At 64.7% G+C, this 55979-nt stretch carries 57 protein-coding genes and 3 pseudogenes (1 of these 60 running past the window's edge); 26 read left to right on the forward strand and 34 right to left on the reverse strand.

Annotation, left to right across the window (positions count from 1 at the left end; all coding sequences use genetic code 11):
- Positions 1-836, forward strand: the final stretch of a protein-coding gene (locus tag C486_RS18770) for an acetyl-CoA carboxylase biotin carboxylase subunit (RefSeq protein ID WP_008459052.1). Its footprint begins 1000 nt before the window's first position; the window shows 836 of its 1836 coding nt (coding positions 1001-1836); its start codon lies off the left edge, out of view; its stop codon occupies positions 834-836.
- A 118-nt stretch (positions 837-954) separates the two neighbouring features.
- Here C486_RS18770 and C486_RS18775 read toward each other — a convergent pair whose 3' ends face one another.
- Positions 955-2088: a TIGR04053 family radical SAM/SPASM domain-containing protein gene (locus C486_RS18775; protein WP_008459054.1), complete on the reverse strand. Its 1134-nt coding sequence runs from the start codon at positions 2086-2088 to the stop codon at positions 955-957.
- 146 nt (positions 2089-2234) lie between these two features.
- On the opposite strand from C486_RS18775, the gene C486_RS18780 reads away from it, so the two are divergent.
- The 3 genes from C486_RS18780 to C486_RS18790 all read left to right on the forward strand — a co-directional run bounded on the left by C486_RS18780 (position 2235) and on the right by C486_RS18790 (position 4564).
- Positions 2235-2594 carry an Htur_1727 family rSAM-partnered candidate RiPP gene (locus C486_RS18780; RefSeq protein ID WP_008459056.1) on the forward strand — a complete coding sequence of 120 codons (360 nt, stop codon included), beginning with the start codon at positions 2235-2237 and terminating at the stop codon, positions 2592-2594.
- A complete protein-coding gene (locus tag C486_RS18785; RefSeq protein ID WP_008459057.1) occupies positions 2591-3799 on the forward strand; it encodes a TIGR04347 family pseudo-SAM/SPASM protein in 1209 nt (402 codons plus the stop codon). The genes C486_RS18780 and C486_RS18785 overlap by 4 nt, the downstream gene beginning before the upstream one ends.
- A gap of 120 nt (positions 3800-3919) precedes the next feature.
- Positions 3920-4564: a dienelactone hydrolase family protein gene (locus tag C486_RS18790; RefSeq protein ID WP_008459059.1), complete on the forward strand. Its 645-nt coding sequence runs from the start codon at positions 3920-3922 to the stop codon at positions 4562-4564.
- A gap of 3 nt (positions 4565-4567) precedes the next feature.
- Here the strand turns inward: C486_RS18790 and C486_RS18795 are convergent, their stop codons facing one another.
- Both C486_RS18795 and C486_RS18800 read right to left on the reverse strand, forming a co-directional pair.
- Complete coding sequence (locus C486_RS18795) at positions 4568-4870, reverse strand: CGCGG family putative rSAM-modified RiPP protein (protein ID WP_049910715.1); 303 nt, start codon at positions 4868-4870, stop codon at positions 4568-4570.
- Positions 4871-4963: 93 nt separating this feature from the next.
- Positions 4964-5416 (reverse strand): MoaD/ThiS family protein, encoded by a 453-nt coding sequence (locus C486_RS18800; protein ID WP_008459064.1) that lies wholly within the window; start codon positions 5414-5416, stop codon positions 4964-4966.
- Between the two features lie 93 nt (positions 5417-5509).
- On the opposite strand from C486_RS18800, the gene C486_RS18805 reads away from it, so the two are divergent.
- Together C486_RS18805 and C486_RS18810 are read left to right on the forward strand one after the other, a co-directional pair.
- Complete coding sequence (locus tag C486_RS18805; RefSeq protein WP_241432546.1) at positions 5510-6892, forward strand: hypothetical protein; 1383 nt, start codon at positions 5510-5512, stop codon at positions 6890-6892.
- Positions 6888-7061, forward strand: a pseudogene (locus C486_RS18810) (cation:proton antiporter); the annotation flags it as partial. The gene C486_RS18805 and the pseudogene C486_RS18810, both read left to right, overlap by 5 nt.
- A 7-nt stretch (positions 7062-7068) precedes the next feature.
- Here C486_RS18810 and C486_RS18815 read toward each other — a convergent pair.
- Positions 7069-8286, reverse strand: coding sequence for a hypothetical protein (locus tag C486_RS18815; RefSeq protein WP_008459069.1), 1218 nt, complete (start codon positions 8284-8286; stop codon positions 7069-7071).
- Positions 8287-8293: 7 nt separating this feature from the next.
- A complete protein-coding gene (locus C486_RS18820; protein ID WP_049910716.1) occupies positions 8294-8926 on the reverse strand; it encodes a hypothetical protein in 633 nt (210 codons plus the stop codon).
- Between the two features lie 249 nt (positions 8927-9175).
- Here C486_RS18820 and C486_RS18825 point away from each other — a divergent pair, with 249 nt between their 5' ends.
- A complete protein-coding gene (locus tag C486_RS18825; protein ID WP_008459073.1) occupies positions 9176-9466 on the forward strand; it encodes a HalOD1 output domain-containing protein in 291 nt (96 codons plus the stop codon).
- An 11-nt stretch (positions 9467-9477) separates the two neighbouring features.
- Here the strand turns inward: C486_RS18825 and C486_RS18830 are convergent, their stop codons facing one another.
- The 3 genes from C486_RS18830 to C486_RS18840 form a co-directional block, all read right to left on the reverse strand.
- Entirely contained in the window at positions 9478-9873 is a 396-nt protein-coding gene (locus C486_RS18830) for an acyl-CoA thioesterase (protein ID WP_008459075.1), read from the reverse strand.
- Between the two features lie 85 nt (positions 9874-9958).
- Complete coding sequence (locus C486_RS18835; RefSeq protein WP_008459076.1) at positions 9959-10711, reverse strand: ribonuclease H-like domain-containing protein; 753 nt, start codon at positions 10709-10711, stop codon at positions 9959-9961.
- 126 nt (positions 10712-10837) lie between these two features.
- Positions 10838-11497, reverse strand: coding sequence for a DUF7504 family protein (locus tag C486_RS18840; protein WP_008459078.1), 660 nt, complete (start codon positions 11495-11497; stop codon positions 10838-10840).
- Between the two features lie 135 nt (positions 11498-11632).
- Here C486_RS18840 and C486_RS18845 point away from each other — a divergent pair, with 135 nt between their 5' ends.
- A complete protein-coding gene (locus C486_RS18845) occupies positions 11633-12409 on the forward strand; it encodes a DUF7547 family protein (RefSeq protein WP_008459080.1) in 777 nt (258 codons plus the stop codon).
- A gap of 31 nt (positions 12410-12440) precedes the next feature.
- Here C486_RS18845 and C486_RS18850 read toward each other — a convergent pair whose 3' ends face one another.
- The 5 genes from C486_RS18850 to hflX all read right to left on the reverse strand — a co-directional run bounded on the left by C486_RS18850 (position 12441) and on the right by hflX (position 17377).
- Positions 12441-12941 (reverse strand): hypothetical protein, encoded by a 501-nt coding sequence (locus C486_RS18850; protein WP_008459082.1) that lies wholly within the window; start codon positions 12939-12941, stop codon positions 12441-12443.
- The gene (locus C486_RS18855; RefSeq protein WP_008459084.1) at positions 12938-14098 is read right to left on the reverse strand and encodes a thiolase family protein; all 1161 of its coding nucleotides are present in this window, start codon (positions 14096-14098) and stop codon (positions 12938-12940) included. The genes C486_RS18850 and C486_RS18855 overlap by 4 nt, the downstream gene beginning before the upstream one ends.
- Positions 14099-14345: 247 nt before the next feature.
- Positions 14346-14795 carry a hypothetical protein gene (locus C486_RS18860; protein WP_008459086.1) on the reverse strand — a complete coding sequence of 150 codons (450 nt, stop codon included), beginning with the start codon at positions 14793-14795 and terminating at the stop codon, positions 14346-14348.
- Complete coding sequence (locus tag C486_RS18865) at positions 14792-15949, reverse strand: thiolase family protein (protein ID WP_008459088.1); 1158 nt, start codon at positions 15947-15949, stop codon at positions 14792-14794. Before C486_RS18865 ends, C486_RS18860 begins: the two co-directional genes overlap by 4 nt.
- 123 nt (positions 15950-16072) lie before the next feature.
- The gene (gene hflX / locus C486_RS18870; protein WP_049910717.1) at positions 16073-17377 is read right to left on the reverse strand and encodes a GTPase HflX; all 1305 of its coding nucleotides are present in this window, start codon (positions 17375-17377) and stop codon (positions 16073-16075) included.
- Positions 17378-17705: 328 nt separating this feature from the next.
- Here hflX and C486_RS18875 point away from each other — a divergent pair, with 328 nt between their 5' ends.
- Positions 17706-18023, forward strand: coding sequence for an FUN14 domain-containing protein (locus tag C486_RS18875; protein ID WP_008459091.1), 318 nt, complete (start codon positions 17706-17708; stop codon positions 18021-18023).
- 33 nt (positions 18024-18056) lie between these two features.
- Here C486_RS18875 and C486_RS18880 read toward each other — a convergent pair whose 3' ends face one another.
- The 9 genes from C486_RS18880 to C486_RS18910 form a co-directional block, all read right to left on the reverse strand.
- Positions 18057-18782 (reverse strand): ribosome assembly factor SBDS, encoded by a 726-nt coding sequence (locus tag C486_RS18880; protein ID WP_008459093.1) that lies wholly within the window; start codon positions 18780-18782, stop codon positions 18057-18059.
- 201 nt (positions 18783-18983) lie between these two features.
- Positions 18984-19754, reverse strand: coding sequence for an archaeal proteasome endopeptidase complex subunit alpha (gene psmA, locus C486_RS18885; protein WP_008459095.1), 771 nt, complete (start codon positions 19752-19754; stop codon positions 18984-18986).
- Between the two features lie 4 nt (positions 19755-19758).
- The gene (locus C486_RS18890) at positions 19759-20244 is read right to left on the reverse strand and encodes an Rpp14/Pop5 family protein (RefSeq protein WP_008459097.1); all 486 of its coding nucleotides are present in this window, start codon (positions 20242-20244) and stop codon (positions 19759-19761) included.
- The gene (locus C486_RS18895) at positions 20241-20873 is read right to left on the reverse strand and encodes a class I SAM-dependent methyltransferase (RefSeq protein WP_008459099.1); all 633 of its coding nucleotides are present in this window, start codon (positions 20871-20873) and stop codon (positions 20241-20243) included. The genes C486_RS18890 and C486_RS18895 overlap by 4 nt, the downstream gene beginning before the upstream one ends.
- Complete coding sequence (locus C486_RS18900; protein ID WP_008459101.1) at positions 20857-21561, reverse strand: RNase P subunit p30 family protein; 705 nt, start codon at positions 21559-21561, stop codon at positions 20857-20859. The genes C486_RS18895 and C486_RS18900 overlap by 17 nt, the downstream gene beginning before the upstream one ends.
- Before the next feature lie 76 nt (positions 21562-21637).
- The gene (locus tag C486_RS21210) at positions 21638-21961 is read right to left on the reverse strand and encodes a hypothetical protein (RefSeq protein ID WP_152419207.1); all 324 of its coding nucleotides are present in this window, start codon (positions 21959-21961) and stop codon (positions 21638-21640) included.
- 59 nt (positions 21962-22020) lie between these two features.
- Complete coding sequence (locus C486_RS21215) at positions 22021-22734, reverse strand: hypothetical protein (RefSeq protein WP_160164309.1); 714 nt, start codon at positions 22732-22734, stop codon at positions 22021-22023.
- Positions 22735-23615: 881 nt separating this feature from the next.
- Positions 23616-24434, reverse strand: a complete 819-nt coding sequence (gene tbsP / locus C486_RS18905; protein WP_008459103.1) for a transcriptional regulator TbsP — start codon at positions 24432-24434, stop codon at positions 23616-23618.
- A 407-nt stretch (positions 24435-24841) separates the two neighbouring features.
- Positions 24842-27019, reverse strand: a complete 2178-nt coding sequence (locus C486_RS18910; protein ID WP_008459104.1) for a hypothetical protein — start codon at positions 27017-27019, stop codon at positions 24842-24844.
- 269 nt (positions 27020-27288) lie between these two features.
- On the opposite strand from C486_RS18910, the gene glyA reads away from it, so the two are divergent.
- The 3 genes from glyA to C486_RS18925 all read left to right on the forward strand — a co-directional run bounded on the left by glyA (position 27289) and on the right by C486_RS18925 (position 30542).
- Positions 27289-28542: a serine hydroxymethyltransferase gene (gene glyA / locus C486_RS18915; RefSeq protein ID WP_008459106.1), complete on the forward strand. Its 1254-nt coding sequence runs from the start codon at positions 27289-27291 to the stop codon at positions 28540-28542.
- Positions 28543-28740: 198 nt separating this feature from the next.
- Positions 28741-29553 (forward strand): alpha/beta fold hydrolase, encoded by an 813-nt coding sequence (locus C486_RS18920; protein WP_049910709.1) that lies wholly within the window; start codon positions 28741-28743, stop codon positions 29551-29553.
- Between the two features lie 95 nt (positions 29554-29648).
- Positions 29649-30542, forward strand: a complete 894-nt coding sequence (locus C486_RS18925; RefSeq protein ID WP_008459109.1) for a bifunctional methylenetetrahydrofolate dehydrogenase/methenyltetrahydrofolate cyclohydrolase — start codon at positions 29649-29651, stop codon at positions 30540-30542.
- 67 nt (positions 30543-30609) lie between these two features.
- On the opposite strand, the gene C486_RS18930 is transcribed toward C486_RS18925, so the two are convergent.
- The 3 genes and pseudogenes from C486_RS18930 to C486_RS18940 all read right to left on the reverse strand — a co-directional run bounded on the left by C486_RS18930 (position 30610) and on the right by C486_RS18940 (position 34057).
- On the reverse strand, positions 30610-30975 hold the full coding sequence (locus C486_RS18930) for a PqqD family protein (protein WP_008459110.1): 366 nt from the start codon (positions 30973-30975) through the stop codon (positions 30610-30612).
- Positions 30976-31009: 34 nt separating this feature from the next.
- The gene (locus tag C486_RS18935; RefSeq protein ID WP_008459112.1) at positions 31010-32992 is read right to left on the reverse strand and encodes an OPT family oligopeptide transporter; all 1983 of its coding nucleotides are present in this window, start codon (positions 32990-32992) and stop codon (positions 31010-31012) included.
- 272 nt (positions 32993-33264) lie between these two features.
- Positions 33265-34057: pseudogene (locus C486_RS18940) on the reverse strand (DUF7117 family protein).
- Between the two features lie 264 nt (positions 34058-34321).
- On the opposite strand from C486_RS18940, the gene C486_RS18945 reads away from it, so the two are divergent.
- The 4 genes from C486_RS18945 (at position 34322) to C486_RS18955 (ending at position 37627) form a co-directional block, all read left to right on the forward strand.
- Positions 34322-34951: a hypothetical protein gene (locus C486_RS18945; protein WP_008459114.1), complete on the forward strand. Its 630-nt coding sequence runs from the start codon at positions 34322-34324 to the stop codon at positions 34949-34951.
- A 389-nt stretch (positions 34952-35340) separates the two neighbouring features.
- A complete protein-coding gene (locus C486_RS21850) occupies positions 35341-35487 on the forward strand; it encodes a hypothetical protein (protein ID WP_007108370.1) in 147 nt (48 codons plus the stop codon).
- A gap of 448 nt (positions 35488-35935) precedes the next feature.
- Positions 35936-36211 carry a PadR family transcriptional regulator gene (locus C486_RS18950; protein WP_007108369.1) on the forward strand — a complete coding sequence of 92 codons (276 nt, stop codon included), beginning with the start codon at positions 35936-35938 and terminating at the stop codon, positions 36209-36211.
- Between the two features lie 108 nt (positions 36212-36319).
- Entirely contained in the window at positions 36320-37627 is a 1308-nt protein-coding gene (locus C486_RS18955; protein ID WP_008459117.1) for an MgtC/SapB family protein, read from the forward strand.
- A gap of 169 nt (positions 37628-37796) precedes the next feature.
- Here the strand turns inward: C486_RS18955 and C486_RS18960 are convergent, their stop codons facing one another.
- Both C486_RS18960 and purD read right to left on the reverse strand, forming a co-directional pair.
- Positions 37797-39107, reverse strand: a complete 1311-nt coding sequence (locus C486_RS18960; RefSeq protein WP_008459120.1) for a metallophosphoesterase — start codon at positions 39105-39107, stop codon at positions 37797-37799.
- A gap of 139 nt (positions 39108-39246) precedes the next feature.
- Positions 39247-40539: a phosphoribosylamine--glycine ligase gene (gene purD, locus C486_RS18965; RefSeq protein ID WP_008459122.1), complete on the reverse strand. Its 1293-nt coding sequence runs from the start codon at positions 40537-40539 to the stop codon at positions 39247-39249.
- Between the two features lie 196 nt (positions 40540-40735).
- Here purD and C486_RS18970 point away from each other — a divergent pair, with 196 nt between their 5' ends.
- From C486_RS18970 to C486_RS18985, 4 genes are all read left to right on the forward strand, one after another.
- A complete protein-coding gene (locus tag C486_RS18970; protein ID WP_008459124.1) occupies positions 40736-41554 on the forward strand; it encodes a twin-arginine translocation signal domain-containing protein in 819 nt (272 codons plus the stop codon).
- A gap of 68 nt (positions 41555-41622) precedes the next feature.
- Positions 41623-41964 carry a winged helix-turn-helix domain-containing protein gene (locus C486_RS18975; protein ID WP_008459126.1) on the forward strand — a complete coding sequence of 114 codons (342 nt, stop codon included), beginning with the start codon at positions 41623-41625 and terminating at the stop codon, positions 41962-41964.
- A gap of 2 nt (positions 41965-41966) precedes the next feature.
- Entirely contained in the window at positions 41967-42299 is a 333-nt protein-coding gene (locus C486_RS18980) for a DUF7521 family protein (RefSeq protein WP_008459128.1), read from the forward strand.
- 100 nt (positions 42300-42399) lie between these two features.
- Complete coding sequence (locus C486_RS18985; RefSeq protein ID WP_008459130.1) at positions 42400-43404, forward strand: CPBP family intramembrane glutamic endopeptidase; 1005 nt, start codon at positions 42400-42402, stop codon at positions 43402-43404.
- Positions 43405-43696: 292 nt separating this feature from the next.
- Here the strand turns inward: C486_RS18985 and C486_RS20675 are convergent.
- Positions 43697-43915 (reverse strand): annotated as a pseudogene (locus C486_RS20675) (hypothetical protein); the annotation flags it as partial.
- Positions 43900-44046: a hypothetical protein gene (locus C486_RS21450; protein ID WP_008459133.1), complete on the reverse strand. Its 147-nt coding sequence runs from the start codon at positions 44044-44046 to the stop codon at positions 43900-43902. The pseudogene C486_RS20675 and the gene C486_RS21450, both read right to left, overlap by 16 nt.
- A gap of 72 nt (positions 44047-44118) precedes the next feature.
- On the opposite strand from C486_RS21450, the gene thyA reads away from it, so the two are divergent.
- The 4 genes from thyA (at position 44119) to C486_RS19005 (ending at position 49104) form a co-directional block, all read left to right on the forward strand.
- A complete protein-coding gene (thyA, locus tag C486_RS18990) occupies positions 44119-45135 on the forward strand; it encodes a thymidylate synthase (RefSeq protein ID WP_008459135.1) in 1017 nt (338 codons plus the stop codon).
- Positions 45132-45689 carry a dihydrofolate reductase gene (locus tag C486_RS18995; RefSeq protein ID WP_008459136.1) on the forward strand — a complete coding sequence of 186 codons (558 nt, stop codon included), beginning with the start codon at positions 45132-45134 and terminating at the stop codon, positions 45687-45689. Before thyA ends, C486_RS18995 begins: the two co-directional genes overlap by 4 nt.
- A 576-nt stretch (positions 45690-46265) precedes the next feature.
- Entirely contained in the window at positions 46266-46796 is a 531-nt protein-coding gene (locus tag C486_RS19000) for a twin-arginine translocation signal domain-containing protein (protein WP_193787485.1), read from the forward strand.
- A 109-nt stretch (positions 46797-46905) separates the two neighbouring features.
- Complete coding sequence (locus C486_RS19005; protein ID WP_008459140.1) at positions 46906-49104, forward strand: thioredoxin domain-containing protein; 2199 nt, start codon at positions 46906-46908, stop codon at positions 49102-49104.
- Positions 49105-49186: 82 nt separating this feature from the next.
- On the opposite strand, the gene C486_RS19010 is transcribed toward C486_RS19005, so the two are convergent.
- Complete coding sequence (locus C486_RS19010; protein WP_049910719.1) at positions 49187-49561, reverse strand: TlpA family protein disulfide reductase; 375 nt, start codon at positions 49559-49561, stop codon at positions 49187-49189.
- Between the two features lie 98 nt (positions 49562-49659).
- A complete protein-coding gene (locus C486_RS19015) occupies positions 49660-49989 on the reverse strand; it encodes a VOC family protein (protein WP_008459144.1) in 330 nt (109 codons plus the stop codon).
- Between the two features lie 190 nt (positions 49990-50179).
- On the opposite strand from C486_RS19015, the gene C486_RS19020 reads away from it, so the two are divergent.
- Both C486_RS19020 and C486_RS19025 read left to right on the forward strand, forming a co-directional pair.
- Positions 50180-51163, forward strand: a complete 984-nt coding sequence (locus tag C486_RS19020; RefSeq protein WP_008459145.1) for a PLP-dependent cysteine synthase family protein — start codon at positions 50180-50182, stop codon at positions 51161-51163.
- A gap of 127 nt (positions 51164-51290) precedes the next feature.
- Positions 51291-51977: a hypothetical protein gene (locus C486_RS19025; RefSeq protein ID WP_193787486.1), complete on the forward strand. Its 687-nt coding sequence runs from the start codon at positions 51291-51293 to the stop codon at positions 51975-51977.
- 60 nt (positions 51978-52037) lie between these two features.
- On the opposite strand, the gene C486_RS19030 is transcribed toward C486_RS19025, so the two are convergent.
- From C486_RS19030 to C486_RS19040, 3 genes are all read right to left on the reverse strand, one after another.
- A complete protein-coding gene (locus C486_RS19030; RefSeq protein ID WP_008459148.1) occupies positions 52038-52643 on the reverse strand; it encodes a DUF5804 family protein in 606 nt (201 codons plus the stop codon).
- A 186-nt stretch (positions 52644-52829) separates the two neighbouring features.
- Positions 52830-54008: a tRNA sulfurtransferase gene (locus tag C486_RS19035; RefSeq protein ID WP_008459150.1), complete on the reverse strand. Its 1179-nt coding sequence runs from the start codon at positions 54006-54008 to the stop codon at positions 52830-52832.
- 71 nt (positions 54009-54079) lie between these two features.
- Positions 54080-55363, reverse strand: coding sequence for an MFS transporter (locus tag C486_RS19040; RefSeq protein ID WP_193787487.1), 1284 nt, complete (start codon positions 55361-55363; stop codon positions 54080-54082).
- Between the last annotated feature and the right edge of the window lie 616 nt (positions 55364-55979).

Consider the following 55979-nt stretch of genomic DNA (forward strand, 5'->3'; position numbering starts at 1 on the left):
TCGAGCAGGACGACGTCGAGATCGACGGCCACGCGATGGAGTTCCGGATCAACGCCGAGAACGCGGCCGACGACTTCGCGCCGGCGACCGGCGGCACGCTCGAGACCTACGACCCGCCAGGCGGGATCGGCGTCCGCCTCGACGACGCCCTGCGGCAGGGCGACGACCTCGTCACCGACTACGACTCGATGATCGCGAAGCTGGTCGTCTGGGGCGAGGACCGCGACGAATGTATCGAGCGGTCGCTTCGTGCGCTCCGCGAGTACGAGATCAGTGGCATCCCGACGATCATCCCGTTCCACCGGCTGATGCTCACCGACGAGGAGTTCGTCCGGAGTACGCACACCACGAAGTACCTCGACGAAGACCTCGACGAGAGTCGCATCGAGGAAGCCCAGGAGCAGTGGGGCGGCGACACCGGCGACGGCGGCAGCGAAGACGAGGAGACCGTCGAGCGCGAGTTCACCGTCGAGGTCAACGGCAAGCGCTTCGAGGTCGAACTCGAGGAACGCGGTGCACCCGCCATCCCGACCGGCGAGATCGAGGCCGGCAGCGGCCAGGCGAGCCGGCCCGAGCCTGCGGGCGGCTCGAGCAACGACGGCGGGACCGAACTCGAGGGCGACGGCGAGACCGTCGACGCCGAGATGCAAGGAACGATCCTCGATATCGAGGTCGCGGAGGGCGACGAGGTCGGGGCCGGCGACGTGCTGGTCGTCCTCGAAGCGATGAAGATGGAAAACGACATCGTCGCCTCTCGGGGCGGTACCGTCACGCAGATCGCCATCGAGGAAGGTGAGAGCGTCGATATGGGCGACACGTTAGTCGTCCTCGAGTAACGGTCGCCGCGACACGATATCGATAGAGCCACGGACGAACGTCTTCGGGCCGACGGTGGTCCCGGCTGAGTCGTTTTCTCGTATGTTCCGTCTGAGAGCGAAGCCCTCGGCTCCGAGGTCAATCCCCGCTCGAGACGCCGCGTGTCTTGCCGTCGGTATCGTCCCAGGGGAGCGGCCCGTCGTACCCCTCCGGAACGAACGGACAGAGCGGATCGCTCGCCAGTGGATCGCCGGTGTGGGCGAACGCCCGCGAGCGACTGCCGCCACAGACGTGGCGGTAGGGACAGGCCCCGCACTTGCCCGAGAGGTTGTCGCGGTCGCGCAGCGACCGGAACAGTTCCGACTCGCGGTAGAGTTCCGTGACCGGCCGCTCGCGGACGTTGCCGGCTGATTCCGGCAGAAAGCCGGAGGGAAACACCTCGCCCGTGTGACTGACGAACGCGAAGCCGTCGCCCGCGACGATGCCGGTCCGTCGTTTGATGCCGTCCCCCGGATCGGCCGCACCGTCATCGGTCTCGTCCCCGTCCGCCCGTCGCTGCATCGCCACCCGGCGGTACTGCGGGGCCTCGGTGGTCTTGACGCCGAAAGGTTCGGTCTCGCTGACCTCGTGGAGCCACTCCATGACCGCGTCGGCCCGCTCCGGCGGGACCGGCTCGAGGATACGGCCCCTCCCGACGGGAACGAGGAAGAAGACGCTCCACATGACGGCCCCGATCTCGGTCAGCAGGTCCCGGATCGCGGGGAGTTCGTCGACGGTCTGTCGGCAGACGGTGGTGTTGACCTGGACCGGGAGCCCGGCCGCTCGAGCGTCCTCGGCGGCGCGGATGGTCTCCTCGAAGCTGCCATCCTCGCCGCGGAAGGCGTCGTGGCTCTCGGGCGAGGCCCCGTCGAGGCTCACCGCCATCCGCTTGAGCCCGGCGTCGGCCATCGACTCGATCCGGTCGGCGGTCAGCGAGCCGGTCCCGCTGGGCGTGATCGTCATCCGCAGGCCGAGATCGTCGCCGTGAGCGATCAGGTCCGCGACATCATCGCGGACGAGCGGGTCGCCGCCCGAGAGCACGACCAGTTGGCCGTCGCCGAACTCGGCGGCCTGCTCGAGCAGCGTCATCCCCTCCGCGGTCGAGAGTTCGTCGGGATGGCGACGCTGCTGGGCGTCGGCGCGACAGTGATCACAGGCGAGCCCACAGGCCTGGGTCAGCTCCCAGATGAGGACGAACGGTCGCTCGGACGTATCGAACGTGCCGGGGCGCATAGCCGAGGCTGGGTCTCCGACGACCGAAAACGCCCCTCTGGTTCCCGTCACCCGGGAAGACGGGAAGATGTTCGACCGCTCGAGGGAAATTCCCGCGCGCTGGGAGATCGCATAACGGCCTTCGGTATCGTGTCGAAGGTATCGATATGGTCGAGAAAGCGCGCCGGTCGGCGGTCGAGAGCGACGAGCGAGGGAACCCGACTCGGCAGTGGGAGGTCTTCATCCGCAACGAGGAGGGAGCTCCGATGCGCCACGTCGGGAGCGTCGCGGCCGCGAGCGGAACGGAAGCACACGAGCACGCGTCCCGACTGTTCGGCTGGTATGCCGCCGACATCTGGCTCTGTCCGGCTGACGATGTCGAACGGTACTCGACGCGCGGTCTCGCGGAGACGGCCGAAGAGCGGCCGGACGAGGGTGCTGGCGACGGCGACGATAGCGACGGAAAAGGCGAGGAACCCCGCGTCTACGAGGAAACCGCCGGTGCCTCGGAGGTGAACAGCCCGTGATCTCGATCAGCAAACTGCTCTGTGACCTCGATGCCGAGGGCGATGGCCTGCGCTACGACGCGGCCGACGGCTCGGACAAACCGCAGATCACCGAGGAGAAACAGCAGCGGCCGGTCGTCGTCTGGAACACGACCCGCCGGTGTAACCTCTACTGTTCACACTGTTATGCCGGTGCCGAGACCGAGGCCGCGACCGGCGAGTTCACGACGGCCGAAGCGAAGTCGTTTCTCGATCAACTCGCCGACTTCGGCGCACCCGTCATCCTCTTCTCAGGCGGCGAGCCCCTCGTCCGCGACGATCTGGTCGAACTCGTCTCCTACGCGGCTGACCGTGGACTCCGACCCGTCCTGTCCTCGAACGGCACCCTGATCACCCGCGAGACGGCCGCGGCGTTGCGGGACGCCGGGCTCCAGTACGCCGGCATCTCCGTCGACGGCCTCCCCGAACGCAACGACCGCTTCCGCGGCGAGGAGGGCGCGTTCGACGCCGCCGTCCGCGGCATCGAGAACTGCCTCGAGGTCGGCCTCAAGACCGGCCTGCGGTACACGATCACCGAGGCCAACGCGCCCGATCTCGAGGGGGTCGTCGATCTCCTCGTCGAGAAGGGCCTCGACCGGTTCTGTTTCTACCACCTCGACTACGGCGGTCGCGGAGCCGAGATCGTCGACGCCGATCTCTCCCCGCAGGCAAAGCGCGAGGCGATCGAACAGGTCGCCGACCTCACGCTCGCGTATCACGACCGCGGCGAGGAGATCGAGACCCTGCTGGTGGGCAACTACGCCGACGCCGCCTTCCTCGTGGAGTACGCCCGCGAGACCTTCGGCGAGGCGAAGGCACAAGCGGTCTATAGCCATCTCGAGCGAAACGGTGGCGACCCGACGGGCGAGCGGGTCGCCGACGTCGACTACCAGGGGAACGTCCACCTCACGCAGTTCTGGCAGGGGTACAGTCTCGGCAACGTCCGCGATCGACCCTTCGGCGAGATCTGGGACGACGAGTCGAACCCGCTGCTGACGGCGTTGCGGAACCGCGAGGAACACCTCCACGGGAAGTGTGCGGACTGTCAGTATCAGTCGATCTGTCGGGGCGGCTCGCGGCTGCGGGCACTCGCCGAGACGGGCGATCTGTTCGCCCCCGACCCGCAGTGTTATCTCCACGAGGACGAAGTGCGCGGCGGGAACCCGGTCGGCGGGGCCGCGGACTGAGCGGCCGCTTTCCCTCGGGCCCGGTCCCAGTGGCGTGGTTCGGCGGCGTTCTCGCCATGTCGATAGTCACTGTGTGGGCCGGTCCAAACAGTCAACAATCCCCGGAGCGGACCCCTGAATATGGGGGCCGACGGAATCCACACTGTCACTGACATCCCCGTCAACGAGGTGACGCTCGAGGGCGAACTCGCGGTGCCGCCGGTGTCGTCCGAACTCGTCGTCTTCGCCCACGGGAGCGGGAGCAGTCGGCACAGTCCGCGAAACAACTTCGTCGCCGAGCGGTTGCGCGAGCGCGGACTCGGGACGCTCCTGTTCGACCTGCTCACCGAGCGCGAGGACCGAAACCGGGAGAACCGGTTCGACATCCCGCTGTTGACCGATCGGCTCGTCGCAGCGACCGAGTGGGTGCGCGACCGAGCCGAGCCCGACGTCCGTTCGGTCGGCTACTTCGGAGCCAGCACCGGGGCTGCGGCGGCCCTCCGCGGGACGGCCCGACCCGAAACGGACATCGACGCGGTCGTCTCGCGCGGCGGACGGGTCGACATGGCCTCGGACGCCGTCGAGGACGTGACCGCCCCGACGCTGCTCGTCGTGGGCGGCGACGACGAGTCGGTCCTCGAGTTGAACCGGGAGACCTACGACGCGCTCTCCTGCAAACGCAACCTCCGGGTCGTCGAGGGGGCTGGCCACCTCTTCGAGGGACCGGGCGAACTCGAGGCGGTCGCCGATCACGCCGCCGACTGGTTTACGACCCACCTCGGGTGAGGGTCATGTCTCGGAGACGAACACCCGCGTCACGTGGCCACCACAGCCACACTGATCGACGTACTCGAACCGAACGTCGTCGAACGCCGCCTCGAGTTCGTCCCAGAGATACGTCTCGGGATGGCCGTGATCGCCGTGGGTGACGAGGTTGACGTGGTAGCCGGCGGCCGTCTGGGCGATCGCGTCTTTCGACTGCTCGACGATCAGGTCCCGATCCATCGCGTGTTCGGGCCCCTCGAGATTCGCGGACCACGACGCGTCGTGCTCGCGACGCGTGACGGGTTCGACGCCGGGGTTGTCAGTCATGATCGACACTCGGGTCCCGACGAGCCTCAGCAGTAGGGCGAACGTGTTCGCCCCGGTGGTCGTCGGAGCCACCGCCGACGGACCGCAGGGTGATCAACAGCAGAACAGAAACGGGTAGAGCAACGCGACGCGGTCGTCGTCGGTGAGTTTCGTCTCGAATCCGTTGAGGTGTTCGTTGAACCGGCCGTTGACACAAACCCGCGCGTACGGCCGGGTCTGCTCGCCCTCCGGGTTCTTGCGCCACGTCCCGGGCAGGTCGTCGGGAACCGGTGCCCAGCCGCTGTGGGTCGCGTCCGCTTCGGTTTCGGCGATGAGCATGTCCGCGAGCTCGTACTCCGCGAAGAAGGCTTTGAGGAAGTCCCGGAGGCGGGTCCCCGCGAAGGTGAACTCGAGTTCGTGGCGGCCGATGGCGGTGCGGACGTGGCCGGTACAGCGGACGGTGACGGTCGTCTCGGGTTCCCGGTCGGCCGTCGCGGTCGCGTGCTGGTCCGTCCCGGTCGCGGGTGTTCCCTCGTCGACGGTAGTTGTCGCCTGATCTGATCCCATGGCTCACGCGGAGTTACGGGACAGACCGGCAAACGCTATCGTCCGAACGTGTTCGGGAGGAAGGGGACGGCCGTACGGGCCGTACCGCGGGACATGAACGGAATACCGGGCGGGTTACGGACCGACCAGCAGCCGCCGATGGTGATCCCGTTGCGGCACTTCCTGCTCGCGCTGGGCTTTCTCGCGGTCGGCGTCGGTGGGGGGACCGTCCTGGCCGTCGCGACGCTGCCCGGTCTCGCCGGGCTGGCACGCCTCCACGGCCTTCTCGTGGGCTGGATCGCGGTGACGATCATGGGTGCGATGACCCAGTTCGTCCCCGTCTGGTCCGGCGTGGCGATCCACTCGCGGCGGTTGGCGGTCGCCCAACTGTGGCTCGTGACCGCCGGACTGATCGGATTCGGCGCGGCGTTGCTCGCGGGCGCGTTCGCCTGGCTTCCGGTCGTCGGCGCGCTCATGCTGGCGGGTATCTGGGTATTCGTCTACAACGTCGGGCGCACGATCGTCCGTGCACGCCCGTTCGATTTCACGGAACGCCACTTCGCGCTCGCGCTCGCGTGCTTCGGCCTCGTCGCACCGCTCGGGGTGCTTCTCGCGGCGGGTTACACCACGCCGGTGTTCGAGTCGGTCCCGGTGAACCGATTCGAAATGCACGGCTCCCACGCGACGCTAGCGCTGTTCGGGGCGCTGCTCGCGACGGTCGTCGGTGCCCTGTTCCAACTGACGAAGATGTTCACGCAGGCGGAGCCCGATCGGGTGGACGACCGCCTGCTCGCCCTCGAGCAACTGTGTTTCCCCGCCGGGCTCGCGGCGCTCGTGGTCGGCCGCGGACTCACCATCGCCCCCATCGCTCGCGTCGGCGCGGTCGTCCTCCTCGTCGGCCTCGCCGCGTTCGCGGTCGTCGTCGCCCGATTGCTGGCCGGCGCGACGGTCGAGCGGTCCCCGATGCTCGCTCGCTACTGGCTGGTCGTGGCGGCATTGGTCGCGTGGATCGCCCTCGCCGCGCCGACGTGGTGGACCGCTCCGCTCGCGTCCGAATCGCTCTTCGGCTATCCCGGCTCCCGGCCCCTCCTGCTGTTCGGCGTCTTCGGGCTCGTCGTCATCGGGTCGCTGTATCATATCGTTCCCTTCATCATCTGGATCGAACGCTACAGCGATCGCCTGGGCTTCGAGCGGGTGCCGATGATCGACGACCTCTACGACGACCGCCTCGAGCGCGCGGATTTCTGGCTGCTGCTCGTCGGCTTTGCCGGCCTGTCGGTGGCACCGCTGGTCGACCTCCCAGCCGTCGTCCCCACCGCGAGCACCCTCCTTGTGACGACGGGCGTCGGCGTGTTCATCGCGAATATGCTGCTTACGATCCATCGTCATGGGCCCGACGGAATCGCCGGCGTGCTCGCGAGCATGTTCGAGTCGGACGAGGATGCCTCTGCAACGGCCGGCAGCGAGCCCGATGTGGACGCGTCGCCCGATCGGTGACCGGGGAATCGGCTCGTTCTACTACCTCGCACACGGACGCAACGAGGCCGCGTTTCCCGACGCCGACGTGCTGTGGGCCGTCGTCGGCGCAGTCGTTCTCATCTCGATCGTCGTTCACGGGATCACCGCCACTCCTGCGGTCCGCTGGCTCGAGGCGCGGGCGGGGTAGCGGGGACTCAGCGCGTCCAGTCGGCGCGTTCGACGAAAACCGTCCACAGGACGACAGCGTAGAGACTCGCACCGGCAACCGAGAGCCAGCGGCCCGGCCCGACCAACGATGGGACCGATGCGAGCAGGCCCGCGACCTCGAGCCCCAGGCCGGTGACGAGCGCCGCGACCGACGCGCTCGCGGTTCGGTCGCCGATGCCGAGGGTGGACGCGACGGCCGGCGGATAGAAGCGGTAGGTGACGCCGATGATCGTCAGGCCGAGGAAGCCGCCGACGGCGAGCCGGTAGTGGGCGTCGAACGCGGCTGCCGGCAGCCCTGCGTCGGGTGCGAACGCGAACCACAGCCCCAGAACGGCGATCAGCGCGCCGCAGCCGGCTGCCGAGAGGATGGCGCGGCCGCCGACGCGGCGGCGGTCGCTCTGCCGAGCCAGATCGAGAACGGCGACGGCGAACCCGACGAGGGCGGTCGCCTGAAGCGCGGCACCGACGCGAAACAGCGCCCCGCCGCGGAAGTCGGCCGCGAGCAGTGCGGGGCCGGCGATACCGGCGGCGACGACGATCGAGACCAGCAACGGGGGTACCGAAGCGCCAAGCAGCCGGGGCAACAGTCGGCACCCGATCGCAAAGACGAGCGGCGCCGCCGTGCCGGCGGCAAGCAGATGCGTCGTGGCCGGCCCGCTCGCCGGAACCACGGACGGCTCGAGGCCGAGTGCAGCCGCCAGCGGCAGCGCCGAACCGACGATCAGGTACGCGAGTACGAACGGAACGGCGACGTTCGCGACCCGGTCGGCGCGCCGACGGTGGGCATCGGTCTCGCCAGTCCCAGTCTCGCGGCCTGTCGGGTTGTCGCGGACGGTCCAGCACAGCGTCCCGACGAAGACGAGGCTGCCGGCGAGCCAGCTCGCCACGCTCGCGAGCGCGACGGTCGCCGAGGTGATTCCGGTACCGACTGCGAACGCGCCGAGCGCGCCGACCGAGGCTAACGGGAGGTGGAGCGCCGGCGCGCGTGGAACCGCGAGTTCGCGCGCGAAGTACGACGGGACGAGCGTGTAGGCCTTGCCGAAGACCACGTGGAGGACGAAGCCGAAGACGCCGAGGGGGACGGTCGCCGCTCTCCCCGCGCCGACAGCGACGGCGACCTGCCACGCGACGAAGAAGCCGATACCGACCGCGACGAACGCACGCGACCACCGCGTGACGGTTGCAGTCGCGTTCCCGGTCCCCATCGCGCGATCAGAACGGCGACTGAACGCTCGTCTCGTCGTCGTCCGCTCCCGTCGATCCAGTCCCGGGGCCGTTACCGACCGGGTCGGTCGGAACCTCGCCGGACTCGAGATACTGCGCTTCGAGGGACTCGAGCGTCCCGTTGAGCGACTCGGACTGGTGGTGGGACGGACAGACGCGGACGCGGACGAGATCGTACTCGTGGCGATCGCTCAGGCCGTTCCAGGCGCGAAACGAGCCCTTGACGAGCGCGTCGGCTTGCGGACAGAACTCCGTCGTGGGGCTGAACTCCGCCCGGAGGACGGTCGGATCGGCAGCGTCGACCGCGTACCGGTATCCCGCGTCGGGATGGCGGCGATCGAGGTTGAGCCGCGCCAGGTTGTAGCCGAAGGTGGCGTCGTAGACCCCCCGCTCCTCGAACAGGTCCCGAGTGACGTCGTGGAAGGCGACGTGTTCCTCGCCGTCGAGGACGTCGTGGCCCTCGAGGAACGCCCCCGGCTCGGGCACGTGGTCGGGCACGAACGATCCGGGTGCATCGAAACTCCCCTCGCTGTCGCCCCCGTCCGTCGATCGCCCGCTCGAAAACGGATTCATCGTGCTCTGGGCTACGTTCCGAGTCGTCCAGTAGCTCTTCCCGAACATGTCACCCATCATCTCTCACTCGAGACAGTTCTCGCGAATGCCACGCCGATACCGTTGGCAATCAGTGGTTGCGCGGTGACTGTCACTCCCTGAAGAGTTTTAGAATGTGTGAATGAAATAAAATTAGTAACTATTTAGGCCCCAATTAGTCCACTATTGATCATCTACATCCATTTCTATCCAAATATAGTCACCAATCACGAGTTAGGGCCAGAGGATTTATACCTGATCGAAGAAAGGGTCCGGTCAATGCTACTCTCAGTCGATCGATCGGACGCGACAGACGGGCAGTCTCTCAGTTTCGACGTAGTCGCTGCCGTCGCCGAGCGCGAAGGTGTCGATCCCGTCGATCTCGAGCCCCCGGAATACGAAGCCCTCTACGATGTCGTCAATCCCGAAGCTCTGGACGCGCTCTTTGCGACGCGGGAGAACGGCCACGAGCGACCGGTCGGCCGCGTCGAATTTCCCTTCTGTGGCTATCGGGTCGTCGTCACGAGCGACGGCGATGTCGACATCGCCGATCCCGAGCCGTCGCGGTAGCCGGCGAGTGGCTACTCCCGCTGCTCGATCCGTCGCCGCCATTCGGACGGCAGCGGCTGTGAACCGCCGTCGTCCGGCGCGGCGAGGACCTGAACGGTGCGTGCCGTCGCGGCGCGCTCACCGTTCGCGCGGATTTCGTACTCCATCGGCAGACTCGAGTCGCCGAGTTCCGGCACGCGGAGCGCGACGGTGACCGCGTCGTCAGCCTCGATAGGGCGGGCATACTCGAGTTCGAGGCTCACGAGAACGGTGTTCGTCTCGGCCAACGAGACATCGAGCACGTCCCGAAAGTAGGCCTCGCGGGCCTGCTCGAGATACGTCGCATAGGTTGCGTTGTTGACGTGGCCCATGAAATCGATGTCGCGGAGCCGGATGTCGATGGCGGTTTCGTAGCTGTAGTCGTCCATGTACGAGTGGGTAGCACGCTGGCTGCCGTATAGCTGATTGCTCACCGCCGCTCACAGCCGCACGGCGGTCGCTCCCCTCGACCGATCAATCGCCAGCCGTCGCGGCCTCGAAGACGGTCTCGTGGAGGCGATCCGCGACGATCTCCATCAGCGGCTTCATGTTGCGGGTGTCGGCCCGATTGTACTCGACGAGCGTTTCGAGGGCTCCCTCGTCGCCGGCTTCGTACTCGTGCCAGAGGCGCACCGCGTCGCGGCCGCTGAGGTCGGGCTTGTCCCGATCGATGCCAACGTCCTTCTCGATCGCTTTCAGCCCACCGTCCAGCCCCACCTTCTTGCAGGGGTACATGAGGTCGACATGGGGCACGTCGACATCGATATCGAAACACGTCTCGAGGAAGGGAACGTCGAATCGCTGGCCGTTGAACGTGACCAACAGCGGCGCATCGGCGAGTGCCCGCTCGAGGCGGGCGCTCGTGAGATCGCGGTCCTTGACGAAGGTCGTCGTCTCGCCGCTCCGATGGAGGCTGACGGTCGTCACCTCGTTCGTGGACGCGTCGAGCCCGGTCGTCTCGATGTCCAGAAAGCACGTCTCGTCGCTGACGTTCTCGTAACAGCGCCAGCGACTCGAGGCCGGTAGCGCCTCCGCGAAGACGGAGATGTCACCGCGCTCGAGGTAGGTCCGACCCTCGTCGATGAACGTCTCGATCCGATCGGCCAGGGTCGAGCCGACGACGCTGCCGTCGAACTCGTCCCAGTGAGTCACGCCGTGTTCCCAGAGTCGGCGTTCGGTCGTCTCCCCGACCCCGCGGACGGGAATGAAACTGTTCTCGATTCGCACACCAGTTGGAGGGCACGGGGTGGATAAAAAACGCTTGGATCAGCTGCCACGCAGTGGTCGACGTTCACCGTCGGCGACACGAGCCGAGCACCTCAGCGCCGCTGTCGGCGACGGGAGCAGCGCTGACTACAACTCGAGCCAGTCGGTGGTCGTGTCCGCCTCCCGGAGATACCACTGCTGTTCGTCGGTTCCGTTTCGGGACCGGACCGTCACGACCGCATCGAACATCGGCTCGAAGAGGTTGACGGCGTCGTGGTCCGGGCCCAGCGGTAGGTGATAGTGACCCATGCCACACGCTTGATCGACTCGCGAGGTCGTCAACTGCAGCAGGCGGAACACCGTTTCCGCGTCGTACTCCTGGAGCAGCGGCACGAGCGAATCGACGCAGACGCGAAGCGCCGACGGAGCGAGCCCGTCGGCGCTGTCGTCGAACTCGCCGATGGTCTCAACGATCTCGATCCCGAGCGTCCCCAGCGACGGCTGCCCGCTCTTGCCGTCCGATTCCGACCTCGACTCGAGCCCCGACTGTGAGTACTCGATCGTTTGGACCCGTTCGATCTCGGGATCGGCCCTGCATTCGTGTGCAACGTGGTCGGCCGCGTTCGTGACGAACAGACGGTATCGAGCGTCTCCGCGTGTTGCACCGAGCAGTTGCTGACAGACTGTCTCGTGTGGCCCCTTCGACGTCCCAACGAGTAAGATGTTGCTCCCCTCCTGCTTGAGGGTTCCGAGCGTTCGTGCGAACGTCGCACAGTCCGGGACGGCGTCCCCTCGCTCGTCTTCCATTCCGTTCGATCAGTCAAACGGTATCGAGATAAAAATTGCGGCTCATCTTTCCTCGGAAAAGAGCATTGCGTCCGGCCATTACTACCAGACAGGCCCGATCGGCCGGTTTTTTACACCGGCGGCCGTAGATAGCACATGGCCGATTCCGACGACGAACTCGCCGACGCGATTCGCGAACTCGCGCGAACGATCGACGCGCTCCGGGACGAACTCGAGGGGCCGCGCTCGCGTCGCCGACCCCCGCTGCGCCCGCCGACGCCGCGGGAACTCCTGCGATTCACCGACGAGGTCGCCCTCCCGGCCGCCCTGGCCGTCCTGGAGACCAGCGTCCGCGCGCTCGAGGCGTTCCAGCGGGGCCTGAACGTCGTGCGAACCGGGCAAGAGGCACGGGACCGAACGGAGGCGGCCACCGAAGCGACAAGCGAGCGCGCGAGCGAACTCCGCCGTACGACGCTCTCACAGCTCGATTCCGTGCTATCGGAACTCCAGCGAGCCGCTTCCGAGGGCGGTCTCCCCGCCGACGAGGAGGCCCGCGACCTCCTCGCTGAGGCTCGGGAACTTCGCGACGATGTCGACAGCCGGCTCCGGGACGCCGCCGAACGGGAGTCGCGGTCCGGACCGACCGCCGCGGACTCCGATCGACCGGCGGCCGAACGCGGAGTGACGATCGATATCGAGGACGGCCCGCCGACCGAAGACGGAACGGACCGCGCCGGCGACGACCCCGACCGCGACTCCGCCGTCGACGTCGACGCGGAACTCGAGACGCTGCGCGATCAGTACGCCGACGACGAGGACGGCGACTCGAATGCGGCTGCCTCGAGCGAGGGCGACGCCGCCGGAGCGGACGGCGATGACTCCGATGCCGGCGCTGGGCCTGACGGCAAGGGAGACGGCAGCGACGAATCCTGAATCGGCTGTGGCGGGCGCGTCGGCCCATCGGCTAGCAGAGCGGCTCGAACCGGTAGCCGTCCCACGCCTGGCTTTCGGGCTCTCTGATGCCCGCGCCGGGTTCGCGGAGTTCGTCGACGGAGACCGGCCGCACCTCATCGCCGGTTTCGATGTCACCGGTGGTCAATTGGCCGATCGCGCGGACCGACTCGCCGTCGTTGCCGGACACAGTCCGGTTGCTCGAGGCGTCTGAGGACGGCTCGCTGATGTCGAACTCGACGATCGCGATGTGGTTCGGTTCGCGGACGCCGGGCGGCGTCGCGGTGCTGGTCGTCCAGGTCACGATCTCGGCGGTGTATTCGCTGAGATCGATCGTCTCNTGGTTCGGTTCGCGGACGCCGGGCGGCGTCGCGGTGCTGGTCGTCCAGGTCACGATCTCGGCGGTGTATTCGCTGAGATCGATCGTCTCGACCGGCTCCGCGCCGTCAGGGCCGCGCGGGTGGCCGGGGTAAGTGATCGTACCATCGTCGTAGCGCGTCGCTTCCATCGTCATCGTGCAGCCTCCATGATGGTCGTAATCACGCAGTTGCCGAAGCCGCCGACGTTACAGCACAGGCCCGCGTCCGCATCGACCTGTCGGGGCCCGGCCTCGCCGACGAGTTGTTCGTAGATCTCGACGCCCTGAGCGACACCGCTGGCTCCGAGCGGATGCCCCTTCGATTTGAGCCCGCCCGACGTGTTGGTCGGCAACTCGCCAGTGTCTCGCTCGGTGTCGCCGTCCGCGACGCGTTTCCAGGCCTCGCCCTGCTTGGCGAAGCCCAGCCCCTCCATCTGCAGGAACTCGAGGATCGTGAACATGTCGTGGAGTTCTGCCACGTCGATGTCCGCGGGCCCGAGTCCGCTCATCTCGTAGGCCCCGTGGCCGCTCTCGACGACGCCGTCCATTACCGTCGGGTCTTCGCGCTCATGGACGACCTGCGTGTCCGTCGCCCCGTCGACGCCCGTGACGACGGCGTAGTCGTCGGTGTACTCCCGCGCGACGGATTCCGGACAGAACAGGAGTGCCGCCGAACCGTCCGTGATCGGACAGAAGTCGTACAGCCGTAGCGGGTCGGCCACGATCGGTGACTCGAGAATCGTCTCGAGGTCGACTTCCTTCCGGAACTGCGCGTGGGGATTGTCGACGCCGTTCTTGTGGTTCTTGACGGCGACCTTCCCGAGACTCTCGCGGGGCGCGTCGAATCGCTCTAAGTAGTGACGCGCCGTCAGGCCCGCAAAGGACGGCAGCGTGACGCCGGCGTTGTACTCGACCGGGTGCGTCACCGAAGCGATGATGTCCGTCGTCTCGGACGTCGATCGATGTGTCATCTTCTCGCCGCCGACGAGCAAGGTCATGTCGCTGGCTCCACTTTTGATCGACTGCCAGGCGGCGTAGATTCCCGCACCGCCGCTCGCACTCGTCTGATCGACGCGCTGGGTGTACGCCGGGATGGCACCGATATCGTGTCCCAGTGCGTTCATCACGCCCGTTTGTCCTTCGAACTCGCCGCTGGTCATGTTCGAGACGTACAGGTGCTCGACGTCGTCGGCGTCGACACCCGCGTCCTCGAGACAGGCGATTCCGGCCTCCGCGAGGAGATCCATGATCCATTCGCCCTCGCGTTGCCCGAACTGGGTCATCGAAGCACCGATGATCGCAACACGTTCCATAGCTGGTGGTTCCTCTATCGATTGCTGACTATGACTCGTAATTTAAAACTGCGCACAGGATTCACACAATGAATTCGGCGGGCAGATCTATTCTTCGCCGTGAGAGACGGCTCGAGAATCGGCACACACGGCTGTCGGCGACGACCGGACGGGAGTCGGGGCATCGACGATGGCTGACAAACAGTTTGCTCACCTGTCCTGCGATCCGCAGACTCGAGGAACCCGACTGCAGCGCAGCAGTGACGGCTTACACTGGCTCGAACCGGTAGCCGTCCCACGCCTGACTTTCCGGTTCCCGAATTCCCGCACCGGGCTCGCGGAGTTCGTCGACGTATTCCGGCCGCACCTCGTCGCCCGTCTCGATGTCGCCGGTGGTCAGTTGGCCGATCGCGCGGACCGACTCGCCCTCCACATCGAACTCAACGATCGCGAGATGGTTCGGTTCGCGGACGCCGGGCGGCGTCGCGGTGCTGGTCGTCCAGGTCACGATCTCGGCGGTGTATTCGCTGAGATCGATCGTCTCNTGGTTCGGTTCGCGGACGCCGGGCGGCGTCGCGGTGCTGGTCGTCCAGGTCACGATCTCGGCGGTGTATTCGCTGAGATCGATCGTCTCGACCGGCTCCGTCCCGCCCGGGCCGCGTGGATGACCGGGGTAGGTGATCGTACCGTCGTCGTAGCGCGTCGCTTCCATCGTCATTGTGCAGCCTCCATAATAGTCGTAATCACGCAGTTGCCGAAGCCGCCGACGTTACAGCACAGCCCCACGTCCGCATCGACCTGTCGGGGCCCGGCCTCGCCGACGAGTTGTTCGTAGATCTCGACGCCCTGGGCCACGCCGCTGGCTCCGAGCGGGTGGCCCTTCGATTTGAGTCCGCCCGAGGTGTTGATCGGGAGTTCGCCGTCGCGCTCGGTGTCGCCGTCCGCGACGCGTTTCCAGGCCTCGCCCTGCTCGGCGAAGCCCAGCCCCTCCATCTGCAGGAACTCAAGGATCGTGAACATGTCGTGGAGTTCTGCCACGTCGATGTCCGCGGGTCCGTATCCGCTCATCTCGTAGGCCCCGTTACCGCTCTCGACGACGCCACCCATCACGGTTGGGTCCTCACGTTCGTGGACGACATGGGTGTCCGTCGCCCCGTCGATTCCCGAGATGACGACGTATTCGTCGGTGTATGCTTCGGCGACCGACTCCGGACAGAGCATGAGCGCCGCCGAGCCGTCCGTGATCGGACAGAAATCGTACAACCGCAGCGGGTCGGCCACGATCGGCGACTCCAGTACCGTCTCGAGGTCGACTTCTTTCTGGAACTGGGCGTGAGGGTTGTCGACGCCGTTCTTGTGGTTCTTAACGGCGACCTTCCCGAGACTCTCGCGGGGCGCGTCGAATCGCTCTAAGTAGTGACGCGCCGTCAGGCCCGCGAAGGACGGCAGCGTGACGCCGTGTTTGTACTCCGCGGGATGAGTCAGCGACGCGATGACGTCGGTCGCTTCGCCAGTCGTCTTGTGCGTCATCTTCTCGCCACCGACGAGCAAGGTCATGTCGCTGGCCCCGCTGGCGACGGACTGCCAGGCGGCGTAGATTCCCGCGCCGCCGCTGGAACTCGTCTGGTCGACGCGCTGGGTGTACGCCGGCATCGCGTCGAGGTCGTGGGCCAAGGCGTTGGGAACGCCGGTCTGCCCTTCGAACTCGCCGCTGGCCATGTTCGAGACGTACAGATGCTCGACATCGTCGGCGTCAACGCCCGCATCCTCGAGACACTCGCTGCCGGCCTCCGCAAGGAGGTCCTGAATCCACTCCCCCTCCCGTTGCCCGAACTGGGTCATGGAGGCTCCGATGATTGCCACACGTTCCATACCGTATGGAACTCGAGACATCGGTTTATAAGTGCGGGTCACGGCGACGGAGGCACTCACCCTGAGAGACGGCTCCTGCGACCGCGCTCGGAAACGGAGCGTCGCCGCGACTGGGAGCGATCCTTACGAGGCCGACTCCGCCGCCGTCGTCCGCAACTCGCTCGCACGCGAGCGCGCCTGCGAGATCACCGCGGGCCGGGCCTCGAAGGAGACGATCACATCCTCGTCGCCGTAGGTCACGTCGTCGACGTTCGCGTTGTCGTGAAGCCACGAGACAACGCTCATCGTGTCGTCGGTCATCGGCAGCATGAGCCGCTCTTCCTCCCAGTCGGGCAGTTCACGGTCGATCCGCTCGAGCAGGCCGTCGACGTTGAGCCCCTCCTTGGCGCTGACGGTGACCGGGTTCGGTGCGAGCGACGACAGGGCCTCGCGCTTGTCGGTGAGTTCCTCGTCGCTTACCTGATCAATCTTGTTCAACACGGTCACGATCGGGGCCTCGTTGCGCTCGTAGAGGGTGTCGTGGGACGTGACCAGTTTCTCGTGAATCGAATCGATCGACTCGCTGACGTCGACGACGAGCAACACGAGGTCCGCCCGGTAGACCGAGTCCAGCGTCGACTTGAACGACTCGACCAGCCAGTGGGGCAGATCGCTGATGAACCCGACCGTGTCGGTCACCAGCACGTCCCGCCGATCGATGGCCGCCCGCCGCGTCGTCGTCCCCAACGTCGTGAACAGCTTGTCCTGGGACTCGGCCGTCGGGTCCAGATCGGGATGTAACTCCTCGTTTTCCGCGACCTCGAGATCGGTCGCGAGCTGGCGCAACAGGGTCGACTTCCCCGCGTTGGTGTACCCCGCGAGCGCGACCAGATCGAACCCGGAGTCCCGACGGCGCTCCCGGCGCTGCTGTTCGGTCTGCTCGATCCGCTCGAGTTCGTCCTTGATCCGGCTGATCTGGGCTTTGATGTCCCGTTCGCGGCTCTCGTCGTACTCGCCCAGCCCCATGAAGCCGGGGTGTTCCTCCCGCTTTGCGAGGCTCGTCTTCGCCTCGGCACGGGGGAGTTCGTAGCGGAGTTCGGCCAATTCGACCTGGAGCTGTGCCTTCCGCGTCTGAGCGCGCTGGCCGAAAATCTCGAGGATCAGCGTGAACCGGTCGATGACCTCGACGCCTTCCGGCAGGAGCTGTCCGAGGTTATACGTCTGATACGGGCCGAGCCGGTTGTCGAAGACGACGGTCGTCGCGTCGGTCTCCGCGGCGAGCGCGGCCAGTTCCTCGGCTTTCCCCTCGCCGATCTGCAGGGCCGGATCGGCCCGTCGGGACTGCGTGACCTCGCCGACGACGGTATACCCCGCCGCCCGGGCCAGATCGCGAATTTCGCTCGTATCTGCCGTGCCGGAATCGACGCGTTTCGCGATGATCGTGTTCATGCGGGTGGTTTCGTGTCTGCCGGGCGTGGTCGGTCGTGCTCGCTCGAGCGCCGCAGCTCGTCGCTTCCGCGACCCGTCGCTCGCCGACACCGGCCGCGCAGTCGGTGCGGGCACTGCCGCGTGGACCCGGAGACGCTAACGATGCCGGTCGCACACCTCCGTTGGACGCACGTGAGTCATACTCGTCCGTACGCGGCGAACCGTCTTGAATCCCGCGCCCGCTGTGACCGTTCGCGTCGCGGCTGCCGGCCGTCGATCGGGTTCGGTCGGTCCGTCGCGCGGCCCCGATCACAACAGTCATAGGAACCGACTCGAATTGAGGTGCATAATGCTCGATCTCGATCCGACGGCGCTCGGCCTCGAATTCGGGGGCGGCGCGGTCATCGGCGGCATCATCGGGTTCGCCGCAAAGAAGATCGCGAAACTCCTCGCGATCATCGTCGGCGTGCAGTTGATGGCCTTTCGCTACCTCGAGTCCCAGGGGATCATCATCGTCGACTGGAACCGGCTCTCGGCCGGCCTCCTGAAAACGCAAGCGCGCGCCGGGGACGCGGCGAACAGCCACTGGATACACTCCTTGCTCTCGACGTTCTCGATCGGTGCGGGCTTTACCGGCGGCTTCCTGATCGGCTTCCGACGCGGCTAACGCGGTCTTGATCCGGAACTGGACTCTTGTCGGCTACCGCGTTCGGAGATCGTCCTTGTCCTTGACGATCTCCGTCTCCGCCTGTCCGCTGGTGTGTTCGTTGACGGTGTCGTAGAACTCGTTTTGCAGGCCGGCCGGGAACGTCAACACGCCGATCCACGAGCCGTCGTTTTGCCACTCCTCGCGCTCGAGATCGCCGAACTGGCGGATTTTCGACTGGGCGCTGCCCGCGTGGTCCGCCGGTACCTGGACAGCGACGGTGACCTCTTCGAACCGGATCGGGATTACCGGCCGCAACGCGTCCAGCGCGTCGTCGACCTGCTCCTGGACCGGTTCCATCGGATCGACCGTGAACCCGGCTTCCTCCAGGGCGTTCTCGATCCGTTCGGGCGGGTGAGGCGCGTTGTCCATCTGTGGATTGACCGCGTTGCGCGTGATCGTATCGATCAACTGCTTGCGCTTCTGTTCTTGCATCTCGCGGCGCTGATCGGCCGTGATCTGGATCTCCCCGCGCGTGATCACCTCGGGAATGATCTCGAGGGGGTCCGTGGTATCGAAGACCGTCTCGAGGTCCGACTCCGCGGGGCGGTCGCCGCGTGAGGCGTCCTCGAAGACGTCCTCGGCGGCGATCACGTCCTCCAACTCGCCGTCGAACTCGTCGCGTTTGATCGAAAGCGCCGCGTCCGGGTCGACTAACACTTCGAAGCGCGCCCCGTGTGACTCGAGTCGCGCTGTCACTGCCTCGTCAAGCGAAATCATACCTGACGGTTCCGCCGCCAATGAAAAGAGTGTTTCCCGAACCGATCCGGGGGTCGAGGTCGAACCACATCGGGTCGGCTCGGATCGACGGGGTCTCAGACTCGGTGTGAGCGACGCTCCGTGGAGGCATCGCGTTCGAACGGGCCGGTCCGCGAACGGGACGGCAGCATACGGCGTCGAAAAACGGATTCGGCGTCTCGATTACTCGGCGGAGTCGTCGGATTCGTCCTCGCCCTCGCCCGTATCGAGGAGATCGTTCTCCTCGAGATGGGCGGCGATCCGGTCCTGTTCGAACTGTTCGAAGGACTCGGTCTCGGCGTCGACGGTCGCCAGCCCCACTTCGTTGGGGAGCAGTGAGCCGTCGTTGACCGACGCGAGCGCGTCGAGAGCGAGTTGGATGCCGCCGTCCAGGTCGGCCTCGTCGTCGTAGTGCTCCTCGAGATACGTTTGGAGTTCGCCGCGGTCGGAGCCGACGGCCAGCGCCTTCCACTCGTAGGGCGTCCCCGAGGGGTCGGTCTCGAACAGGCGCGGCTCGCCGTTCTGGATGCCGCCGACGATCAGCGCGACGCCGAACGGTCGGGCACCGCCGACCTGCGTGTACTGCTGGATGTGGTCGGTGACCTCCTTGGTCAGCGTCTCGACGCCGATGGGCTCGCCGTACCGGAGCTGGTTGACCTGCGTCTGGCGACGTGCGAAGTCGATCAGCTGGCGGGCGTCGGCCACGTGGCCCGCGCTGGCGATGCCGACGTGGTCGTCGGCCTTGTGGATCTTCTCGACGCTCGAGTCCTCGAGCAGCGGGGAGGGGACCCGCTTGTCGACGGCGAGGACGACGCCGTCGTTCGTTCGGACACCGATGCTCGCCGTGCCTCGTTTGACCGCCTCACGAGCGTATTCGACCTGATAGAGTCGGCCGTCGGGCGAGAAGATCGTGATGCCGCGGTCGTACGCCTGCTGTTGTTGTTGTCCCTGCATAGTATCACACTAAATGGTAATCGAGGTCTGTCGCGCCCACGAACGCCTCATCGAGCCGTACGTCCCCGACGTCGTCCCGCAGGACGGCGGCTCGCTCTTCGTTCCCGAACACGACGTTTCTCTCTCCCGAATCTTGCCGGTCGCGTCCTAAATAGTTTTCTTCAGCGGCACGGATCGTGCCACTGATACCGCAGACCCGAACGCCGACGGGAGCGCCGTCGATCTCGGCGATACAGGCCAGTGCCGCTCGAGCGGGGTCCGTCTCACCGCGGCGGACCTTGACGACCGCCTCCCCCGTCCCGTCGGTGAACGCGAACCTGACGACCGTCAGATCGGCGTCGGCACTGCCCGGGTCGCCGAGTAGGTTCTGGCCCGCATACCACAGCTCGCGCTGGAACGACCGCCTGCCGATCCGCTCGTCGGGCCACGTCTCGAGTTCGACGGCGAGATACCGCCAGCGCGGGCGGAGGTGTTTCGGGAGGTGTTTCATTCACCGACTGCCACGTCGCTCGCCGTCGAACTGCGTTCCGCGACCAGCACGCCGACCTGATCGTGGACGCGCTCGACGGCCGTCAGCGAGAAGCCCGCATCGGTAAACGCGTCGGCGAGCATGCCGACGGTCGCCGGATCGTCGACCGCGGGCGAGTAAAAGGGCTCGTCGGGGTCCGGTTCGCCGAAGAACATCACGTCGCCGAGGACGAACGTCCGAGGCTCGAGGTCGGCGATGACCGCGATCGCCTCGCGCTTTTCCGCGTCGGAGAGGTGGTGCATGGCGAAGTTCGAGGTGACGATATCGACCGGCCCGTCGTACTCCGGCTCCCGGAAGCGACCGGTATCGAACGCGAGGTTCTCGAGCCCGTCGTCGTCGGCCTTCCGTTTCGCTTCCGCGAGCATCCCGTCGCTGATGTCCCGGCCGACGACCCGCTTCGCGTCGGGGGCCAAAGCGAGCGCGATCGCACCGGTGCCGGTCGCCAGATCGAGGACGACATCGTCGGCCCCGGGAGCGGCGTGCTCGATGACGAGATTCGCACAGGCGTGGTACTCCTCGGACTTCGACTCGTCGTACTCGCCGGCCTGTTCGTCGAACCGTGCGGCGTGTTCGTCAAGACTCCTCTTCATACCTGCCCCGTTCGACCCCTGGCTCAATGAACGACTCGGAGTGGACGTGGCGATTGCGCTCGGCCAGTCGACCCCACTCCGCGAGGCCGTCCGCGATGAATTCGGGCGCGAAGCCGAGCTGTTCGCCGAGGGCTTGTAGTTCACGCGGGGCCCGTAGTTCGAGGTGCGAACGCGGGTCCGCGCTCACGACGTAGGGAGCGTCGTAGTGGTCGACGATCTCCCGAAGCTTCCGCAGCGACTGGACGATTCGGACGCGATGTCCGCCGCTCTCTCGCAACACGCCGGAGAGGTCGAACTCGATCCGAACGCCGTTCTCGACGGCGGCTTTCGCCAGCACGTGATTGACGTCACCGCCGTCGGTCATCGGGTGGGCGAGCACGTCGACCTTCGGCTGTTCGACGGCGAAACGGTTCAAATCGTTCGTCCCGCCGTGAATGCCGACGATCGTCTCGGACGACCGGTAATTGCCCACCGAGCCGCTCGCCTGCCGCGGGTCGTCGGCTCGGATCTCGACGCCGTCGACGACGTCGATCCCGTACTCCGCGCCGATCCGCTCGGGATCGTAGTCGGCTCGAGCGTCGCCGTGATTGCACACGACCACGCCCTCGTAGCCGTAGTCGGCCGCCGTCTTCGCGAATCTGGCGACCGTGCTCTGTCCGTCGGGATGGGCGTGGACGGCCTCGTACATACGCGACCCGTCGCACGGCGGCGACTTGGGGTTTGCGTCATGTGACGTCCAGTTCTATAACGCCATACGTCATGAGCTACTTTATATTATATTCAAGGTCCAATATCATAAAGATGCTTATTAGAAATAGTATTGCAGAACCGAGTATATATCCCCAGATTAGGGTAATAATGCCAGTTATGGCTGAAAGAAGAGCTCCGATAAGATAAAATGTTTTGTTGAGTCTATAGTTCTTTGATATTTTTTCAGATGCATTGACTAACATCATTATAAATAAAGTGCCAACGATCGATATTGATATTATACCAGCATTAATACTAAGGAGGTAAGCTAAAAGAAGTGCTAAAATCATACTACCTATTAGACCACTATAATTGATCTCGTCTCGAATCCTATCCATACAATAACGAAACCTCTCTGTATACAAATATTTTTATATTGAAATCTAGTGTAGGGTATTCAAGCTGGTGACAGATATTTTCGAACGAATATAGCAAATATTACAATCGCAAGAACAATGGTAAGTACTTCTTCAGGGGTACCTCCAATAGACGGTTTTGTCCGATCGTCCACCCATTCAACGATTTTTTCAGCTGTATTCATCGCATCTTTAGCACCCTGCTTAACGGACTGTCTAGGATCAGGGAGATCAATATCACAAATATCATGGCACGAGCTAGTGTCCTTTAATCCAATCCATAAACACTGATTATCATCAAAACCAAACCAGAAGTTAAGTTCGTATTTCAACTCCTTATCAAGAATGTCCGTGTTATACACCTTCCAGTTGACATCCGTTTTATAGACGGAGGGAGATGAGTATTTACAACTCGGTGATGATTTGTCAACGGAGCTCATTTCTACACAATACTGGCTTCCAAATCTTAGATTAGGTGTGCATTGCTCTATAGGGAGTGCATATTCATTAAACAGTGAAGTGGCAATTTCCCAGACGCTGAGTCCCTGTGGCTTTACTTCACTATTGTTTTTATCTCCGTATCGTTTCTTTGCCTCCGCTTCAAGGGCGTTGAGAATTTCCTCAAGTTCTCTATCATCTTGTTTATAGTTATTGGATTCAGCACTAGCTAACTTTGGAAAACTGGCTACGCCAGCCAGACCTATACCAGTTAATTGCAGCACTTTACGTCGGTTCTTATCTTTTTCACCCAACATGCGCTCTATTGTTATCCCCGAAAACATGTGAATTCAGTACCTAAATAATTATGTATGGGTGAGTGTGTCGCAATTATATTAGTAGTATATAAGAATACCTGCTCGGAAGAACCTCATATCTAACTGAACCTCTGTTCTTGTGTAGAGATTTTTATTTTTTACCCTCTCTAATCCGGAAATTGAGTGGCGCGATCCTCTATCGTATTCGTTTAGTATCGCCGTCGTAGCTTCTATTTTATAGTTGGGATTTTTCTGTTGATCCAAAGATAAAACAAATAGATTTGATAAATGTTGGTTAATTTCATAAATAAATAAAAATATACTATCGGACATATCTGGCTTCGATTCAGATAGTGTTTTCAAGATGTCGTAGTATGAAACTATTCAGTGTGCTTTTAAAATGGCCCGATGACGTTAGCTTTAATTGACCTTCTTCGAAACAAACTACTGCTATAATACTACTCCATTCAATCAGTTTCAGAACCCTTTGAACCGCCCTTATCAGAGGTGAGTGACTTCGGCAAGGCAGGTTTGTGAATCACTCGCTGTGAGTGTAGATGGCAAGATGAGCAAGAGTACTATTTACTTGTGACTCTCTCGTAGAGCGGCGTTTCGGCGTCTTTTGAAACACACTGCTGGACTCTGAGATCATCACTGCTTGCGAGACGTTTACTGAAGCAGCCCGAATCTCGCTGCTCGTGAACTGAATTCCCTCTGCGTCAGTCCCTATATGGTGATCACACAGTCTATCCCGACAGTCCACCGGCTTCTCGGCTTGTGGTTTCATTAGCTAGACAGCGTCAACGAACGGCGTTCGAAGTACCGCTGATCGAAGGGTTTCCGAGGCGTGACATCGCTACGCCCGCGGCGTGAAAGGTTTGTTAGTTGAGGATCGACTGTGCGACGGTCGCGAGCTGCCCGTTGTTGGCCTCGCTGAGACGCTCGTCGCCGATCTTCAGGCGGAGCCGCGGTCGGCCGACATCGATCGGGACCTTCTCGGTGTCGATCAGGCCCATATCCTCGAGCTTGGTCTTCGTCCGGGAGAAGGTCGCCTTGGAGGCGATGCCGACATCCTCGCCCCACTTGCTGATGTCGTAGAGCAGCGCTTCGTTCTTGGCCGCCACGAGCAGGGAGATGGTGACCTCGTCGAGGCCATCGCCGTCGCCGCGAGCGGTCTCGAGGGAGTCGAGGATGGCCGTGAAGTCGGCCTCGGCCTCGGGGCTGATCTCGTCGGACAGCGTTTCGCGGACGGCCGTGATCGGCGGGGTACGGAGGTTAAAGTCGGTGGCGTCCTCCCAGCGGCCCGCGTAGGTGTCGTAGGTGTCTTCGACGAAGCTTTCGTCGTCCGTGGCGAGCCCGCCGACACGGTCGTCGGCGTGGACGAGCGCGACGACGCGGTCCTCGCTGACCAGCAGCGAGTTTTCGGGCGCTTCCGCGAGCGTTCGCAGCGACAGCGCGTCCTCGCTGATGAGGTCGGCGGCGTTCGAGGCGACGATGAAGTCGTCCATGACGTCTTTCAGGGTGCGTTCGTCGGCGAGCATGCGGACCGACGGCAGGTCGCCGTCGAACGCGGTCGCGACGGAAATGAACTCTTCGATGGCGTCCCGTGACGGGTTGACCATGTAGATAGTACCGCTTGCATCCTCGAGCACGGACCCGAGAATATCGTCAATCTGGTGGTTAAGTAAATTCGAGGTCATGCCTATACAGAAGTAATCGAGATCGTCATACTTAATTTTGGTGGCCGTTTTCACGCCAGAACTCCTCTCTTGGGGCCTGTACCGGTAATTTTTGACCGATAATTCGTTAGTTCGCCGATGAAAACGGGATATCACTTCCGAGACCGACGAGACGAAAACCTCCGACTGATCTGCGGGCGGGGACGGACATCGACTCGAATCGAACGCGATATTCTCTCAAAGTTTACAATAACTATATACAGGAAACGTAGCATTACCATATCGTATGGGTGTTCGACACAATCGACTGTGGTGGGTCGTACAGACGGTAGTCGAGAGCGCAGTGAACGGGCGAGGGATCGGTCGGATGTCGCCGCGATTTACGGCGCGGGCCAAGCGAGTCAGCACGTACGGCGGGCCGTAGTCGCTCACCGATCGAACCGCTTGCTCAGTTCTTTCGACCAGTAGATATCGCCGTCGTAGATCACTGACGCCTCCGTCTCCGCAAGCATCGTCGCCAGCTCCGGCTCCGTCAGCGTAAAGTTCGACTCGTTCCCGCAGAGATAGGCGTAGTCGTTCGTTTCGGTGTGTGGGAAGTAGTACGAGCCGGTCACCCGCGTCGAGTAGCAATCGAGTGACAGCAGATACTGCCCGTCGTTCCCGCTCTCTCCGAGTTCCTCGAGTCGCGCGGTCGTCGGGTTGCGGCTTTCCGCCTGGGTAAGCGAGTGGGTGCCGTCGCCGACGACGGCGTAGTCTTTCCCCATCATGATTCGCCGCCGGGCGAGCACCATCGCGCGTTCGATGCTGAAGCCGTGAACCAGTAACTTGGCGAACGTCGATCCGACCTTGACGGCGTGGTCGTTCAACACCTTGGTGACGGTGACCGCGCCGGCGACGCTTCCCTTTTCGATCAGGTTCATGCCCTCGTAGAAGGACCCGCAGGCGTTCAGGAAGAACGTCTGTGCATTACAGCGGTCGAGACTCGAGGTCGCGAGCGTGCCGTCGGGACAGCACAGGCCGCCGGTTTCGCAGTGACCGATGTAGTGAACGAAGTCGTTGTCATCCTCCAGGACGCGGGCGAGGGCGGCCGTCTCGAGGGACTCCGTGACGGTGAGATCGATCGTGAGTTCCTCGGAACGCTGGCGATAGATTTCGGCGACATCGTCGTGCTCGCCGGCCATTTCCGGATCGTTGAGGACGACACAGATCGAGGTCGAATCGCTCGTCTGTTCGAGGAACTCCAATCGGTTGTGGTAGGCCGCGGGCGTCGATTTGAAGACATCGATCGGGACGCCGTCCGCGAGCCACCCGTGCGTGCGACCGCTCCGGAGTTCGGGTTTGACGATGTCGACCGAGGCGACCTGGCCGGTGGTGGCCCGACTGCGACCGGGGACGCCACCCGATCCGACCGCCGGCGTGGCTTCGATACCGGACGCGAATTCGGCAGGGCCGCCCTCGCCCCGATAGAAGTCCTCGAGCGAGCGCTCGACCAGTTCCTGTCCCTCGAGTTCCGAGGTTTGGGGCGTGTAAATCATGCTCAGCCGATCGAGCAGGAAAGGCAGCGTCTCGGCGCTGTCGTAGGTCGGGGAGACGTACGTCGAGAGGTGCCACTCCGGCAGGCGGTGTTTGATCGCCGCGTAGGGAACGTCGAGGTAGGTCGCCAACCGATCCTGCGGCGACGCATGATAGAGCACGCTGGCGTCGAGACCAAGCGCCGCGAGCAGACTGCTCTCGGAGAGGGTCGTTCCGTAGGGACCGGCGTTCCGGGCGAGGCAATCGAGGAAGAACGTCTTTCGGAGGAGTCGCTCGACATCGCGCTCGAGATCCGGCATCGGCGAAAGCTCCTCCTCGCGGCCGTGATCGAGGAGTCGGAGCCGCGGCCGGTCGGGATCGGTTCCGCTACGAGAGTCCGGTCCCTCGTCGGTCGTCCGGACGGTTGCCTGCAGGTAGTACGCCAGCGGCGCGGCCACGAACAGCGACTCGTAGTCCGGCGGGAGGAGCAGTTCGATCCCGTGATCCGGTGTATCGGCTCGGATGCAGTCGGGGATTTCGAGGCGCTCGCCGCGTTCGATCAGCGACGGATGGCCGCGGAGCGTGGGATACGACCGGTCCGGTCGGTTGGTCTTGTGCGAGGCGGCCATGTGCGTGATGGCCGCGGCGATCGCCGACGGGGAGTCCGGCACGGTGATCGTACCGGCGGGAAGCTCGTGGCGACAGCGAACGCCGAGGATGACGCGCATCCGATCCGGAAAAGAGACGACGATCTCCTCGTAGTCGTCGGTCTTTTCGATCGTCGCGTCCCCGGTGAACTGGAGGTAGGCCTTGATCTCCGTATCGATGTCTACGACGTACTCGCCGGACGACAGCGCGAGCGGCTCGCCGCCGGGATCGAGTTCGTACTGTTCCTCGCGCTCGAGGGAGAACGCGTAGACGACCGCGTGGGGAAACCGTAGCTCGTCCGTCGTCACGGCGACCGTCTCGTCGACCGGGCGCGAGACGTCGCTGTCGGAACTGCTGACGTCGAGGTCGGCACCAGTGACCGCTAGCTCGGCGTTATCCGCGTCGGTGACGTGGAGAGTGTCGCCATCTACCGCCCACTCGATCATTCGGTTGGCAGAATGTCACTGGGACAAGTTAGTTGTATCGGGCCTCGTGGAAGTGGCATATACAGCCGGTACTCTGCCGCTCGGTTGTAATATTGATAGGTAATAGCGGTTAGAATGATACATTATCGAACTGACCCGTCTCGGACGGACCGTTGTGTCCACCTGTGAGCGGTCGACGGTGGGCAAGCGGGTCGAGTCACGACCTCGTATAGTGGCTCCTCTTGCCGGGGAAAGGTACACTTATGCGGCCACCAGACTGCATTTCGGATATGAACCACGATCAGGTTCGGGACGTCGATCCCGCCGTTGCCGACGCCCTCGAGGGCGAGGTAGACCGCCAGCGAGAGACGTTACAGATGATCGCCAGCGAGAACCACGCCAGCGAGGCGGTCCTCGACGCGCAGGGCAGTGCGCTGACGAACAAGTACGCCGAAGGCTATCCCGGCGAGCGCTACTACGGCGGGTGTGAGTACGCCGACACGGTCGAGGAACTCGCGATCGAACGCGCGACGGAACTGTTCGGTGCCGACCACGTCAACGTCCAGCCCCACTCGGGCACCCAGGCCAATCAGTCGGTCTACTTCGCGATGCTCGAGCCCGGCGACAAGATCCTGTCGCTGGATCTGAACCACGGCGGCCACCTCAGTCACGGCCACCCGGCGAACTTCACGGGCCAACTCTACGAGGTCGAGCAGTACGAAGTCGATCCGGAAACGGGCTACATCGACTACGACGCCCTCGCCGACCACGCCGCCGAGTTCGACCCGGATATCATCGTCTCGGGCTACTCCGCGTACCCGCGCGAGATCGAGTGGGAGCGCATTCAGGCGGCCGCCGACGAAGTGGACGCGCTCCACCTCGCGGATATCGCCCACATCACCGGGCTCGTCGCCGCCGGCGTCCATCCGTCGCCCGTCGGCGTCGCCGACTTCGTCACCGGCTCGACCCACAAGACCATCCGCGCCGGTCGCGGCGGCATCGTCATGTGCGACGAGGCGTACGCCGACGACATCGACTCGGCGGTCTTCCCCGGCGGTCAGGGCGGCCCGCTGATGCACAACGTCGCCGGCAAGGCGGTCGGCTTCAAGGAAGCCCTCGAGCCCGCGTTCACCGAGTACGCCGAACAAACGGTTGCGAACGCGCAGGCGCTCGGCGACTCGCTCTCGGAGAACGGCTTCTCGCTGGTCTCGGACGGCACCGACAATCACCTCGTGCTCGTCGACCTGCGTGACAGCCACCCCGATACCTCCGGCAGCGACGCCGAGGCGGCCCTCGAGGAGGCCGGCATCGTCCTCAACGGGAACACGGTGCCCGGCGAGACGCGCTCGCCGTTCAATCCGAGCGGTATTCGTGCCGGGACGCCGGCGCTGACCACGCGCGGCTTCGACGAGGACGACTGTCGCAAAGTCGGCGACCTGATCGCCCGCGTCGTCGACGCCCCCGAGGACGAGGCCGTCATCGAGGCGGTTCGCGACGAAGTCACGACGCTGTGCGACGAGAACCCGCTGTACGAAGACGAGTAAGCGACCGACCGCAGGGCCGTCCGGGACTCGAGGCAGCCGCGATGCCTCCGACCACGAGTTCGTGCGGCCGTCACGAGCGGTACGGTATGCCGCGGATTCGGTTCGGTGCCGGGTCCCGATCGGTCCGCCTCACCCGTCCGTGAGGGGTGGGCCCGCATACCACACCTTTTTCAGCGCGATTTACGTGACCATGTTCACATGACGGACGACTCCGCAATGGAGATGTATCGATCGCGGACCGACGCGCTGACGACCGCTGTCGGTGACGGACGGCCGATCGTCTTCGCGCACGGGACCCTGATGGATCGGACGATGTTCGCCCCGCAACTCGAGGCCCTGCGGGACGAGTACCGGGCGGTCGCCTACGATCTGCGGGCGCGCACGGACCGGTACGCGCCGGCGTACGATCTGTGGGATCTAGCCGACGACTGCGCGGCGGTGCTCGACGGTATCGGCGAGGACAGCGCGGTCATCGCCGGTATGTCAATGGGCGGGTTCATGGCGCTTCGATTCGCGCTCGAGTATCCGGATCGGGTCGACGGCCTCGTCCTGATCGACTCGATGGCGACGCCGCACACACCCGACGAGCGAGCGGTATACGGCGACCTCGTCGAGCCGCTGGCGGGGTCACTCGACCCGACCCCGCGCGAGTTAGCCGACGGTGTGACGGACTTCCTCTTCGGCGAGACGACCCGGGAGGAACACCCCGAACTGGTCGCCACCTGGGTCGATCGCTGGGCGACCTATCCCGGCGCGGCGGTCTATCACGAGTTGCATTCTTGGCTCGATCGAACCGACGTGACCGATCGCCTCTCGGAAATCGATGTCCCGGTCCTGATCGTTCACGGCGCGGAAGATCCGTCGATCGACCCCTCGAGAGCCGAACCGATGCTCGAGGAACTGCCCGACGCCGAGATGGAACTGATCCCTGGGGCGGGCCACACCGCAAACCTCGAGGGACCCGACGAGACGAACGATACGATCCGGACGTTCCTCGACGAGCGGTTCTGAATTGTCCCCATGTTCGTGTACATTCGAGCCCATTCTGCGCCAGTTCTACGCACGAATCCGGAGATTAATGAGCCTCGCGGCCCCCCACTCAGGTAATGACCGAGATCATCGACGGCAACGCTGTCGCGAGCGACATTCGAGACGAGTTAACCGACGCGATCGAGACGCTCGCCGACGCGGGTTCGCGGCCGGGGCTGGCGACCGTGCTCATGGGCGACGACCCCGCGAGCCAGACCTACGTGAACATGAAACAGCGAGACTGCGAGGAGGTCGGCATCGAGAGCCACCACGTCGACGTCGACGGCGACGCCCCACCCGAGAAGCTGTTTGACACCATCGCCAACCTCAACGAGAACGACGATGTCCACGGCTACATCGTCCAGGCCCCCGTCCCGGACCACGTCGACTACCGCGACGTGATCCGTCGCGTCGACCCGATCAAGGACGTCGACGGCTTCCACCCCGAGAACGTCGGCCGGCTGGTCGCCGGCGACGCCCGGTTCCGTCCCTGTACCCCCCACGGGGTCCAGAAGCTCCTCGAGTCGGCCGAGATCGACACCGAGGGCAAGGACGTGACCATCGTCGGCCGCTCGGACATCGTCGGCAAACCGCTCGCCAATCTCCTGATCCAGAAAGCCGAGGACGGCAACGCGACGGTGACGGTCTGTCACTCCCGCACGGACGACCTCGCCGCAAAGACCCGTAGCGCCGACATCGTCGTCGCGGCCGCCGGCGTCCCCGAACTTATCGACGGCTCGATGCTCGAGGACGGCACGGTCGTCATCGACGTGGGCGTCAACCGGGTCGACGCCGACACGGACAAGGGGTACGAACTCGTCGGCGACGTCGAGTTCGAGAGCGCGAAGGCAAAAGCCAGTGCGATCACGCCCGTTCCCGGTGGTGTCGGGCCGATGACTCGCGCCATGTTGCTGTACAACACCGTCAAGGCAGCCGGTCTGCAGGAAGGCATCGACGTCGACCTCCCCTGAACGGGTCCGGATCGACTCGCCGACAGTCTTTTCCTCCGGTCGCCGACTCCGCCGAGTCAGGCGCGACTCACTCCCCGGGCGTTTCGCTCGCGTCGAACCGGACGAGACCCCGCTCCTCGAGTTGCATGAGGAAGTGCGCGAGCGTCTCGTCGACGGGATCGACCCGCTCGGAATCGTGAGACGCCACGACGCGCTCGCCGATCTCCGCGACGGTGTGATCACCGTCGCAATGGCGCCACACGGTCGTCCCGACGGGATCTAGCTCGAGTTCCCGCTCCCGATCGGTCCCGAAGAGGTCGAACAGGAACCGATCGAGCCGGTTGTGTGGCCGCTTCGTCCAGTGGATCGTGACCCGTGGCTCGCCATCGACGGTCGTTACCTCCCAGTCGTCGGCGTCGCGTCTCGGAACCGCGGTCGGGCCGTGTTCGGTCATGCGGTGGCGTTCCCGATCGATCGATTCGGTTCGATCACTGGTCGGTCGCCTCGGTCTCGGGCGCGTTCCAGAGGACGGTTGCGGTGAAAAGCGCGACGAGCGCGACGACGGCGACGACGCCGAGAATCGACTGCGTCCCGGCGTCGAGGCCGATCGGGAACGGTGCGCCGTCGGCGTTTCCAGTCCCGGTGATATAGAGCGCGCCGATGACGATCCCCATGATCGCCTCGCCGGTGATCAGCCCGGCCGCGACGATTCGGCCCCTCGAGGTCGCGTGCTCGGCGAGCGTGCCGTCCTCGTCGTCGCGTCGTGCGACGTACCGGTCGATCCCGGCCCGGAGCAGGCCGCCGAGGAAGATCGGCGTCGCGAGCGTGATCGGGAGGTAGATCCCGACTGCAAAGGGCAGGACGGGGATGTCCATCAGGATCAGGACGAACGCGAAGACGGCACCGATGAGGATCATCCCCCACTGGGCGGTGCCCGTGAGGACGCCCTCGGAGATCAGCGCCATCATCCCGGCCTGCGGTGCGGGAATGGTATTGCCCCCGATCCCGTAGGCCTGATCGAAGAAGGACAGGACCCACCCGGCGAACAGCGCCGAGACGGCGATGCCGATCATCTGTGCGATCTGTTGGTTCCGGGGTGTCGCCCCGAGGAGATAGCCCGTCTTGAGGTCCTGTGAGGTGTCGCCCGCGACCGCCGCGGCGATCGCCACGACCGACGCGGTCACCAGCACGACGACGGGGTCGGTGACACCGGTCGAGCGCAGTGCCAGCGCCGCGATCAGGACCGTCGCGATGGCCATTCCCGAGACGGGGTTCGAAGAACTTCCGACGACCCCGACGAGGTACGCCGAGACGGCGACGAAGAGGAACGCGGCGATCACCGCGATGAATCCGCCCAGCAGGCCGACCTGGACCTGCGGGACCGCGACCAGTGCGAGCGCAATCAGGATCGCACCACCTACGACGACCTTCATCGGCAGGTCCCGCTGGGTCCGTTTGCGGTCCGCGGTCGCGTCCGATCCGGAATCGCGGATCTCCGCCGCGGCGGTACCGAGCGCGTCGGCGATCGTCCCCCGCATCGAGACGACCGCGTAGAATCCGCCGACGATCATCGCTCCCGCGCCGACGTAGCGGATGTACGCTTCCCAGACCTCGTTCGCCTGCGTCATCAGTGCCGCGTCGGCGGCCGACTCCGGGACGAACCCGCCCGTGATCAACAGCGGGATCAGCATCATCCAGGAGATCAGTCCGCCACCGAAGACGTAGCCGGCGATCCGGGGTCCGATGATGTAGCCGACACCGATCAGCGCGGGCGTAAAGTCCCCGCCGATGGCGAACCCGTCGGTTTCACCCGCTGAGAACGCCGTCTGGATCGTCGTTCGGAAGGCAGCCATCCCGTTGGCCAGCCACATGTAGACGAAGCCCGCGAGGAACCCGACGGAAATGAGCTTCACGCCCTCGTCGCCGCGCGAGCCGGCCTCGAGAACGTCGGCACACGCGGTCCCCTCCGGATAGGGGAGTTCCTCGTGTTTGTCGACGATGAGATACCGGCGCATCGGGATCATAAAGAGGACCCCGAGCAGGCCGCCGAGTATCGCCACGACCGCGGTGTTGACGATGTTGATCGGCTGATCGAGGAACGTGACGCCGGCGATCGTGAAGATGACGCCGGCCGCCAGCGCTTCGCCCGCGGAGGTCATCGTCTGGACGATGTTGTTCTCGAGGATCGAGCCGCCGATGCCGACCTGTCGAAGGCCGTAAAAGAGGCCCATACTGATGACCGCGGCCGGGATGGACGCGCTGATCGTCATTCCCGAGCGCATGCCGAGGTACATGTTCGCGGTCAACATCACGACGTTGAGGGCGAGGCCCATGCCGACCGCCTTGATCGTGAGTTCGGCGACGCTCTTTCCCGCGGGAACGTACGGGGACGGCCCGTCCGCCGTCGACTGTTCGGATGCTGTACGACTGTCGCTCGTCTCGGGTTGGTTCTCCGATGGTTCGTGTTCCATAGTGGGTGGTCCGGCCACCCTGGGGGCGCTCGGCTGGACGACCGGTTCGACGCGGTCGTGCCGGTATCGAACCCGTCGCTAGCCGAACCGATTCAGGGCGGTCCGTGCGTCAATTATCACTATTCAATCGAGAGTATAAGTGATGCAAGATTTGCGACGACCGAGACGGAGGCCACTGGTGCCGACTTCGAGCGCGCGACCAGCGCCGATTCGTCCCCGGAAACGCGAGCGAGCCGTCCCCTTACGCCGGATCCCCGGCTGGAGGCGGCGATTCAGCCTCCGAATCGGCCATTGGCGTCCCCGTCGGCGAACTCGAGGGCATCCAGACGCTCCTGGGCCCGCGTGAACGCGAACTCGTCGCCGCGCAGGCCGCGTGCCAGCTCGCGGGTTGCCTCGACGAGCCGTTCGGCGGTCTCCGGTTCGATGTCGCCGTCGAGCATCCGGACGCGGGTGACGTGTTCGCCGAGCGTCTCGAGGGCGCTCCGTTCGTCGGCGGTGAGATCGCGGTCAGCGGCCCACGTTCGAACGTCGCGGCGGTACTCGCGGACGGCGGTCGCGTACGCGAGCCCGCGGGCCGCCTGCAGCGAGCGCGGGACGTCCGCGACCGGCGGCCGCTCGCCCCGATCGGCGTCGCGAAGCAGTGAGAGGAAGNCTTGCCAGCCCGCTCAGAGATGTGTATAAGAGACAGGAGAGGAAGTACAGCTCGTCGCGGTCCTCGAGTTGGATCTCGCGGGCGACGATGTCGCCGACGTGGAGGAGTTCGCTCGCGGCGAGGTAGGTGTCGTCGAGGTCCCGGAGGGTGCCGGCGTTGACGAACCCGCGCCGGCGAACGTACTCGCGACAGCGGTCGCGCGCCCGTTCGGCGAGCTCGTCGGGGTCGGTCTCGTCGATCGCGTTCCGAACGGGGGTGAGATCGAACGCGACCTGGAGGTCGGTGTGTTCGGTCCGGTCGTCGACGCCGACGCTTCGGAGACTCCCGCAGGCCGGACAGCCGACGCTGCCGGTCTCGTAGTACGACCACCGAGTCCCACACGCCTTGCACTCGCGCTCGCCCCGAATTTTCATGTGCGGGGGTACGGTCGGAACGGCAAAAGGCCCACCGACCCGCCGCGACCGGGCAGCAACGGCGTGGGCCGGTTCGATGGGTCGATCGAAACCATCGGTGACGTCCACGTTCGTCCCCGCTTCATCGTTTCTCGTGACACTTCGACCCCGTTGATGGTACCCATGCAATGAGGGTCATCGATCGTTGGGCATCGTTCAATAGGTGATTAACGGGCAGCACCTGCAGGCCACATCGAAACCAAACGGAACATCCAACCCGAATATATGTCCCGGAGACTGAACCGGCGAACGTTCGTGACCGCAGCAGGAACAGCAAGCGCACTCGCACTCGCCGGGTGTGCAGACAGCGGCCCCGGCGGCAACGAGACGGACGACGAGAACGACACGACCGGCGATGAGAACGAGAGCGAGGACGGCGAGACCGGCGGAGACGGGACGTATACGCTGACCGTCATGGTCGAAGACGCCGACGGAGCGGTCGACGGCGCGACCGTCACTCTCGAGGAAGCGGGCATGGGCGGTTCGTCCGACGACGAGATGGACAACGAGTCAGACAACGTCTCGGACAACGAGTCGATGACCGACAACGAGACGGACAACATGTCGGACGACGAGATGGGCAATGAATCGGACAACGAGACCACGACCGACGGCGGCGGGAGTTTCCCGATGGAAGACGAGACCGACGGGAACGGCGAGGTCGAGTTCGCGGACCTTGAGAACGGGTCCTACACCGTCAGCGCCGAATACGAGGGCGACGAGACCGAATCGGACGTCGAAATCGACGGCGGCGACGAGGAGGTCGCGCTGATGTTCGGCGACGGCGACACCGGCGGTAACGAGACGGAGAGCGGAAACGAGAGCAACGAGAGCGACGCCGAAAACAGTTCGTAACCGGTTCCGTCGGGCCCCGACCGGGGCCGTGTCCCATCGGTTTCGATCGCAGCAACCCAGAAACAGACGGTGGGTCCCGTTTTCGACGCGAGCGCCAATCGGAGCGACGGCTGCACGCCGAGCGACTGCCATCCGAGAGCGGCCGCCCGTTTCGGATCGTTTCGTGACGGAAACTGCGTCCTTCCGAGCTGAAACGACGCGGTGCACACAGAGCGGAACCGGACGACAGCGACGGTCCGAGGCCCGTTGTGTCGAGTCGCCGGCTCGTTTACGAGCGTGTGGCTGGCCAGCAGGTCGCCGTCCGCTCGAGTGTGACCCCGAACCGGGCAACGGCGCGATGTCGACTCGGCGTAGCGGCTTTTTTCCCCGTCCGCTCGGTAGTCACGCGTATGCGTGACGAAGAAGAAATCCGCGAACAGTACGAGTTCCTCAAAGACCACCTCGAGAGCGACGAGATGCGCCACGACGGCGTCGAGGAGATGTTTACCTACTACAAACGCGCGATCGGCTGGGTGCTCGAGGAAGAACACATGTAACCGCGGTCACGCGCGACGGGATCACCCTGACCGGTGTCGTTACATTTAAGTACACTCGGCAGAACCTTTCTGGTGACGCTTCGCTTGGAGGGCCGAAGCGTCAGCGGGGACCAATTCAGGGCGGCAAGCGATCGCGTGACATTTTTCCGTCACGCGATCTGCTTTCCTGTTTCGATATCGAATCGACATAGCGTCGGTGCTGTCTGTTACTCCCGAACGATATGAGTCGGTGATATCGCGGTCACCCAATATAATTGTACCGAAACGTAACTCCCGAACTGTAAACATGAACCGCACATTATGTGTGGTTCCACGGACGATTCGTCACGGGTGTTATGGATCGCCTGCGGTGAGAACGCACCCTCTCGCTGGTAATAGCCCCCTTTCGATCGAAACGACCCGATAGCCTTATTAAAATTCGACAGTAAGTACGATTGGTACTTTCCCAATGTACGACCTGACAGGATTCCAGCGCGACTTGCTCTACGTCATCGCCGGCGAGGACGAGCCCCATGGTCTGGCGATCAAGGAGGAACTCGAACAGTACTACGAGAAGGAAATCCACCACGGACGGCTCTATCCAAACCTCGACACGCTCGTCGACAAGGGCCTCGTCGAAAAGGGCCGTCGGGATCGTCGAACGAACTTTTATACGCTCACTCGCCGCGGTCGCCGCGAACTCGAGGCGCGCCGCGAGTGGGAGAGCCAGTACGTCGACCTGTAGCGGGCCCCGGATCCCGGTCGCTTCCGTCGCTGGACGCCCAGGAGTCCCGACTGTCGGGCCGCCTTTCCCGGCGCGTCGCTTATCCGTGGTCGCAGCGAACGTTCGGCAGTGAACGAGGTTGCGCTACAGGTCGCGGATGCGCCCCTCGAGGAGACGGTCGTTCGGATGGCCCTCGCGGGCGCGCTGGGGATGTTCCTCGGACTCGAGCGCGAGTGGTCACAGAAGTCGGCCGGTATTCGGACGTTCTCGCTGATCAGTCTGCTCGGGGCGGTCTTTACCGTGCTCGTACGCGAGGGTGGGTTCGGCGAGAGTCTGCTCCTGTTGGGCGGTGTTTTAGTGATCGTTCAGGGAATCTTGCTCGCGGTCCAGGGACTCATGCAGGACGATCCCGCGGAGACGGGGCTGTCGCTGACGACCTCCGTGTCGATGCTCGTCACCTACGGTGTCGGCGTCCTCGTTGCCGCCGGGTTCATTCTCGAGGGCGTCACCGTCGCCGTCCTCTCCTCGCTCCTGTTGGTGTTAAAGCGGGAACTCCACGAGTTCGCCTGGGGACTCTCCCGCGAGGAGATGCGCTCGACCACGGAGTTCGCCATCCTCGCGTTCGTCATCTATCCGGTGCTCCCGGCCACCTACGAGCCCGAAATCGCGGGGCTCACGATCCCACTCGAGCCGCAAGTCATTTGGCTGATGGTCGTCGCCGTCGCGGGGATCGGGATCGTCAACTACGCGATCGTCTCCACCTACGGCGGTCGTGGCATCGCGATCACCGGCTTCTTCGGTGGACTCGCCTCATCGACGGCCGTCGTCGGAACGATGCTCGACCACGTCAACCAGCGGCCCGACGCGTCCTCGTATGCCGTCGCGGCGATCCTGCTCGCGAACGCCGCGATGGCCGCTCGGAATCTGGCGATCGCGGTCGGCTTCACCGCGGGCGGCGGGACCGATATGCTCGTCGAGGCGATCATCCCGCTCGGTGCCGTCATCCTGCTCGCATTCGCCGTCGCCGCACTCACCGCCGACTGGAGCGAATCCGGCCCGATGGATCTCGAGAGCCCGTTTTCGCTGCAAAACGCCCTCGCGTTCGGGGCCGTCTTCCTCGTCGTCCTCGTGTTCGGGTCGCTGGCCGAGACGTGGTTCGGAACGCTGGGCTTCTACGCGACCGCCGTCGCCAGCGGCTTCGTCTCGAGTGCCGGTGCGACCACCTCGGCGGTCGTCCTCTACCGCGGCGGGCAACTGGGGCCGGCGGAGGCGACGATCGCCATCCTGCTCGCGACGGTCTCGAGCATCGTGGTCAAGGCACTGCTGGCTGCGACCTCGACGAACGACAGCTTCCGAAACCGGGTCGCGGCCTACAGTACGCTTCTCCTGGTGGGCGGTGGGCTGGCCGCGGCGGCGCTCGTCGTCGTTTCGGCCTGACTACCCGTACTCGCTCCGTTCAGCGTGACGGTATGTGCCGTCGCAGTCCGTGGTCACGGACTGCTGCTCGCCGTCGGGACACGACGGCCCGTCGCGATGTCGTCCTCGAGACGGCGTTCCGAACGGCGCTGTTGTCGCTGGGGATGGATACAAGCGTTCTGGGAGCAGGTCAGTCCACCTCGTCCGTGACGACAGCTCGGTCAGGCAGTTCGGGATTCGGTTCCCGGCCCAGGGTGAGCAGTCGCTCGGTAAGAGTGAGTTCGTCCGCGACCGGACTCGGTTTCGCAATTTCCTCGTATTCGACCGCTACGCCCCCGTCATCGGCTGTGATTTTGACGACACACAGCTGATACGACGGGTAGAAGACTGGCGGCAGTCGACCGGCGATGACATCTCGCCGGTGGAGCCGCTTTAGCCACGTCCCAGTGTTGACGAGCAGCCTGCCATCGAGTTCGATCTCGGTCGGTCGATGGGTATGTCCATAGCAAAAAACCGCCGTCTTCGGTCGGTCATCGAAGACGTGGCGGGCAGCGTTCTTGTACGGCGCTTCGGGATCGACCGTGAGATCCGTTTCGGCGACACCGAAGCGGTCGATCGTCTCCCTGAGATCGCGGAGGAAGAAAAACAGGGGTATTCCGACGAGCAACAACAGCCCGACGATCGCGACATTGATCACGAGAAGTAAGTGGACAGCCGCCCCGGCCAGACCGAACTGAGCGAGGAACGCGTCCGCCGTCTCGATCGGCAGCGTCCAGAGGCCGGCCAGATCGAGCCCCGCGAGAACCGCGAGGATGAGACTGAGGTTGAACAGAAACAGGAAGGGGACCGTGGCGTATCGCAGGAGCGGATTCATTTCACGGTAGAAGTACTTCGAGACGAGCCACTTCGGCAGTCGTTCGGTTGGCGTTACTGCCTGCACGTCTTTCAACCAGTTGTACCGTCCCCGGTTGGATAGCTTCCCAGCCCGACTCGTCACGTGAGTATTGTAGAAGTACCCCAGCGGCGTCGCGTGGGGGTTTCCGAAGTCCTCGATTCGGTTGTTGGGATCCTGCTGGTGCCCGTGCTCGAACCAAATCGTTCGATCGCCGACCCGGCGGGTAATCGACTCGACCTGAACGAGCTCGACGTTGTACTCGCCAAGCCGGTCGACGTACTCGTCGTACGCAGCGAGTTCGTGGTCGTGATTCCCCGGAAGCAGCGTGATCGGGACGGACTCGCCGGTCGCACGGAGCTGTTCGAACAGTTCCGAATACGTCTCGACGAGAACGTCGAACTTCTCGACCCCCTCGAGTTCGGTGAACTCCCAGAGACCGAACGCATCGCCGTTGATGATCAACTCCACGGCCTCGTCGGTCGTTTCCAACCGCTCGAGGAAGGCGAGCAACTCATCCAGGAAATCGACGTGGCCGAGTTGTTCGTCGCCGCCGATATGGAGGTCACTGATCACGTAATAGACCGGATCGTCGGCGTCGTCGGCCATCGTTTGAGATGTCTTCGCCTACTATTAAAATGGTTCCAGGCAAGTAGTGCGGAAGATCGACCCCAGTCATCACGGCTCATGGACAGCAGTCACCTCCGTGAACGTCACTCTCAGCCCAGCGGTTGCAGTCTTTTCGGAGTCACTCGCCGCGAATCTCGGTCATGTGATCGATTCGCTTCTGGACGAGGTCGGCTTTACCGATATCGTGACGGATCCGAAGTCCCTCCTCGCCGGCGACTGCGAGGGCGTCTTCCGCGATCTCCTCGGCCTCGGCGATCGAGTCGGCGACACCGACCAGCGCGAACGACCGCGAGGTGGTCGTGTAGATGCCGTCGTCGCGCTCGTCCACACTAGCGTAGTACAGCAGGGCGTCGCCGGCACTCTCCTCGTCGACCTGGACCTTCGCCCCGGCTTTGGGGTCGGTCGGGTACCCCTCCGGCACGGCGTACTTGCAGACCGTCGCCTGGGAGGCGAAGTCGAGTTCCGGCAGGGACTCGCCGTCGCGAGCCGCGGTGAGGACATCGAGGAAGTCGGTTTCCAGCACCGGTAGCGTGTTCATCGCCTCGGGATCGCCGAAGCGGGCGTTGAATTCGACGACGCGCGGGCCGGTCTCGGTCAGCATGAACTGGCCATAGAGGATGCCGCGGTAGTCGTCGAGCGCGTCGACGGTCGCCTCAATGATCGAGACGGCGTCCTCGTAGTCCGACTCGGTCATGAACGGCAGTTCGTCGGTCGCGTCGGAGTAACTGCCCATGCCGCCCGTGTTCGGCCCCTCGTCGCCCTCGTAGGCGCGCTTGTGGTCCTGGACCGCCGGTGCGGTGCGGAACTCCCCGTTCGCGACGAACGCCTGGATCGTGAACTCCTCGCCGAGCAGCCGTTCCTCCAGTACGATCCGGTCGTAGTCCGACTCCCGAATGTACTCCTTGCCCTCCTCGGCGGTCACCTGATCGCCGATGACCTTGACGCCCTTGCCGCCGGTGAGGCCGACGGGCTTGATCGCGAGGTCGCCATCGTACTCGTCGACGAAGTCACACGCGGCCTCCATGTCGTCGAACGTCTCGAAGTCCGGACAGCCCGGAACGTCGTTCTCCCGCATGAACCGCCGCTGGAACGCCTTGTCGGTCTCGATGCGGGCGTCGTCCGCTTTCGGGCCGAAGGCGTAGACCCCCGCGGACTCGAGCGCGTCCGCGACGCCGGCCTCAAGCGGCGCTTCCGGGCCGATCACGGCGATCGTCGCGTCGACCTCTGCGGCGTAGTCGACGACGGCGTCGGGATCGGTCGTCTCGAGCGTCTCGAACCCGGCGGCGATGCGGGCGATGCCTGGATTCCGATTGCCGGCACAGGCGTACAGGTCGGCCTCGCTGTCCTCGAGCGCACGGGCGATGGCGTGCTCGCGGCCGCCGCCACCGATCAGCAGCACGTTCTCTCGCATGGTCGAACGCGGAACGCACGAACCTGTAAGCGTTGCTCTTTCCTCGAGTCAAAAGTGTGCACGGCCGTGGGTATCCATCGGCGGGAGCGGGACTGCTCTCCACGACGCTACGTGGCCGCGAGCCGGCGATCGCGTCCCAGATATACAACAGAACGGATAGATAATCTACTTGCCACTCGAGCGAATTTATCGCGGCATGAATCGACGCCGATTCCTCCAGGCCCTCGCGACCGGTGGGGGGGTCACCGCTGCCGGCTGCGTGGCACTGCCGTTTTCAAACGACGGACCGCCGACTGCCGACGTGTTCGAGGACTACTGGTACGATGGAACGGACCTCGTCGTTCGGTTTCGCGACGGTGCCGACGTCCGGCGGGCCGTCCTGCACAACCCCGCCGCCGACGAGGAGTACGAGACGGTCACCCGTCCGGGGAGTCGCGTCCGGTTTCCCGTTGTCTTCCCGGACCGACTCGAGACGTACGTTTCCCGGTCGCTTCGCGTGACAGCCGAGACACCGGACGGTTCGACCCAACAGCGGATCTGGGGGGCGGTTCACGCGTACGTGAGCACCGTGGACCCCCTCCCGGACGGCCGCGCGCGACTCGAGATCGAGAACCAGGGCGACGGACCGCTGCTCGTCAGGTTCGTCGCGATCCACGGCGACGTACCGAACCCAACGGTCGATCCGCAGGCAGACTCGTTCGACCCGTCGACGTTCGATCTGGGGCCGGGCGTCATCGGTATCGAGGAGAATCGGCCGCTCTCACCGTCGAGAACCGATCTCGTCGTCCCGCCGGGCGAGACGAAACCGTTCGAAACGACCTACGTACCGTTCGCGTTCCCCGACGGTGTCGACGCGGCCGACTGTGCCGGGGACGAGCGAACCGGCAGAATCGCCGTCGTTCCCGGTTCCGGCGGCAGCATGGCCTACGACTTCACGTATCGCCTCGAAGGCGAGCCAGCCAACCTCGAGGGACGAGCGGCGGCCTGTTCTGATCCGGTCGTCGACGTGAACTGACGCACACGCGGCTTCAGATCCTGAAGCTGCGGGATTTACCTTACGGCATCCGGAACGGAGTGCCACGCATGGGCGAGGACTGCGATGTCGAAACTGTCGGGAGCGTTCTGGAAGACGCCGTCGCCCGCTCGATCCTCGTTCACGCTCGCACGGAATCGCTGTCGGCGAGCGCGCTCGCCGAACGGTGCGACGTCTCGACGGTGACGATCTACCGACGACTCGAGACGCTTCGCGAACACGACCTCGTCGTGGCATCGACGGTTCCTGAGCGTGATGGCAACCACTACAAGGCGTATCGGACGAACGTCCGTCGCTTGACGGTCTCCCTCACCGAGGAGGGGTTCGAGCTAGAGATCGAACGCAAGGACACACCCGCCGACCGATTCACCACCCTCATAGAGGAGATGTGACAATGATTCCGACCATCGACCCGTCGTTCGAAGCGATCGTACAGGGGAGCCTAATGCTCGTCTTGACCATCCTTGGCCTCGCCATCGTCGTCGTCGCGTTGCAGGGGTATCGACGGAACCAGAGCCGTCCCATGCTATTTCTCGCGGTTGGATTCGCCGCAATAATCGTCCCCGAACTCGCGATGACGGTCATCGCGAGGTTCGTCGAAGTCTCTCAGTTCAGGGCGATAACCGTGTATCAGGTGACGAACGTCTTCGCGTTCCTCTGTATCCTCCGCGCGATCACGATGGAGCCCGATCGATCACGAGCCGATGACGGTCGGCACGACTACTGACTGCCGAACACGCACAGCGACGCACTCGATCGGCGGGCGTGGCTTCTACTTCTGAAGCCGCGATGGACGGTATTTGGAGCCCAATCCGGTAGTCGGATCCATGGCCGAATCAACAGTCGACGGCAACCCCGACCGATCCGTCGGCGACAGACTCCTGTACGACTCGAGCGGAAGCCGATTGCGTGCGACGTGGCGGGTCCTCGTCCCGCTCGTCGTCGCCGTCACGCTCTACATCGTCGGTCAGTTGCTGCTCAGACGCGTCGGTGCCGGCGTGTTCGAGCCGATCGCAGACGGGACGTCGGCGGTGGCTGGCACGGCAATGCTACTCGTCGCACTGTCGGTGGTAATCAGCCTCTCGGGAGCAGCGGCGCTGCTCGTCGCGTCACGGCTCGATCGGCGCCCCCTCTCGAGATACGGATTCGACGGATCCCGACGGTGGATCGGGGACTTCGCTGCGGGTACCTTCATCGGCATCGCTGCCAGCGCGGGGGCGGTCGGCTACCAGGTCGCTCGAGGATACGCCACCCTTACTACGGCGGTGACGGGCGTCGGCACCGACTCCGCGTTCGTGGGCGGGATCGTCCTGTTGGTGATACTCGTGTTCTTCCTCGCTAACAACGCCTTCGAGGAGATCGTCTTCCGGGCGATCCTCATCGAGAACGCGGCCGACGGGCTCCGTTCCAGATCAATGGCCGAGCCGACGGCCGTCCTCGGTGCGGTCGCCGTCAGCCTCCCCGTATTCGGTGCACTCCACTTACTCGGCGGCAGTTTCGCGGCCGTCGTCACGAGCGCCATCGGCGGCATCCTGTTCGCGGCGGCCTACGTCCTCACGGGCCAGTTGGCCTTGGCGATCGGCGTCCACTTCGGCGGCGTCGCCGTCATCAGTGTTCACCAGCAACCCGTTTTCGCCAACACGGAGCTGACGCTGCCGTCGCTCGTCGTCGCCGAACCGACCGGCGACCCGTCGCTCCTTGCAGGTATCGAGTTCTGGATCGTCAGAGTACTCATCGGTGTCGCGCTGATCTCCCTCTGGATGTACGCGACGGACGGCGAGATTTCGATCGCCCAGCGAGTGTGTTCCGCCACCGCTGACTCGGAGCGGTGACGCTCGAGGATTTGGCACAACGCTGACACGATCGTACCCAGTCGTCATCGATTCTCGATCCGGATCGGCGGAATCTCGAACGCCGTCGGCCTCGCTGTCCCGCGATTCGGACTGGCTGTGCTCCTCCCCTTCCCCCTCCCGAAGATCGTCGGGACGAATCGTAGCTGGTAATGCGTCGTCGGAGTGGGTATCGCGGTGTCGTTGCCGATCGGCGTTAGCCGTTCGTGCGGGGACTGTTCGAGGGATGGAAACGGCGGGCGCATCCTCGCCGTACCACGGTCGGACGAACTCCTCAGGCGTAGAACAGCGGCGGCCGTCGGTCCCCGCCGAACTCCTCGTCGGGGAGGTATGTCTCGAGTGCGCCCTCGTCCGCGTCGCCCGGCAACTGATCCAACGCGTCCACGTCCGCGTCGCGGTACAACGGCTAGTTATCGTTGCCACACTGGTCGTCCATCACGCAGGCCGGACAGCCATCGACGGTCTCACAGTCAGCGATCAGTGCTCGAGCGCGACCGCGACGGCGATCTCGATGGCGTCGGAACCGCCGTCGCCCTCGATCCGTTCTCGATTCGGGGCCGGCCCGCTTCCGGTCTCGGGGGTCGCCTCAAGTGGCTCGAGACTCGAGAACAACGGGACAGCCATCGATCCTGTTTCCGGACTGATGGCTTCCGGATCGTACGTTATTATGGTCGTCCGGTCGCTACGGTACGGGCAATGCGACAGTATCTCGAACTCGTCGAGACGGTCCTCTCGGAGGGTACCCACAAGCCCAACCGGACCGGCGTCGACACGATTTCGTCGTTCAGCGAGCACTACGAGGTCGATTTACAGGAGGGGTATCCGCTCCTCACGACCAAGGAGATGGACGGCTACCGCTGGAACTCGATGCTGCATGAAGTCTGCTGGTATCTCTCCGGCACGGAACACATCCGCGACCTCCGGGAGGAGACCAAGATCTGGGACGCCTGGGCCGACGAGGAGGGCCGGCTCGATACCGCCTACGGCCGCTTCTGGCGGCGGTTTCCGGTCCCGGAAGACGATGCCCGACTCGAGGGCGAATCCTGGCCCGACGAGACCCAGCAGTGGGTCACCGAGGAAACGGACGGCCGGCGGACCTTCGACCAGTTGCAGTACGTGATCGACACCCTTTCCGATTCGCCGAACTCGCGGCGGCTCGTCGTTAACGCCTGGCACCCCGCCAACGCGGCCGTCTCGACGCTCCCGCCCTGTCACTACTCCTTCGTCTTCAACGTCCAGGGCGACCGCCTGAACTGTCATCTCACGCAGCGCTCGGGCGACACCGCGCTCGGCATCCCGTTCAACATCGCGGCCTACGCGCTCCTGACGACGGTGATAGCCCAGCAGACCGGCTTCAAACCGGGCACCTTCGCTCACACCGTCGTCGACACGCACGTCTACTGCGGCCGCGGCGACCGCGGCGACTGGTACGCCGACAACCTCGCGGCGCTCCAGTCCAGGCTGGCCGACGCCGAGGAACGCGGGGACTATCTGGACATCAAAGCGTGGCTCGAGTCCGAAGCCCCGCCCGAAGCCGAGGGCGACGAGCGTCTCGATCACGTCCCCGGCCTGCTCGAGCAACTGTCTCGGGAGCCGCTCGCGCGGCCCACGCTCGAGGTTGCGGACGTCTCGATCGACGAACTAGCGCCCGAGGACGTCGAATTGCGGGATTACGAGTCCCACGACGGCCTTGCGTTTTCGGTGGCCGAATGAGCGACACGCGGGACGAGACGCCGGACGCGACCCTGGCGTTCGAGACCGACCGCGAACTCGTCGGTATCGCCGCCGTCGCGGACAACGGCGTCATCGGACGGGACGGCGACATGCCCTGGCACATCCCGGCCGACCTCCAGCACTTCAAGGAGACGACGATGGACCACCCCGTCATCATGGGCCGGGTGACCTACGAGGGAATCCTCGAGACGCTGGGGGAGCCACTGCCCGGGCGAACGACCGTCGTGTTGACGAGTCGGGAGCTCGAGACCCCCGATAACGCCGTGGTCGCGAACGGACTCGAGGAAGCCGTTGATCGGGCCGACACGGCCGCGCGGGAGCGCCACGGCGACGCCGATCGGCTCTTCATTGCCGGCGGGGCGACCGTCTATGAGGCGTTTCTCCCCGCGCTCGATCGGCTGATCGTAACCGAAGTCCATGACGAACCGGACGGCGACACGTTCTTCCCCGATTGGGAGCGGGGGTCGTGGACGGAGGCGTCTCGAGACGACCGCGACGGGTTCGCGTTCGTGGAGTACGTCCGCGAGCGGTAACGACCTGCTGGCCGCGACGACGCCGCTTGCGACGCGTTTCGGCAGCGGTATGGACACACCGCCGACCCATGCGTACTCTTCCCGGGAACATAATGCGATGTTTCACGACCGGCCCCCTCGATCGCCGGCACATGCTTGCGCCTCGAGTGGCTCCTCGAAGGGGCCGTGTCTTCTCGGCGACGGCGTGGTCCGACGAAAGCACCGCTTGGTCCCCCGAAACGGTCCGACCGAATCGGGACGAAGGCGACAGTTGCTGACTCACCCCCGTTCGAGGGTGAGAGATCGGCACCCTCTTCGTCTCGACACCGACGAGCAGTCGGGGCGTCTTTGCCCGATTTCTCACACGCAGTATTCAACATTGATGACAACTAGCCTGCGAGTCACGCTCCCGTCGGTACCGCCGTCTTTCAGCACAGTCCGACATCGATAGAGACCCCTTCAACATTCCGCTGTTTGAGCCTCGAAATAGGCTGTTTCCGGGGTATAGGCCACCATGGCTGGTGAAACGATCGGGCTCCCTTTTCCGACACTCCGGTCTACGGTCATGTGCCCCGAGCGAGGGGACAAGTGAGAGACATGACAGACGAAACTGATAGCGGACTATTCGACGACTCGCGACGATCGTTCATGAAAAAGGGTGCCCTCACTGCGGGCGCAGTAGCGCTTGGAACCGTAGGTGCAGGGACTGCAGCCGCTCAAGACGGTGGCAGTGTGGTCGTCTTCGGAGACGACTACGAGCCCGGCGTCGACTTCACCGTTGTCTCAATGCTGAACGACGGAACGAAAGACGAACTGTTCAGCGAGGCCGGTCTGGAAGACGAGTTCGACACGCCGGACGACTGGGACGTCTACATCATCAACTACGACGTTGGCGGCTCCGCCCCGTCGCTGGGATTCCTGATGTCGGAAGACATCGACCTCAGCGCCGGTGATAGCGAGACGATGGGTTCGGACGGACAGTTCCGCGACGCCGAACTGAGTCTGGTTGAGGCGACCCCCGGCGAGACCGGCGGTGGCGGCGGCGGCAGCGAAGCCGAATCGGATGAGCCGATGGGAGAGGACGAGCCGATGGGTGACGGCGGTAACGAGAGCGGCGGCGGCAACTAGAGCGCGGTTTCCGTTTTCTCCGTTTTGATCGCTGTCGACGGCGAGCGGGCAGCGGTGCTCGGTTCCGGATCACCTGTTGCTTTTAGCCGCGTCGGCCGTAGGTCCGTCCATGACCGATCCGACCCGGCGCAATCGGCTCGACGAGGAGGAGAGCCCGTATCTGCGCCAGCACGCTGACAACCCCGTCAACTGGCAGCCGTGGGACGACCGGGCCCTCGAGGCCGCACGGGAACGCGACGTGCCGGTTTTCCTCTCGATCGGCTACTCGGCGTGTCACTGGTGTCACGTCATGGAGGCGGAAAGCTTCCAAGACGAAGCGGTCGCCGAGGTGCTAAACGAGAACTTCGTCCCGATCAAGGTAGACCGTGAGGAGCGTCCCGACATCGACAGCATCTACATGACCGTCTGTCAACTCGTGCGCGGACAGGGCGGGTGGCCGCTCTCGGCGTGGCTCACGCCCGAGGGGGAACCCTTCTTCATCGGGACCTACTTCCCGCGCGAGGGCCAGCGCGGCCAGCCCGGCTTTCGCGAGCTCTGCAAGCGCATCAGCGACTCCTGGGAGAGCGACGCGGACCGCGAGGAAATGGAGAACCGCGCCCAGCAGTGGACCGACGCCGCGACGGACCGACTCGAGGAGACGCCGGACGCCGCGGGAGGCGGTACCGTCGAGGCCCCCGAACCGCCCTCGAGCGACGTGCTCGAGACGGCCGCGGACGCGGTGGTTCGGAGCGCCGACCGCGAGTACGGTGGGTTCGGCTCGAGCGGACCGAAGTTCCCCCAGCCGTCGCGGATACGCGTCCTCGCGCGGACGTACGACCGGACCGGCCGGGACGAGTACCGCGAGGTGCTTGAGGAGACCCTCGATGCGATGGCCGCGGGCGGGCTTTACGATCACGTCGGCGGCGGCTTCCACCGCTACTGCGTCGACCGGGACTGGACGGTGCCCCACTTCGAGAAGATGCTGTACGACAACGCCGAGATTCCGCGCGCGTTCCTCTCGGGGTACCAACTGACCGGCGAGGACCGCTATGCGGAGCTCGTCGCGGACACGCTGTCGTTCGTGGAGCGCGAACTGACCCACGATGACGGGGGCTTTTTCAGCACCCTCGACGCCCAGAGCGCCTCCCCTGAGACCGGGGAGCGCGAGGAGGGGGCGTTCTACGTCTGGACGCCCGCGGAAGTCCACGACGTACTCGAGGACGAGACCGACGCCGCCCTCTTCTGTGCGCGCTTCGACATCACGGAGGCGGGCAACTTCGAGGGACGCAACCAACCGAACCGCGTGGCTAGGGTGTCGGAACTCGCTGCGCAGTTCGATCTCGCGGAACACGAGATCTTGAAGCGACTCGCGTCGGCCCGCCAGCGGCTGTTCGAGGCCCGCCAGGAGCGGCCGCGACCCAACCGCGACGAGAAGATCCTCGCGGGCTGGAACGGGCTGATGATCTCGACCTACGCCGAGGCGGCGCTGGTACTCGGCGCGGACGACTACGCCGACACCGCCGTCGACGCACTCGAGTTCGTCCGTGACGAACTCTGGGACGACGACGAACAGCGCCTCTCGCGACGGTACAAGGATGGGGACGTCAAAGTCGACGGCTACCTCGAGGATTACGCCTTCCTCGCGCGGGGTGCGCTGGACTGTTATCAGGCGACCGGCGAGGTCGACCACCTCGCGTTCGCCCTCGAGTTGGCTCGCGTCATCGAGGCCGAGTTCTGGGACGCCGACCGCGGGACGCTGTACTTCACCCCCGAGAGCGGCGAGGCGCTGGTCACCCGCCCGCAGGAACTCGGCGATCAGTCGACTCCCTCGGCGACCGGGGTCGCGGTCGAAACCCTCCTCGCCCTCGACGAGTTCGCAGCCGAGGACTTCGAGCCGATCGCCGCCACCGTCCTCGAGACCCACGCGAACAAACTCGAGACGAACGCGCTCGAGCACGCGACGCTCTGTCTCGTCGCTGATCGACTTGAGGCCGGCGCGCTCGAAGTGACCGTCGCGGCCGACGACCTGCCGACCGCGTGGCGCGACCGCCTCACCTCGCAGTACTTCCCCGATCGGCTCTTCGCGCTGCGGCCGCCGACCGAGGACGGGCTCGACGCGTGGCTCGAGACGCTCGGACTCGCGGACGCGCCGCCGATTTGGGCGGGTCGGGAGGCCCGCGACGGCGAGCCGACGCTGTACGTCTGTCGGGATCGGACCTGCTCGCCGCCGTCCCACGACGTGGCCGACGCGCTCGAGTGGCTCGGTGCGAACGCCGACCCCGGTGGCTCGAGCGAGCCGACGGGCGACGAGTCGGGCAGCCCGTTCTAGGGCCGGTACTCGAGGACCGACGCGTATGGGGGTACACAGATAGCGATTCAAAAGCGGTCCGGCGAGGCCGAAACCGGCGGCGTTACGCGAACTCGGCCTCGAGTTGCTCGGCCAGCCAGACAGCCGGTGGCACGTCTTCTTCCTCGACGAAACGGATGATCTCCTCGCCGTCGTCGGTTTCGACGACGATCGTCGGGATGTACTCGATACCGTATTCCTCGACGCCCGGCCCCTGTTTGTCCTGGTTGACGGGGATTTCCTCGAGACGGTCGTCGGGGACCGCCGCGGCCTCGAGCGCCGCGCCGAAGTCAGGCAAGAGCGCGCGACAGTCCGCACACCAGTCGCCGCCCCAGACCGTGTACACCAGTTCATCGCTGTGGGCCGCGAGCGTGTCGACCGCTTCCTCGTAGCTGGCCGCATCCCACGTGGGGTTCGGCCGCATGGTCTCGAGACTCATACGCACGGCTTGCGTCCGGGCGGGCTTAACGGCGCTGCTTCGACGGCAGTCCGGCTCGGCCCGCTCGCGGATCGCCGGGGACTCGAGGCGAGCAGCGATCACTCGAACGTCTGGAACTCGACGGTTCGGCCCTCGGGATCGGACGCAAAGAACTGGTAAATGTCGTACGTATCGTTGAACGTCGGTTCGCCGTCCGCACGGGCTTCCAACTGCTCGTACAGTTCGTCGACGCCGTCGCGGTCGTCGAAGACGAACGTGATGATGCCCTCGGTCTCCGCCTCCGATCCGGCACAGAAGCCAACGCGGAACGAGCCCGCTTCGAGGATGGTACACCCCGGCTGCTCGAGCCAGATTTCGGCACCGAGGTCGCGATAGAACTCGATCACGTCGTCGTGGTGCTCCGTCCGAAAGAACACGATGCCGTCCATATCGCCACATTGTGTCACAGTAGCACAAATGGGCACCGGTTGGCGAGCGGTCGTCGCCGGCCGTGTCGGGCCGGGAGGCGAGCACCGAACGCCGTCACTCGCCGGCGGGTTCGATCCGCCGAGCCGATACACCGGCACGGTCTGCCTCTGTCCAGCATGGGTTTACGTCTGGAAACCGTACTGCGGGCCAATGAAAGGGAGCATCCTGGACACGATCGGCTCGCCGCTGGTCCAGGTCGACTCGCCAGCGGGTGTGACGGTCGCCGCGAAGATCGAATCGTTCAACCCCGGCGGCTCGGCGAAGGACCGGCCGGCCCGCGAGATGATTCGGGCCGCCGAACGTGACGGGCTGATCGAACCCGGCGACTGGCTCGTCGAGCCGACGAGCGGCAACACCGGCATCGGACTCGCGCTCGTCGCGGCCGCCCGCGACTACGACCTGACGATCGTCATGCCGGCGGACAAGTCCACGGAACGCCAGCAACTGCTAGCTGCGTACGGGGCCGACCTCGAACTCGTCGAGGGGGAGATGGCCGACGCCCGCGCTCGAGCGGCGGAACTCGAGGCCCAGGGCGCGATCCAACTCGGGCAGTTCGAGAATCCCGCAAACCCCGAGGCACACTATCAGACGACCGGCAAGGAGCTCGTCGAGCAGGTCGGCGACCGCGAGGTCGATGCCTTCGTCGCCGGGGTCGGAACCGGCGGCACGATCTCGGGCATCGGCCGCCGACTCCGCGAGGAGTTCCCCGACGTCGAGATCGTCGCCGTCGAACCCCAGCGCAACGCCGTTCTCTCGACCGGCGAATCCGGCAGCGACGAGTTCCAGGGGATGGGGCCCGGTTTCGTCAGCGACAACCTCGACCTCGATCTGCTCGATCGCGTCGAGACCGTGTCACTCGAGGACGCCGAAGACGAGTGTCGTCGGCTCGCTCGCGAGGAGGGGGTCCTCGTCGGTCAGTCGAGCGGTGCGACGAGTCTCGTCTCCCAGCGCGTCGCCCGCGAGATCGCCGAGCCGGACCTCGAGTGTCCGGAAGTCCCGACCGCGTTCGACGAGAGCCAGCAGCCGGCCTCGCCGGAGACCGACGGCGGACGGGCGGCCGACGACTGCCCGCTCGTCGTCACCGTCTTCTGGGACAGCGGCGAACGCTATCTCTCGACCGGCCTCTTCGACTGACGCCGCGGCCGTCGCGGCTGTCAGTGACGCACGTACACGCCGACCGAAACCCGTACCCGCCGTAACCAAAGTCTTTCTTTCAGCTAGCCGAATACCTTTTACTTACGAGTGCGTATTGGGTAGTACTATGCCAGCCCCTTCGAGACGCGCCCTGCTCTGTGGAACCGCATCCGTGATCGCGCTGTCCGCCGGTTGTCTCGGCGACGACGCCGAGGACTCGCCGACGGACGGGAACGAAACCGACGATAACGGCGATCCCGGAACGCCGTCGGGCGATGACGACAACCCCGAAGACGGTGACGACGGCGACGAGCAAGCCACTGAGTTGGCCGGCTCCGACTCCCGGACGTACCGGTACCCGACGCGGTCGACATCGCCCGGACTGCACCTGCTCGAGGACGACGACGAAGCCACAACCTGGCTCGCCGAACGGGATCGAACTGCCGATTCCCTCGAGACGTTCGTCGACGAGACCGATTTCGAGACATCGATCCTCGTGTCACTCGAGGCCGGCGCTCCCAACCCCTGCCACGAACTGGCGCTCGAGTCGACCGCCGTCGAGGACGAGCAGGTCGTCCTCGATGGGGCAGTCAGCGAGACGGGCGACGACGACGAGGCCTGTATCGCCCAAGAGACGACCGTCGGACGCCTCGTTCGGGCGACGTTCGATGGGCAGCGTCTGACGAACGTCTCGGCGACAATCGTGGATCGGAACGGCGAGTCGCACCAGTTGTCAGTGTCCCACGACACCGCGTCCGAGAGCACGAGCGCCGAGCCGTCGAACAGTTCGAACGAGGCAGGCGACGACGAGTAGGGCCACACGTCCGCGGGACAGTCATCAGGACGTCCGTCGAGACCGGCTTCGAACGTCGACTTACGAGTATTCGGCTTCGGTCACCCGGACGACGAGGGTGTCCTCGACGTCCCGGAGATCGTACGCGGGGACATCGCCGTCGACCCGGCGTACGTACAGCGGTTCGACGAGTCTGTGTGTCGGCTCGGCGACGCCCGCCCGCTCGGCCTCCTCCGAGTCGTTCATTCCGGCAGCCGGATCGCTCTCGGTCACCGTCTCGGGGCCGGCGGCGTCCGTTCTCGAGTCGCCGGTCCCGGTAGCGTCATCGGCTGCCGGCTCTGAACCCGCGCCCACTCGCTCGAGGCCGTACACCTTGCAGAATTCGGCGGTGGCCTCGGGCTCGAGGTCGCCGTTCCGAAGTTGCGTGGCCAGCGACCGCGAGAGCCAGTCTTCGTCGCTGATGCTGGGGTCCTGAACGAGCGCCTCGTCGACGAATCTGGTGAGATACCAGTTCAGGTCGTTCAGCAGCGAGACGGCAGCGCCGATACTGACCGTCCGGACGGCCAGCGAGTTCTCGACGGGCCGCTCGAGGTCGTAGGTCGACAGCGCCTCACGAGCCGTTTCGCGAGAGAGGAGTTCGTACTGGAGGTTGGTCCCGGCCTCGCCGATGAGACAGACGCGGGTCACTATCAGGTGGTGGGAGCGACGGCGTAATGTCGGTTTCGGCTTCTCAACGCGCTCACCACGACCACCCACGCTGTGGAGCGACGGTCTCCCGGACCGCGACGGTCACGAAAGCCCTTTTCAGTCCCATCCTCGCGGTGACTCGTCGGGCTGTCTCCGAGCGGCGGACACGGCGTGTCGCGGACCGATTCAGGGGTCGACCAGTTCCGCGTCCGCCGCCGCGTCTTCGGCGCGCTCGAGTAGGTCGTCGGGCTCGGCGTCCAGCAACGGTTTCAGTCGGGCGTTGGTCTCGACCTGGTCGGGGGTAACGCGGTTGCAGCCGGCGTCGATCGTCGAGTCGGTGAAGGTACCGATCTCGCGAGCCTGGGCGACGATGTACTGTTTGTCACGGGTCACCAACGGGCGGTGGATCGGCAGTCGGGTAGCGCGGCTAGTGACGCCGAGGTTCCGGATCGTCTGGCTCGATTTCTGGCCGGCGGCCTCGCCGGTGACGATGCCGTCCGCGTCGATGCGTTCGGCCAGCGTCTCGGCGGCGCGGTAGAAGAACCGCCGCAGCGAGAGCATCCGACCCTGTTCCATCTCCTCGACCAGTTGGGCCACCGTTTCGCCGCCCGGAACCCGATAAACCTGCATGTCGAAGTTCGGCGCGTACGCCGAGAGGAGGCGCACCGTTTCCATCGCGCGGGCCTCGTGATCGATCCCGCCGTAGTCCCCGAGGGCGACGTACGCCGGGACGACCGGACTCCCGCGTTTCATCATTTCGTAGGCCGCGACCGGCGAGTCGATCCCGCCGCTGACCAGCGCGATGACCGGCTCTTGGGACCCAAGCGGGAGCCCGCCCGGCCCGTCGACCTGCTCGAGGTAGACGAACGCAACGTCCGCGCGTACCTCGATGCCGAACGTGAGATCGGGATCGTCGAGGTCGACCGCGGGCTCGAACTCGTCGTCGACGGCCTCCCAGATCGCGTTCCCGGCGTCGCGAGCCAGGTCCTCGCTGTCGTAGGGCAGACTCTTGTCCGCCCGGCGGGCGTCGACCGCGAACGTCCCGCCGTCGTAGTGTTCGCGGGCCGTTTCCGCGACCGCCTCGAGAATGCGCGCCTGCTCCGTGCTGACCGTCAGAGCGGGACTGGCGGAGACGACGCCGAAGGCGTCCGTCGCGGCGTCGGTCGCCGCTTCGACGGCGTCCTCGCTCGTGTGGATCAGCGGCCGGTTCCACCGGCGCTCGACCGCGCCCGGAACCGACCGATCCGCCAACAAGGCCTCGATGTTCTCCGCGAGGAGGTCCTCCATGTACCGCTTGACCGTATTGCTCTTTGTGTTGAGGTCCCCGTGGCGGATGAGGACGGTGTCGGCTCCCGGTGGGTGCATGGACTGTGATAGATGGTTGGGGCTATAAGGGCATTACGAGGACGGGATGCGGCCGCGGAGCCGCCGGCGACTCAGACGATGGACTCGTCGACCGTCGGGCTCAGATGGCCGGTGTAGGAGTAGATTCCGGCGACGAGAATGGCCCCAGCCAACAGCGGGATGAGCGCGCTGAGCGCGTACAGCACGTCGTACCCGACCACGTTAGCGACGGGGAGCGATACCAGCGGCCCGAGACCGCCACCGACATCGCCGAAGATATTGTTCGTTCCCATCGCCCTGCCCATTCGATCCTCGGGCGTGAGGTCGGCGAGGAGGGCCGTTAGCGGACCGCCGACGCCACCCTGTCCCGCCCCGATGAGGGCACACGCGAGGACGACGGCTCCGAACGAGGGAGCGACCGTGAGCACGGCGAATCCCGCACAACTGATCGCCAGAAACCCGATCAGGACGGGCACACGGGCACCGACGGCATCGCTGAGCTTGCCGCCGGCGATGGTAAAGACCGCACCCGAGAGCGCGGAGACAGCCATCAGCAGCCCCGACGTCCCCTGTTCGCCGTAGTCGATGCCGTAGCCCGCGACCTCGAGCGACAGCGTCACCGATTCGGCCTCAAGGTAGAGGACAAGCGTCGAAAAGAGGACGCCGATGTACGCGAAGTAGAGCCCGAAGTTGACCAGGCCGACGGTGAGTGCGGGGAGCGTCCGCTCGAGGTCCAAGAGGCTGACCGACGAGCCGGCGGCCCCGACGTGGGTCTCCGGAACGATGAAGAAGGCGATGACGCTCGCGAGGGCGGCGAAGGCGGCCGCGAGAACGAACGCCGTCGCGTTGCTGTAGGCCTCGCTGACGAGTCCGCCGAGAACCATGCCGGCGGGGAAGCCGAACGTGATCCCGGCCCGAACGATGCCCATGCTCGTCCCGCGCGAACTGGCGTCGCTGACATCGGCGGTGATCGTATACGCCGTCGCGAACACGAGCGCGCTGCCGATCCCCCACGTGACCCGTGCGAGGACGAACCAGCCCTCCGGAACCGCAGAGCGGATCGCGATCACGTAGCCGACCGTCGCGAGGCCTTCGATCGCCAGTCCGATCACGAACGGTTTCCGGGTGCCGATCCAGTCGACGAGAATGCCCGCCGGCCCATTTACCACCAGTCGCGTCCAGCGGTTCGCCGAGAGGATGACGCCGACCATGAACGCCGAAATCCCCAGTACCTCCCCGAGGTTCGGCAGGATCGGGAAGACGACGCCGCCGCCGAAGCCGACGAAGAAGGTACTCGCGACGACGGCGTAGACCACGCGATCCGAACTGGCCGATGGCGACGACACTGGCACTCGAGTTCCGTTTTCGACACCCATACACAGGCCACGGCCCAGTTTGGCTATTGCGATAGACGCAGAGGATTACCGGTTTGAACAGTCGTCACACAGCGTGGATTGGCATTACTCTTCGTCGTCAGATGAATTGCCAACCGATGGCGGGCCCCAATTGATGTCGACACTGCCACAGAATTCGAATGATATCCCACCAGATGATTGAAATGTCCCTCCGCTGTCGTCGCTTTCTCGCAGACAGTGCTGGGATGTTGCCGGGCCGATAGACAGCGGACGCTCGTCCTCTACGAGGGTGGCGAGATCATGGTGCTCTCGATCAGTGGAACGGGGTCGCGTACGTACCGACTTCACGACTTGACGACGTGACTGTCCAAGCCTGACGCGAAACATTCTGGAGCGTCCCCGTTCGCCGCTACTACGCTACCGTCGTCTGTACGCTCGCGGTGCTGGTGTGGATCTTCCAGTACTAGAACCTGCTTTGGCCGCAGCATGGCATGCGTTTTGGAAAGCAAATAGATCATCTAAGAATACGTCACATGCCCCTCAATAATCCATTATTTCAAAATATTGATTATTAATCCGACCACGTCTATTCCATATTTAATTTGTGTTGTATAGATGTGTCCATGCGTTATAGAAT

Origin of the sequence: Natrinema gari JCM 14663 (assembly GCF_000337175.1) — an archaeon.
Taxonomy (GTDB): domain Archaea; phylum Halobacteriota; class Halobacteria; order Halobacteriales; family Natrialbaceae; genus Natrinema; species Natrinema gari.

Bases quoted from the DNA above. Each gene is read 5' to 3' on its own strand.
- C486_RS18970 (WP_008459124.1), top strand. From the start codon at position 40,736: ATGAATCGACGCCGATTCCTCCAGGCCCTCGCGACCGGTGGGGGGGTC.
- C486_RS18880 (WP_008459093.1), bottom strand. From the start codon at position 18,782: ATGATTTCGCTTGACGAGGCAGTGACAGCGCGACTCGAGTCACACGGG.
- C486_RS18845 (WP_008459080.1), top strand. From the start codon at position 11,633: ATGGCCGATTCCGACGACGAACTCGCCGACGCGATTCGCGAACTCGCG.
- C486_RS18795 (WP_049910715.1), bottom strand. From the start codon at position 4,870: ATGACTGACAACCCCGGCGTCGAACCCGTCACGCGTCGCGAGCACGAC.
- psmA (WP_008459095.1), bottom strand. From the start codon at position 19,754: ATGCAGGGACAACAACAACAGCAGGCGTACGACCGCGGCATCACGATC.
- C486_RS18930 (WP_008459110.1), bottom strand. From the start codon at position 30,975: ATGACCGAACACGGCCCGACCGCGGTTCCGAGACGCGACGCCGACGAC.
- C486_RS18980 (WP_008459128.1), top strand. From the start codon at position 41,967: ATGATTCCGACCATCGACCCGTCGTTCGAAGCGATCGTACAGGGGAGC.
- C486_RS18935 (WP_008459112.1), bottom strand. From the start codon at position 32,992: ATGGAACACGAACCATCGGAGAACCAACCCGAGACGAGCGACAGTCGT.
- C486_RS19020 (WP_008459145.1), top strand. From the start codon at position 50,180: ATGAAAGGGAGCATCCTGGACACGATCGGCTCGCCGCTGGTCCAGGTC.
- C486_RS18920 (WP_049910709.1), top strand. From the start codon at position 28,741: ATGACGGACGACTCCGCAATGGAGATGTATCGATCGCGGACCGACGCG.
- C486_RS19040 (WP_193787487.1), bottom strand. From the start codon at position 55,363: ATGGGTGTCGAAAACGGAACTCGAGTGCCAGTGTCGTCGCCATCGGCC.
- C486_RS18865 (WP_008459088.1), bottom strand. From the start codon at position 15,949: ATGGAACGTGTGGCAATCATCGGAGCCTCCATGACCCAGTTCGGGCAA.
- C486_RS18805 (WP_241432546.1), top strand. From the start codon at position 5,510: ATGAACGGAATACCGGGCGGGTTACGGACCGACCAGCAGCCGCCGATG.
- C486_RS18895 (WP_008459099.1), bottom strand. From the start codon at position 20,873: ATGAAGAGGAGTCTTGACGAACACGCCGCACGGTTCGACGAACAGGCC.
- C486_RS18950 (WP_007108369.1), top strand. From the start codon at position 35,936: ATGTACGACCTGACAGGATTCCAGCGCGACTTGCTCTACGTCATCGCC.
- thyA (WP_008459135.1), top strand. From the start codon at position 44,119: ATGCGACAGTATCTCGAACTCGTCGAGACGGTCCTCTCGGAGGGTACC.
- C486_RS19000 (WP_193787485.1), top strand. From the start codon at position 46,266: ATGACAGACGAAACTGATAGCGGACTATTCGACGACTCGCGACGATCG.
- C486_RS18820 (WP_049910716.1), bottom strand. From the start codon at position 8,926: ATGTTCGGGAAGAGCTACTGGACGACTCGGAACGTAGCCCAGAGCACG.
- C486_RS18800 (WP_008459064.1), bottom strand. From the start codon at position 5,416: ATGGGATCAGATCAGGCGACAACTACCGTCGACGAGGGAACACCCGCG.
- C486_RS18960 (WP_008459120.1), bottom strand. From the start codon at position 39,107: ATGGCCGACGACGCCGACGATCCGGTCTATTACGTGATCAGTGACCTC.
- C486_RS18910 (WP_008459104.1), bottom strand. From the start codon at position 27,019: ATGATCGAGTGGGCGGTAGATGGCGACACTCTCCACGTCACCGACGCG.
- C486_RS18945 (WP_008459114.1), top strand. From the start codon at position 34,322: ATGTCCCGGAGACTGAACCGGCGAACGTTCGTGACCGCAGCAGGAACA.
- C486_RS21450 (WP_008459133.1), bottom strand. From the start codon at position 44,046: ATGGCTGTCCCGTTGTTCTCGAGTCTCGAGCCACTTGAGGCGACCCCC.
- C486_RS19035 (WP_008459150.1), bottom strand. From the start codon at position 54,008: ATGCACCCACCGGGAGCCGACACCGTCCTCATCCGCCACGGGGACCTC.
- C486_RS21210 (WP_152419207.1), bottom strand. From the start codon at position 21,961: ATGGATAGGATTCGAGACGAGATCAATTATAGTGGTCTAATAGGTAGT.
- C486_RS18815 (WP_008459069.1), bottom strand. From the start codon at position 8,286: ATGGGGACCGGGAACGCGACTGCAACCGTCACGCGGTGGTCGCGTGCG.
- C486_RS18995 (WP_008459136.1), top strand. From the start codon at position 45,132: ATGAGCGACACGCGGGACGAGACGCCGGACGCGACCCTGGCGTTCGAG.
- hflX (WP_049910717.1), bottom strand. From the start codon at position 17,377: ATGAACACGATCATCGCGAAACGCGTCGATTCCGGCACGGCAGATACG.
- C486_RS19015 (WP_008459144.1), bottom strand. From the start codon at position 49,989: ATGGACGGCATCGTGTTCTTTCGGACGGAGCACCACGACGACGTGATC.
- C486_RS19010 (WP_049910719.1), bottom strand. From the start codon at position 49,561: ATGAGTCTCGAGACCATGCGGCCGAACCCCACGTGGGATGCGGCCAGC.
- purD (WP_008459122.1), bottom strand. From the start codon at position 40,539: ATGCGAGAGAACGTGCTGCTGATCGGTGGCGGCGGCCGCGAGCACGCC.
- C486_RS18830 (WP_008459075.1), bottom strand. From the start codon at position 9,873: ATGGACGACTACAGCTACGAAACCGCCATCGACATCCGGCTCCGCGAC.
- C486_RS18855 (WP_008459084.1), bottom strand. From the start codon at position 14,098: ATGGAACGTGTTGCGATCATCGGTGCTTCGATGACCCAGTTCGGGCAA.
- C486_RS18985 (WP_008459130.1), top strand. From the start codon at position 42,400: ATGGCCGAATCAACAGTCGACGGCAACCCCGACCGATCCGTCGGCGAC.
- C486_RS18975 (WP_008459126.1), top strand. From the start codon at position 41,623: ATGGGCGAGGACTGCGATGTCGAAACTGTCGGGAGCGTTCTGGAAGAC.
- C486_RS18875 (WP_008459091.1), top strand. From the start codon at position 17,706: ATGCTCGATCTCGATCCGACGGCGCTCGGCCTCGAATTCGGGGGCGGC.
- C486_RS19005 (WP_008459140.1), top strand. From the start codon at position 46,906: ATGACCGATCCGACCCGGCGCAATCGGCTCGACGAGGAGGAGAGCCCG.
- C486_RS18900 (WP_008459101.1), bottom strand. From the start codon at position 21,561: ATGTACGAGGCCGTCCACGCCCATCCCGACGGACAGAGCACGGTCGCC.
- C486_RS18890 (WP_008459097.1), bottom strand. From the start codon at position 20,244: ATGAAACACCTCCCGAAACACCTCCGCCCGCGCTGGCGGTATCTCGCC.
- C486_RS18840 (WP_008459078.1), bottom strand. From the start codon at position 11,497: ATGGAAGACGAGCGAGGGGACGCCGTCCCGGACTGTGCGACGTTCGCA.
- C486_RS18780 (WP_008459056.1), top strand. From the start codon at position 2,235: ATGGTCGAGAAAGCGCGCCGGTCGGCGGTCGAGAGCGACGAGCGAGGG.
- C486_RS19025 (WP_193787486.1), top strand. From the start codon at position 51,291: ATGCCAGCCCCTTCGAGACGCGCCCTGCTCTGTGGAACCGCATCCGTG.
- C486_RS21850 (WP_007108370.1), top strand. From the start codon at position 35,341: ATGCGTGACGAAGAAGAAATCCGCGAACAGTACGAGTTCCTCAAAGAC.
- C486_RS18790 (WP_008459059.1), top strand. From the start codon at position 3,920: ATGGGGGCCGACGGAATCCACACTGTCACTGACATCCCCGTCAACGAG.
- C486_RS18775 (WP_008459054.1), bottom strand. From the start codon at position 2,088: ATGCGCCCCGGCACGTTCGATACGTCCGAGCGACCGTTCGTCCTCATC.
- C486_RS18925 (WP_008459109.1), top strand. From the start codon at position 29,649: ATGACCGAGATCATCGACGGCAACGCTGTCGCGAGCGACATTCGAGAC.
- glyA (WP_008459106.1), top strand. From the start codon at position 27,289: ATGAACCACGATCAGGTTCGGGACGTCGATCCCGCCGTTGCCGACGCC.
- tbsP (WP_008459103.1), bottom strand. From the start codon at position 24,434: ATGACCTCGAATTTACTTAACCACCAGATTGACGATATTCTCGGGTCC.
- C486_RS18825 (WP_008459073.1), top strand. From the start codon at position 9,176: ATGCTACTCTCAGTCGATCGATCGGACGCGACAGACGGGCAGTCTCTC.
- C486_RS21215 (WP_160164309.1), bottom strand. From the start codon at position 22,734: ATGTTGGGTGAAAAAGATAAGAACCGACGTAAAGTGCTGCAATTAACT.